Below are 51,714 nucleotides of genomic sequence, written 5' to 3' on the forward strand. Positions count from 1 at the left end.
TACCCGTACTGCGTGAGCGCTTCCTCCGACCCCGACGGTGACGGGTGGGGCTGGGAGAACAGCGCCTCCTGCGTGGTCCGCGGCGGCCGGGCCGACACCGGCAGTACCCCGTCCCCGCTGCCGACCAGGGCGCCGAACGGCTACCCGTACTGCGTGAGCGCTTCCTCCGACCCCGACGGTGACGGGTGGGGCTGGGAGAACAGCGCCTCCTGCGTGGTCCGCGGCGGCCGGGCCGACCTCTGACCGGTCGCCGTTGGTCCGCGCACGGCGACTCCGGGCGGCAGGTCGAGCTTCCGGAACGGGCGCCCGGCCGGGGCGGGGACGCCTGGGCGCGCGGGGCCGCTCAGGCGGCGATCGTCAGGTCCGCGCGGCCGAACAGCAGTGCGTAGCCGCGGGGCAGGTGGGTGAGGAGGCGGTCGGTGAGCCGGTCGTCGGCGAGGTCGCCGAGGGCGGCCAGGACGGAGGAGGTGTCCCAGCGGGCGGCGGTGAGGCTGGTGCCCAGGTTGCGGGCGACGGCTTCGACGAAGGCGGGGGCGGTGACCGGTTCGGGAAGGGGGATCTGGGCGGCGAAGAGGGCGCGGGCCCGCTCGGGAAGCGCCGCGGCGAGGTCGCAGCGCTCCTCGCCGGTGAGCTGGGAGCCGAGGACGGTGAGGACCGCGGTGAGGACGCGCTCGGCTTCCTCGTCGGTGGGGTAGCGGCCCAGGGCGCGGACCTGCTGGATCAGGTGGCGGTGCCGGGTCATGACGGTGGCCTTCCGGGGGAGAGGGGCCCGCGCGGTGCGGGACGTGTCATCAGGAGCGGTGCCGTGGTGCGGGGCGGCCGAGGAGGAGGTCGTAGCGAGGTCGTCCGGGCCGCCCCGCGGGGGGAGGGGGCGGGGCGGCCCGGAACGGCTCCGGGGGTGCGGGTCAGGCCTGGATCTGCTTCGGGGCGCCGCTGTGGCCGATGGCGATCTTGCGCGGCTTGGCCTTCTCGGCGACCGGGATCCTCAGGGTCAGCACGCCCGCGTCGTAGTCGGCGCTGATCCCGGCCGGGTCCAGGGTGTCCGAGAGCATCACCTGGCGGGAGAAGATCCCGAGCGGGCGCTCGGACAGCTCCCACTTCACGTCGTCGCCCTCGGGGCGGGGACGGCGCTCGGCCTTGACGGTGAGCATGTTCCGCTCGACGTCGATGTCGATCGCGTCCGGGCTCACACCCGGCAGGTCGAAGCACATCACGTACTCGTCGCCGGTGCGGTAGGCGTCCAGCGGCATCGGGGTCGGACGTGACCAGGTGCCGGTCGTGTTCAGGAACTGCTGGGTCAGACGGTCCAGTTCGCGGAACGGGTCGGTGCGCATCAGCATCGCGAAACACCTCCAGAAGGATCAGGGGGCCAGTGCGCTTCACCTGACACCTTTGTAGCGCGTCATCGATCCGATGACAAGCTCTGGCGTCGCCGATAGAGTGACGGCAGCCAGAAGCCCCCGGGGCCGCTCGTCAGCCGGCCAGCCACCAGCCGGTGCTGTCGGCTGCCAGCAGCACCTCGCCGGGGTGCTCGGTGACCGGCGGTTCGGCCGAGCAGAGCAGGAGGGCACCGAGTCCGCCGTCGGTGACGCGGACCGGTGCGTCGGTGGTGTTGACGGCGCAGACCACGGCGCCCTGGTCGCTGTCGCGCCGGAACGCGAGCACCCCGGGTGCCAGGTCCAGCCATTCGACGGACCGGCCGGCGCCGAGCGCGGGATGGGTCCGGCGCAGGCGCAGCGCGCTGCGGTACAGCTCCAGGACGGATCGCGGATCGCCGGTCTGCGCCTCGACGCTGAGGTCGGCCCACGCGGGGGGCTGCGGCAGCCAGGAGGGGCCGCCGGGCACGGGGCCGAAGCCGTACGGGGCCCGGGTGCCGGACCAGGGGAGCGGGACCCGGCAGCCGTCGCGCATGCCGTGGCCGCCGTCGGCGCGGTGGAACGCCGGATCCCGGCGGACCTCGTCGGGGATGTCGGTGACCTCGGGGAGGCCCAGCTCCTCACCCTGGTAGAGGTACGCGGAGCCGGGGAGCGCGAGCATCAGCAGCGCGGCGGCCCGGGCCCGGCGCAGGCCGCGGGCCGGGTCGCCCTCCGCGTACCGGGTGGCGTGCCGGATGACGTCGTGGTTCGAGAGCGTCCAGGTGGTGGGGGCGTCGACGCTGCCCATGGCGGCCAAGGACGTCGTGATCAGTTCGCGCAGCCGGACGTCGTCCCAGGGCGCGTTCATGAACTTGAAGTTGAAGGCCTGGTGGAGCTCGCCGGGGCGGACGTAGCGGGCGGTGCGGTCCAGGGTCCGGGTCCAGGCCTCCGCCACCGCGATCCGCTGGCCCGGGTACTCCTCCAGCAGGCCGCGCCAGGACCGGTAGATCTCGTGGACGCCGTCCTGGTCGAAGTACGGTACCGACGTTTCGCCGAGGAGCCCGAGCTGTTCGTAGCGCCCGAGGTCGGGCAGGCCCGGGGCCTTGACCAGGCCGTGCGCGACGTCGACCCGGAATCCGTCCACACCGAGGTCCAGCCAGAACCGCAGGATGGACCGGAACTCGTCCTGGACGGCGGTGGAGTCCCAGTTGAGGTCGGGCTGTTGGGCGGCGAAGAGGTGCAGGTACCACTCGCCCGGGGTGCCGTCGGGTTCGGTGGTCCTCGTCCAGGCGGGGCCGCCGAACAGGGAGATCCAGTCGTTCGGCGGCTCCTCGCCGCCGTGGCCGCGGCCGGGGCGGAAGTGGAACCGGGACCGCAGCGGGGAGCCGGCGCCCTCGCGCAGTGCCTGCAGGAACCACGGGTGCTGGTCCGAGCAGTGGTTGGGGACCACGTCGACGATCACCCGCAGGCCGAGGGCGTGCGCGTCGGTGATCAGCGCGTCGGCGTCGCCGACCGTGCCGTACACCGGGTCGACGGCGCGGTAGTCCGCCACGTCGTAGCCGCCGTCGGCCTGCGGTGAGGTGTAGAACGGCGAGATCCAGAGCGCGTCGACACCCAGCTCCCGCAGGTGGCCCAGACGGTCGCGGATTCCGTTCAGGTCCCCGCAGCCGTCGCCGTCGCTGTCGGCGAAGCTGCGCGGATAGACCTGGTAGATGACGGCGTCCTCCCACCAGTCCGAACGTGTGCGTGCGGGGGCCGGCGCCGTCATGGGTGCGGTCATCTGAGGACTCCTCGGGTGGCGGAGCCTCGATGCTCGCACCGGCCCCAAGCCGCTGCAAGAGATTGCTGCAAGTTTCTGAAGATCCTTGCCATATCTGGCTATCAACTGTTTAACTCTGGCCCGTTACCGCAGTTGACGGCACGTCCGGTCAGGGACCGGCCGATCCGAGGAGCGTTGTGGCGGAGCAGACAGCATGGGCCGGGCACGGGGTGCGGGCCGACGACGGGGGCTTCGCGCTCCGTGCACCGGAGGGGACTTCGTACCGCGTCGACCTCACCGACGGCGTGTTCGCACCGGGGAACCCGCTGCTGGCCGAGTACTGCGAAGGGCGCCGGGTGATCGCCTTCCTCGGCCCGTCCGTGGACCGGCTCTACGGCGAACAGCTACGCCGCTACCTGGCCGAGCGTCTGGCGCCGGGCAGTTGGAGCGTGGTGGTGATCGGCGGTGGCGAGGCACAGAAGACCATGGACTCCGTCGAGCGGATCTGCGCGGAGGCCAAGGCCGCCGGGCTGGACCGGCGCGGCGTGATGATCGCCGTCGGCGGCGGCGTCACCTGCGACACGGTGGGCTTCGCGGCGGCCGTCTACTGCCGGGGCGTGCGCTACATCAAGGTCAACACCACCCTGGTGGGCCAGGTCGACGTCGGCGTCGGCGTCAAGACCGGGGTCAACGCCCTCGGCACCAAGAACATGCTCGGGTCGTACCACCCGGCGCACGCGTCGATCAACGATCCGGCCTTCCTCCGGACCTTGCCCGCGCGCCAGATCCGTTGCGGGCTGGGGGAGATCGCCAAGATGGCGATCATCAAGGACGCGCAGCTGTTCCGCGCCCTGGAGGAGTGCCCGGAGGTCTTCCGGCAGCCCTGCCCGCCCCCCTCGTGGCTGGCCGCCGACGGTGGGCGCGGCGTCGAGGACTACGTACTGCGCACCTCCATGGCGCTGATGATGGAGGAGCTCTGCCCGAACCTCCGCGAGCACGACCTGGCGCGGCTGGTCGACTTCGGGCACACCTTCGGGCCGGTGATCGAGACGGCCAGCGACTACCGGATCGCCCACGGTGAGTCGGTGGCCGTCGACATGGCGATCTCCAGCGAACTCGCCCGCGTGCTCGGCGTGATCGGCGCCGAGGACTGCGAGCGGATCGTCCGCCTGATCTCCCGCCTCGGCCTTCCGGTGTACGACCCGCAGACCTGCACGCCCGAGCTGATGCAGCGGGCCCTGAGAGCGTCCTGGGAGCGGCGCGGGCGCCGGCTGCACCTGGTGGTGCCCGACGGCATCGGCTCCGCGGTCTTCGTCGACGACCTGGAGGACATCCCGGCCGCCGCGCTGGAGGAGGCGCTGGACGCCCTGGCCGTCCGCCCGGGAACCCTCCCCGGTCCGCTCGCCGTCGCGCACTGAACCCGGCCCGCCGACGGACGACCCGTCCGCCCCGTCCGTCCCGTCCCCGACAGGAGCCCGCACCGAGATGAGTCCCGCCGAACCGCCGCCGGCCCGTGGTGTGACCCGCAGCCGGGTGTCCAACCTGCACGAGGGCCTGCTCCGAGGGGTGAACGCCGACCACGGGGGTGCCGGCACGATCCTCGCCCACCGGGCCTACCACGGCGAGAGCGCCCCGGCCCCCGTCGCCTTCATCGACCTGGTGGTGCTGCCGCCCCGCACCTCGATCGGCCTGCACCGCCACGCCGACGACGAGGAGACCTACGTGATCCTGTCCGGCCGGGGCCTGATGACCCTGGACGGCGAGGAGTTCGAGGTCCGGGCCGGGGACGTCGTCCCCAACCGGGCATACGGCGAGCACGGCCTCGCCAACGCCTCGGACGAAGACCTCCAACTGCTGGTCTTCGAGGTCGGCCCGATGGGCGGCGCCCGGTGACCGGCCCGCGCCAGAGCGAGCTGCTGGCCCGGGAGGCCGTCCGCCTCGCGCCGGGAGCCTCGGAGGAGTCCGCCCTCGGGCGCCGGGTGTTCGTCGAGGGCAGCGGCGCCGTCCTCACCGACCTCGACGGCGACCAGTACATCGACCTCGCCGCCGGAACCCTCACCCAGTCGCTCGGCCACTGCCACCCCGAGGTGGTCGCGGCGCTCACCGAGCAGGCCGGCCGGCTGTGGAACGTCCACGACTTCGCCACCGCCGACCGGGCCGAGCTGTGCGAGCTGCTCGCCCGCCTGCTGCCCGAACAGCTCGACACCTACGGCTTCTTCTCGACCGGGGCCGAGGTCGTCGAGGCCGCGCTGCGCGCCGTGCAGGCCGTCGCCGACCCTGGCCGCAACCGGATCGGCGCGCTGCGCCACGGCTTCCACGGCAAGACCCAGGGCGCCCGGATGCTGGTGCACTGGGACATCGGCAACCAGGCCCACGCCGGCAACAGCATCCTCGGCTACTCGCCGTACTGCTACCGCTGCCCGCTCGAACTGGAGTACCCCTCCTGCGGGGTGCGGTGCGCCTCGCTGGTCCGGCGGCACATCACCGAGAAGTCCAACGTGTCGGCGCTGGTCTTCGAGCCGGTGCTCGGCGCGGCCGGAGTCATCGTGCCGCCGCCCGGCTACTGGGAGCAGATCGCCGACAGCGCCCGGCAGAACGGGGTCATGCTGGTCGCCGACGAGGTCCTCACCGGCGGCGGTCGTACCGGCAGCTTCCTGGCGAGCGAGCGCTTCGGCGTCCAGCCCGACCTGGTCGCCCTCTCCAAGGGCATGGCCTCGGGCTTCCCGTTCGCCGTCCTGGCCGGACGCGCGGAGGTGCTGCGCCACCCGCGGGCGGCCGGGGCCGGATCCACCGCCTCCACCTACGCCAACAACCCGCTGGGCATCGCCGCCGCGAAGGCCACGCTGCAGGTGGTGGCCCGCGACACCCTGATCGAGAACGTCCGCACCCTCGGCGCGCTGCTCGACGACCGGCTGGCCGAACTCAAGTCCCGGTTCGAGGTCCTGGGCGACGTCCGCGGGCTCGGACTGCTGCACGGGCTGGAGTTCGTCCGCAGCCGGGAGAGCCGGGAGCCCGCGCCCGAGATCGCCCGCGCCGTCTACCTCGCCGCCCTCGACCTCGGACTGCGCACCTCGCTCGGCGGCCACATCATCCGGCTCGCCCCGCCGTTCACCATCGACCGGGCGCTCCTGGAGGAGGGCATCACCCTGCTCGGGCGCGCCCTGGAGCAGGTCACGGAGGCCGGCCGGTGATCGTCGCGGAGAACCTGGTCAAGGAGTTCAAGGTCTACGAGCGCAGGCCCGGTCTGCTCGGCAGCCTCGGCACGCTGTTCAGCCGGGAGCACCGCCTGGTGCGCGCCGTCTCCGGGGTCTCCTTCGAGATCCCGGCCGGCGCCAGGGCCGCCTACATCGGCGCCAACGGCGCGGGCAAGTCCACCACCGTCAAGATGCTGACCGGGATCATGAACCCGACCTCCGGCCGCTGCCTGGTGGCCGGCCTGGAGCCGTACCGGGAGCGCCGCCGCAACGCCGCCAACATCGGCGTGGTGTTCGGCCAGCGGAGCCAGCTCTGGTGGGACCTCCCGGTCCCGGACTCCTTCCGGATCCTGCGCCGCATCCACGAGATCCCCGCCCCGGTCTACCGGCGCAACATGGCGCTCTACCGCGAGCTGCTCGACCTCGACGCCCTCGGCAGCACTCCCGTGCGGCAGCTGAGCCTCGGCCAGCGGATGCGCGCCGAGGTGGCCGCGAGCCTGCTGCACGATCCGGCCGTCGTGTTCCTCGACGAGCCGACCGTCGGTCTGGACCTGGTCCTGAAGGAGGCCGTGCGCGAACTGGTCAACCGGGTCAACGCCGAACTCGGCACGACCGTCATGCTCACCAGCCACGACATCGGCGACATCACCTCGATCTGCGACCAGGTCCTGGTCGTCAACCGGGGCGAGGTGGTGCACCAGGGCACCGTGCACGAGCTGCTGCGCGCCGCCGACACCCGGGCGGTCGTCTTCGAGCACCAGGGCTGGCCCGCGCCGGCCCAGGCGATCGCGATGATCGAGGACAGGCTGCCGGGAGTGACCGCCCGGCCGGTCGAGGGCGGACGGATCCGGGTCGAGTACCCGACCCGGCACTCGTCCGCCCGGGAGGTGATGGGCTTCCTGCTGGAGCACTTCGACGTCACCGACTGCGTCGCCCCCGAGCCCGACCTCGAAACGGTGCTCCGCCGGATCTACACCGGTCGGGCCGAGCCCCGGGAGGCGCTGCTGTGACGGCCGCCGCCACCTGGCACCGCCGCTCCCCGCTCGCCGTCACCTGGCGCCGCTACACCCCGTTCGCCGCCGCCGCCCTGCAGGGCCTGCTGCAGTACCGCTCGACCTTCGTGATCAACGCGGTCACCGCGACCACGGCCGTCGGCCTCCAGGTCTTCCTCTGGCGCGCGGTGTACGCGGGCCGCACCGGCGGTCTGCCCGGCGGGTACGACCTGCCCGAGCTGACCACGTACGTGCTCCTCGCCCAGATGCTGGCGCTGCTCCAGGCCAGCCGGGTGGACGAGGAGGTGGCCGGGGAGGTCCAGCGCGGCGACATCGCGGTCTCGCTGCTGCGCCCGGTCAGCTACCCGCTGGCGCGGTTCGCCGCCGGCCTGCCGGTCTCCCTGGTCAACGCCGGGACGGTCGCCGTCCCGGTGGTGCTGCTGTACGCGCTGCTGCTGCCGCTGTCCGCGCCGAGCTGGGCGGGCGGGCTGCTGTTCGCGCTGTCCGCCGGGCTCTCGCTGGTGATCGGGTTCGGGGTGAACCTGCTGGTCGGCCTGGCCGGCTTCGTCACCACCAACATCTGGGGCGTGCGGATCGTCAAGGACAGCGTGGTCGCGTTCTTCGCCGGCCAGGTCGTGCCGCTCGCCCTGATGCCGGGGCCGCTGGCCGCCGTCGCGCACCTGCTGCCGTTCCAGGCCCTGGTCGACGGACCGCTGCGGCTGCTGCTCGGCCACTACCGGGGGCCCGCCGAGGCCGCCGGGATCCTGGCGGGTCAGGCCGGCTGGGCCGTCGGCCTGACCGGCCTGGCCGCCCTCGCCTGGCGCGGGGCCGTCCGCAGGGTGGAGGTGCTGGGCGGATGAGCGCGTTCACCACCGCGGCCCGCTACACCCGGCTGACCTGGTACCTGAGCGGCGTCAGCCTGCACCGGCTGACCGAGTACCGGATGGACTTCGCCCTCGGGGCGGGCGGCCTGCTGCTCCGGGTGGGCGGCCAGCTCGCCGTGGTCGGGATGGTGTTCCGGCAGGTCCCGTTGATCGCGGGATGGAACTTCCACCAGGTGCTGTTCCTGCTGGGGTTCTCGCTCCTCCCGCGCGGCCTGGACCGGCTGTTCACCGACCAACTGTGGATCCTGGCACGGCGCCTGGTGCAGTCCGGCGAGTTCTACCGGTACCTGATCCGGCCGGTCCACCCGCTGTACGCGCTGCTGTCCGAACGCTTCCTCTACCCGGACGGCTTCGGCGAGCTGGTCACCGGCGTGGCCATCACCTGGTACGCCGCCGACCGGCTGGACCTCGGCCCGAGCACCGGCCGGCTGCTGCTCGTCCCGCTGCTGGTGCTGTGCGGCGCCCTGATCCTCGCCTCGATCAAGACGGCGTTCGCCGCGCTGTCCTTCTGGACCACCAACAGCTTCCCGGCCCTGTACGCCGCCAACCAGCTGGGCGACTTCGCCGGCTACCCCCTCGACCTGTACCACCCCTCCCTGCGGTGGCTGCTCACCTGGCTGCTGCCCTACGCCTTCACCGCCTACGCCCCCGCGTCCTACCTGCTCTTCGGAGCGACGGACCTGCTGCGCTGGCTGCCGGTGGTGACCGCCGCCCTGGCGGCACTCGCCCTGCTGGTGTGGCACCGGGGCGTCGACCGCTACGAGATGACCGGGAGCTGAACATGGACACCCTGCTGCTCGGCAGCCTTCCGCCGGCCACGGTCGACCTCCTGCGCCGGGCCTCCTGGATCGACGAGACCGGCCGCCGCGCCGGGCGGTTCGAACTCCTGGACCAGGCCACGCTGGAGACCGTCCGCCTGCTGATCGTCGCCCCCGCCGGCGAGCGCACCGGCCGCTGGTTCGTGCCCGTCATGGACGACGACCCCGGCCGCGGCGCCGACCGCACCCCCGAGTACGACGAACTGGTCGTCCGGGCCCTGCGGAACGGCCTGCGACTGCCCACCGCCCGGGGCAACCTGATCGAGTTCCGCGGCGACCCCGCCGAGTACCGCGGCCGGCTGCCGTTCGACCCGGGCTGGTCCTCCAACGCGCTCTCGCTGCTCGACCTCGGCGGCGCCGCGCACGCCCACAAGACGTACCGGCGGATCGGCGTCGGCACCCGCGAGCCCGAGCTGCTCCGCCTGATGGCACCGGGCGGCCGGACCCAGCAGCCGGCCGGCGACTACGCCTACGTGGAGACCGCCACCGGCCGCCGGGAGCCGCTCGGCGTGCTCTACCGCTACGTCGACGGCGACGGCCTGAACGTTCCGCTGAGCGCCGCGATCCGCGCCATGTGGCCCCTCCTGCACGCCGGCGCCGACCCGGAGGACGCCGTCGCCGACTCCCAGCGCGCCCTGGCCGGGCCGCTGCGCGCGACCGGCCGGTTCCTCCACGAGTTCCACCGGGACCTGGCCGAACGGCTCGGCCCGCACCCGGAGTTCCCGGCGAGCGACTTCCTGGCCGAGACCGCCGGGCGGACCGCCGCGCTGCGCCCGCTGATCCTCGACGACGACCGCTTCCCCGTCGCCGTCCGGCAGGCCGCCGCCGCCGGTCTCGACCGCGAGCTGGCGCGGATCGCCGCCCTGCCACCGCGGCCCTGGCCGGCCGGCCCCTGCCACGGCGACCTGCACCTGTCCCACCTGCTGCGCCGCGAGCGCGCGGACGGCAGCTGGGAGCTGTGCGTGATCGACCTCTCCACCCCGGAGACCGACCCGGCCGACCCGTCCACCGCGCAGTCGCCCTGGCAGGACCTCGCCGCCCTGCAACGCGGCCTGGAGATCTTCACCGCCGACGAGCTGGCCGACCACGCGGCCCGGACGCTCCGGACGGACCCCGAGGACACCTGCCGGACGGCGCTGCTGCTCGCCGCCGGCGCGGCGCCGGACACCCCCGGCTGGACCCCCCGGCACGTCGCCGAGCTGGCCCGGCTCACGTCCGCCGCCCGGCTCTGGGCGGCCCGCACCGGCGACCTGCTGATCACCGACGGCCGGCCGCTGGCCGGCCACCCCGCCTGGCGGTTGCTGCGGCTGCGCCGGCTCGTCCACGAACTCGACTACGCGTACGCCCACGACCGCGCCTACCACGCGGCGATCAACCTGCGGCACGCCGTGGAGGCCGCCCGCCTCCCCGCCTCCGCGGCGAAGGACTGACACCCGTGCACATCATCGAGACCTACTTCGAGTGCGGCGGCTTCGACCACCGCCTCATCCAGGGCGGCACCTCCGTCTACCTCTGGAACCTCTCCAAGGCGCTGGCCGACCGCGGCCACCGCGTCTCCATCGTCACCCCGGCCCACGGCCGGCTGGACGACCTGCGGCGCCTCCACGACCTGGAGACCCTGGACTACCGGGACGAGTACGAGCTGCCCCTCGTCCTCGACCCGCAGACCTGGGGCGAGCGCTTCCCCGCCGAGGTGCGGATCCCGCTGACCACCACCGCGCACCTGCTGCGCCTGGACGGCGTCGACCTCTACTTCCTCTCCAACCGGCTGCTCGACGAACTGCCCGACCGGTTCTACCCGCCCTACCAGAGCAAGGGCCACGACCTGGTCTTCTTCAAACCGCTCGCCTACCAGGTGGACAGCATCCGCTTCGTGCGCGAGCGGTTCGCCGAGGAGAAGGCCGTCCTGCACGCCCACGAGCCGTACTACCACTACCTGATGCCCGCGGCGTTCCGCCACGACCCGGACAAGCTGGTGGTGGGCACCGTGCAGAGCAACATGCCGATCACCAAGAAGGTCTACCGCCCGAAGGTGGAACGGCTGCTGGAGTTCCTCGGCGCCGGGGTCGAGCTGCCCGCCGAGGACGCCGGACACCCCCTCACCGAGCACGAGCAGGTGATGAGCGGCTACCAGCAGCTCACGCACCTGCACTACGAGTACGGCCCGGGGCACGTCCGGGTGTACGACCTGGTGGCCGACCACGCCGACCTGGTCGACTTCCTCTCACCCGGCCACCTGGAGTTCTACACCGACTTCGCCGACACCCCCTTCGAACAGCTCTTCACCCGGCTGCCGATCCACGACACGGTGCGCCGCAACGCCCACAAGAGCTTCGTCGGCGGCTGCGCCGTCGGCGACACCTGGACCACCGGCGAGCCGCCCGCCGTCGACCGGGCCGCCGTGCTGGGCGGGCTCGGGCTCGACCCCGCCCGGCCGACCTTCTTCCACAACGCGCGCTACGCGGTGAACCACAAGGGGCAGGTCGAACTGTTCCGCGCCGTCGACCGGGTCCTGAACGAGGGCCTGGACGCCAACTTCGTGCTGCGCTGCATCAGCGACTCCGGGATCGACGACCCCTACGTCCACGACGTGGTGCGACGCCACGAGGGCCGCGTGCACCTGGAGTGGCAGCGCGTCGACGAGCGGCGGATCGTCGAGTACGCGGCGTCCTCGGACTTCTGCCTCTTCCCGTCCAAGTTCGAGATGGACACCTTCCTGATCGCCCAGGGCGAGGCGATGGCCGCGGGCGCGGTGCCGATCGCCACCGCCCAGCGCGGCATGGCGCACTTCGGACACGTCGCCGACCCGCTGGCCGGCCCCGAGGCCGAGCGGGCCACCGGCTTCGCCGTCAACCGCTCGTTCGCCGAGGACGACCCCCTGCTCGCCGACGCCCTCGCCCGGCGCATCCACCAGGCCGCGGCACTGCTGCGCGAGCGGCCGGAGGAGTACCGCCGGCTGCGCGCCAACGCGGTCGCCAACGCCCGGCGGTTCACCTGGAGTCACGCCGCCGACCTGCACGTGGCGGCCTTCACCCCGCTCTGGGAGGGACACTCGCCGGAACTGGGCCTGGACCGCGTGCTCCGGCACGGCTGGTTCGACCTGCTGCCGGACGAGGCGTACGAGAGCGACCGGGCCGCGGTGGCCGAGGCCGCCGCCCGGCTCGGCGACGCCGAGGCCCACCGGCGCTGCCACCAACCGGACCCGGCGACCGACCGCGCCCTGTTCGAAGCGGCCTGGGCCCGTGCCGACTTCGTCCGCTGCGAGCCGACCGCGGACCGCGACCCGGCGCTGCGCGCCAGGCTGGACGGGCGCTGCACCGTCGAGGACGGCTCGATCGTCTACCGGCTGCCGCACGCCGAGCGGGTCGAACTGGTCCGGCTCGCCCCGCCGGGACCGGGCCGCCGGCAGGTGATCGTGCACCAGCTCGACCGAAAGGGCGACGTGTTCACCTGCCCGCTGCCGGCCCCCGGCGAGGACCTGCACTTCCTGCTCACCCTCACCACCGGCCGCGCGACCTGGGACGTGATCCGACATGGCTGACTCCGTGCGCACCGTCCTGCTGGCCGGCGGCGAGGGCCGCCGGATGGGCCGGCTCGGCCACGGCCGGCTCAAGCCGCTGGTGCCCTTCGGCGGCGCCTGCCGCCTGATCGACTTCTCGCTCGCCAACGCCGCCGCCTCCGGTCTGGGCGAGGTGCTGCTGCTCTCCCAGTACGAGGAGAAGCAGCTGATGGACGACCTGCACCGGACGTGGTGGCGCCCCGGCTTCCGGGTGCACTTCGGCCCTTACGACCGGGCGTACCGCGAGGGCGGGGCGAGCGCGCTCGTCCGCCCCGCCGGGCCGCCGGAGCGGGGCACCGCGGACGCGCTGATCCGCAAGGCCCGCTACGTCTTCGGCCCCGGCACCAGCGAGGTGCTGGTGCTGCACGCGGACCACGTCTACCGCTTCGACTACCGCCCGCTGATCGAGCGGCACCGCCGCACCGGCGCCGCGCTCACCGTGGCCTACCAGCGGATCGAACGCCGCTTCGTCCACCTCTTCGGGATGGTCGAGTTCGACGCCGCAGGGCGGCTGACCGGCTTCGTGGAGAAGCCCGCCGAGCCGACCAGCGACCTGGTGTTCGCCGCCTTCTGCGTCTTCGACGCGACGGTGCTGCACCGCTACCTGGAGCACCTCGACGGCACCGACTGGCAGCACGACATCAGCCGCGACGTCATCCCCGCCATGCTCGCCGGGGGCGAGCGGATCCTCGGTCACGAAGTCCCCGGGCACTGGGAGGACATCGGCACCGTCGAGCGCTACCACCGGGCCCACCTGGCCATGGTGGGGGACGGCCCGACCCTGCCCCTCGACCGGCTGCCGCTCACGGTCCGGCCCGCCACGGCGCGCGGCCTGGTCGTCCGGGCCCCGGGCGTCGAGCGCAGCGTGGTGCCCGCCGACCTGGCCAACCAGGGCCGGATCGAGCACAGCGTCGCCTTCCCGGGCGTGCGGATCGGCGCCGGGGCGGTGGTGCGCCGCAGCGTCCTGCTGCCCGGCGCGAGCGTGCCCGCGGGAGCCGAGATCGACTCGGCGGTCGTCCTGGAGGACGGCTACGTGCAGCCCATGGAGTACGCCCGGGGAGGGGCCCGTGTCTGAGTCCGCCTTCACCGTCGCCGACCTCGGCGGAACCACCCTGCGGATCGCCCGCTACGACACCGCCACCGACGCGCTCACCGACGTCCGCCGCACCCCCACCGAGGGCATGGACCGTCACCCCGGCGCGCCGGTGCCCGAACTGCAGGACCGGATCGTCGCGCAACTGTCCGAACTGGCCGGCCGGGCCGTGCGGCGCCACCGCAGCAGCGCCCTGGCGCTCGCCTTCGCGGGCCCCGTCACGGCCGACGGCCGGGTGATGACCGCCCCCACCGTCTGGGGCGGCCGCGGCGAACCGCTGCCGCTGCGCCTGCTGCTGGAGGAGCGGCTCGGCCTCCCGGTCGTCGTCGTCAACGACCTGACGGCCGCCGTCTGGCGGTACGTCGCCACCGAGGGCCGGCAGCCGTTCTGCCTGATCACGGTGAGCTCCGGGATCGGCAGCAAGGTCTACCGCGCCGGGGAGGTGCTGCTCGACCCCGAGGGGCACGGCGGCGAGCTCGGCCACTGGACGAGCGACCCGTCCCCGCGGGCACCGCGCTGCGACTGCGGCGGACGCGGCCACCTCGGCGCCATCGCCTCGGGCCGCGGCATGCAGGCCGCCGCCCGCCGCGCGGCCCTCGCCGACCCGGCCGGCTACGCCGGCTCCCGGCTCGCGCAGGACGCGCCCGACCCCGCGCGGCTCGACAACCGCGCCCTGGTCGCCGCCGTCCGCGCGGGCGACGCGTTCGCCACCGCCGTGCTGCGGGGCGGCCTCGCCCACCTCGCCTCCGCGATCACCTCGGTCTTCGCCTCGATCGGCGTACGGCGCTACGTCCTGATGGGCGGCTTCGCCCTGGCCGTCGGCCCGCGCTTCGTCGAACTGCTCACCGAGGAGCTCCGACGGCTCGGCTGCTTCGGCCTGAGCGCCGAGGAGATCGGCCGGATGGTCGTCCTCGGCGAGCCGGACGACGACCACGGGCTGATCGGCGCCGGCCGGCTGCTCACCGCCCGCGGCACCGCCCGGCAGGCGGTGGCCGCCCGGTGACCCGCACCCTGATCGTCGGCAGCGGCTTCGTCGGACGCGCCGTCGCCACCCGGCTGGCCGCCTCCGGCGACCGCCCCGTGCTGGCCTCCCGGCACCCGCTCACCGCCCCGCCGGCCCCCTGGGTGGCGCTCGACGCGGCCGACGCCCGGTCCTGCGCCCGGGTGGTGGAGCAGGTCCGCCCGGTCCGGCTGGTGCTCGTGCACGGCCCCTCCGACGTGACCTGGTGCGAGGCCAACCCCGAACGCGCCGCCGACCTGCACACGGCCGCGGCGGCCAACCTCACGGCCGCCGCACCCGGCTGCCGGACGGTGCTGATCTCCACCGACAACGTCTTCGACGGCAGCTCGCCGGCCAACGACGAGAACGCGCCCACCACCCCCGCGAACGCCTACGGCCGGGCCAAGCTGCGGGCCGAGCGGATCGTCGGACGCACACCCGGCGCCACCGTGCTGCGGGTCAGCCTGATCTACGGCTGGGAGCCGGCCGACGCGGGGAAGTGGCTCAACTTCTTCTCGGCCTGCGCCCACAGCCTGCGCCGGGGCGAGCCGGTGGAGGCCCCGGACGACCAGTGGACGACACCCGTCCTGGTCGAGGACGTCGCCGCCGTCACCGCCGCCGCGCTGGCCGGCGCGGCGCCCCCGCTGCTGCACCTGGGCGGCCCCGACCGGATCTCCCGGGCGGCCTGGGCCGAGGCCGTCGCCGACGGCCTCGGCGTGCCCCGCTCGCTGGTCCGCAAGGTGCCCAAGGCCGCCGGCCGCTACGCCAGCCGCCCCACCAACACCTGCCTGACCAGCGACCGGCTGGCCGGCTTCCTGGCCGCCCACGGCCTGCGGGTGCGCGGAGTCGCCGAGGGCACCCGAGCCCTGCTGGAGGACAACCCGTGATCCGCACCGTCCGCTCCCGCGAGGTCTACCGCAATCCGTGGATGACCGTCCGCGAGGACGACATCGAACGGGCCGACGGCAGCGCCGGCCGGTACGGGGTGGTCGACAAACCCGACTACGCCCTGGTCGTCCCCCGCCAGGACGGCCGGGTGCACCTGGTGGAGCAGTACCGCTACCCGGCCGGCGGCCGGTACTGGGAGTTCCCGCAGGGCTCCTGGCCCGAGGGCCACCACGGCGAGGCCCCGCTCGACCTGGCCCGCGCCGAACTGCGCGAGGAGACCGGCCTGCGGGCCGCCCGGATGACCTACCTGGGCCGGCTGCACGTCGCCTACGGCTACTCCAGCCAGGGCTGCCACGTCTTCCTGGCGGAGCAGCTGACGGCGGGGGAGCCGGAGCGGGAGGCCTCCGAGGCGGACATGGTCCAGCGCTGGGCCGATCCGGACGAATGGCGCGCCCTCGTCCGGTCCGGACGGATCACCGACGCCGCCACCCTGGCCGCGCACACCCTGCTCACGCTGCACGCCCCCGGCGAGGCCTGAGACAGCACGACCGACGCGACGACAGAGAGGACCCGGCGGTGCACATCGTCAAATTCGCCTTCGAGAGCGTGGGCTTCGACATCCGCCTCATGCGTGGCGGCCTCGCCTCACTGGTGTGGAACCTGGCCCGCGAGTTCGCCGACCAGGGCCACCGCGTCTCCGTGATCACCCCGGCGCACGGCTGCCTCGAACACCTCAGGGCCCACTACGAGCTGGAGGAACTGGACCACGTCGACCGGCACACCGTGCCGCTGGTACTCGACCGCGCCGTCTGGCCCGGCCACCCCGCCGAGCTCGAACTGCGGCTCACCACCCGCGCCCACCGGCTCCGGCACGAGGGCGTCGACATCTACTTCCTGTCCGACGAGTACCTCGACCTGCTGCCCGAGCGGATCTACCCGGCCCGCACGAGCGAGGGCCACGACCTGGCCTTCTTCAAGCCGCTCGTCTTCCAGGTCTCCGGCCTGCGCTTCCTGCGCGCCCACCTCGACCTGGGCGCGGAGCCGGCGGTGGTGCAGGCCTACGAGCCCTACTACCACTACCTGCTGCCGCCGGTGCTGCGCACCGACCCGCGCTTCCTGGTGGTCAGCACCCTGGCCAGCAACATGCCGATCAACCAGCAGGTCCACCGGCCGCAGCTGGAGCGGCTGCTGGAACTGTTCGACACCGACGCCGACCTGGACGCGCTCGCCGACCCGCCGGCGACCGGCCGGCTCGCCGCGGCGATGACCTCCCAACTGCCCAGCACCCACCTGGCCGACCGCCCCACCGCCGACGGCATCGGCTACTACGCGCTCGTCGCCGCCAACTGCGACCTGCTGGACTTCCTCACCCCCGGTCAGCTGGACTTCTACTCCACCTTCCGGGACACGCCCTTCGAACGCGCCTTCCAGGACCTGACCGTCGCGCGGATCGTCCGGGAGTCGGCGGCCCGCCAGTTCGTCGGCGGCTGCGCCGTGCCCGACGGCTGGCTGGCCCGCGACCCGGCCGGGGCCGACCGCGCGCGACTGCTCACCGCCCGCGGGCTGGACCCGGCCCTGCCGACCTTCTACCACGTGGCCCGCTTCTCCGTGCACCACAAGGGGCAGGTCGAGCTGTTCCGGGCGATCGACGCCGTGCTCGCCGTCGACCCGGACGTCAACTTCGTCGTCCGCTGCGCCGTCGCGGCCGGCGGGGACGGCGTGGTCAGCCCGGTCGGCGACCCCTTCTTCGAGGAGGTCGCGAACCGTCACCCCGGGCGGGTCCGGCTGGACTGGTCCATGGCCGGTGAGGACGTGCTCCACCGGGAGGCCGTGGCGGCCGACTTCTGCCTCTTCCCGTCCAAGTTCGAGCTGGACTCCTTCCTGATCGCCCAGGGACAGCTGATGGCCTGCGGCGCGGTGCCGATCGGCACCGCACAGGAGGTCACCACCCACTACCGGCACCACCTGCCGCGCGAACACCCGGACGCCACCGGCTTCGCCGTCCCCCGCTCGTTCACCGAGGACGACCCGCTGCTCGCCGCCGCCCTGGCGGACCGGATCCTGGAGGCCGCCCGGATCCACCGCGAGGACCCGGCCGAGTACCGCCGCCTCTCCGACAACTCCCGTGCGCTCGCCCGCCGTTTCACCTGGCGCAAGGCCGCCACCACCCGGCTGGCGACCTTCGCGGCCGCCGCCGCCGGAGTCCTGCCCGGACTGACGCCGGAGCGGGCCGCCGGGTACGGCTGGTTCGAGAGCCTGGCCGACACCGACTGGGTCACCCACCGGCGCGAGATCGCCGAATCGGCGCTCGGCCGCGGTGACCTGGCGAACTACCGCAGATGTGTGCCGTCGGTGGACCGGACCGCGCTGGAGCAGTTGTTCGCCGCCGCGTACGCCAGGGCCGACTTCGCCCGCTGCGCCGAACTCGCCGTCCTCCTGGACGACCCGGGCCGGACCGCCCTCGTGGACGGGCGCTGCCTGGTCGAGCCGGTCGGCGACGGCCTGCGGATCGACTACCGCCTGCCGCACGCCGAGAGCGTGCTGCTCGTACTGCCGACCGGCGAGCACCGGCTGGCCGGGGCCGAGGGGTACTTCACCACCGTGCTGCGGGAGCGGCCGCCGGGGCCGCTGGTCCTCCTGCTGCGGCTGCGCGACGGCCGCTCCGCCTGGGACGAGTGCCCGCTGGAAACCCCCCGGCGGGTCACGCCGGTCGGCGCCGGACTGGAGAGGGACTGACCCATGACCGCACCCACCCGCCGCCGTCCGCCGCCCTTCGGGGTGGTCGCCACCGACCTGGACGGGACCCTGCTGCGCGGCGACCTCAGCCTCTCCGCCCGGACGCGGGCCGCGCTCGCGCGGGCCGAGGCGTCCGGCGCCCTCCACCTGGTGGTCACCGGCCGGGCAGCGGCCGGCTGCCGGACCCTGCTGGAACGACTCGACTACCGGGGACTGGCGGTCTGCGGCCAGGGCGCCCAGCTCTACGACGTCGGCGCCGACCGGCTGCTGTCCTCGCAGGGCCTGCACGGTCCGACCGTGCGACCGCTGGTCGCGCGCATCGCCGAGCAGGCGGGGCCGCTGCGACTCGCGGTGGTGACCGCCGGCCTGACCGGGGACTTCCTGGTCACACCGGGGTTCGAGAGCCGCCTGCGGCACGGCTGGCGACTGGCCGAGCGCCCGGACGACCTCTGGGCGCGGCCCGTCGACAAGGTGCTGATCCGGCACGACCACCTGGGCGACGACGAGCTCGCCGCGCTGGCCCGACGGGTCTGCGCGGACGAGGTCGCCGTCACCCACTCCGGCGAGGGGCTGGTGGAGCTGCTCCCCGCCGGAGTCAGCAAGGCGAGCGGACTGGCCGCCGCGGCCGCCCTGCTCGGCTTCACCCCCGCCGACACCATCGCGTTCGGCGACATGCCCAACGACATCCCGATGATCGAGTGGGCCGGATACGGAGTCGCCATGGGCAACGCCCACGCCGAACTCCGGCGCCGCGCGGACGAAACGGCCCCCAGCAACGAGGAGGACGGGGTCGCGGTGGTGCTCGAACGGTTCTTCCCGCCCGACGCCGGCCGACCCGACGCCGGCCGACCCGCCGCTGACCGGCCCGCAGCCCCATCCACCACCGACCGACGGGAGAGCCCGACCGATGTCGCCCACGCGTGAGCTGTCCGAACTGGCCGAACTGCACGGCGTCTCCACCCACTGGACCACCGACGTCGGCCGACGGATCGAGACCTCCCCGGACACGCTGCGGGCCGTGCTGGCCGCCCTGGGCGTCGACGCCGCCACCGGCGGCTCCGTCCGGGCGGCCCTCTCCGAGCGCCGGCGCGCCCTCTCCGAGCGCCTGCTCCCGCCCAGCGTCGTGCTCCGCTCCGGACGCCCGCGCGCCGACCTGCGGACACCGCTCCGCACCGACCTGCTGGTCGAGACCGAGGACGGCCGGACCAGGCCCGTCCGCGACCTCGGCACGGACCTCGCCGAACTCCCGGTCGGCCGCCACACCCTCCACGCCGAGCGGGCCGGGCGGCGGGAGGCCGTCCCGCTGCTGGTCGCGCCCACCCGGCTGGCCGGTCCCGCCGGGCGCGGCTGGGGATTCCTGGCCCAGCTCTACTCGGTGCTCTCCGCGCGCTCCTGGGGCATGGGCGATCTCGGCGACCTGGCTGACCTGGGCCGCTGGGCCGGCGCCCTCGGCGCCGACTTCGTCCAGCTCAACCCGCTCCACGCGTACGTGCCCGGCCCGCTGCCCGACCCGTCCCCGTACCGGCCCAGCAGCCGGCGCTACCCCGACCCGATGAACCTGCGCATCGAGGCGGTGCCCGAGTACGCGGCCCTGTCACCCGCCGACCGGGCCGCCGTCGAGGAGCTGGCCGCGAGCGGGGGCCGGCTGCGCGAGGCCGTCCTCACCGGCGCACTGATCGACCGGGCGGCCGTCCGCGACCTCAAGTTCCGCGCCCTGGAACTCCTCCACCGGGTACCGCTCGACGCGGCCCGGCAGGCCGCCTACCGGCGGTACACCGATACGGAGGGGCCGGGGCTGACCGACTTCGCGACCTGGTGCGCCCTCGCCGAGGTGCACGGCACCCGGTGGCGGTCCTGGCCCGCCGGGCTGCGCAGCCCCGACGGGCCCAACGTCGCCGCCGCCCGGCGCGAGCTGGCCGGCCGGATCGAGTTCCACCGCCGGGTCGCCTGGCTGGTCGACGAACAGCTCGGCGAGGCGCAGCGGGCCGCGACCGGGGCGGGCATGGCCATCGGGCTCATGCACGACCTGGCGGTCGGCGTCGATCCCGAGGGCGCGGACGCCTGGAGCCTGCGGCGCTACCTCGCCGAGGGCATGACGGTCGGCTGCCCGGCCGACGACTTCAACCCGCACGGCCAGGACTGGGGCCTGCCGCCCTGGCGGCCCGACACGCTCGCCGAGGCCGGGTACGCGCCGTTCGCCGAGGTGCTGCGCGGCACGCTGCACCGCTCCGGCGCGCTGCGGCTGGACCACATCATGGGGCTGTTCCGGCTCTGGTGGGTACCCGCCGGGGCGCGGGCCGCCGAGGGCGCCTACGTCCGTTACGACCACGAGGCGATGCTGGGTGTGCTCGCCCTGGAGGCGTACCGGGCCGGCAGCATGGTGATCGGCGAGGACCTGGGCACCGTCGAGCGGGGAGTCCGCGAGGAGCTGACGGACCGGGGGATCCTCGGTACGTCCGTGCTGCGCTTCGAGTACCTCGGGGGCTCGGAACAGCGCTCCGGTCCGCTCCCGCCCGAGGAGTGGCGCGACGGCTGCCTGGCCACCCTCACCACCCACGACCTGCCCAGCACCGCCGCCTGGCTGGACGGTGACCACGTCGGCCTGCACGAGAAGCTCGGCCTGCTCGCCGAACCGGTGGAGCAGGCCGCGGCCGCGGCGGCGGCCGAGAGCGCCGGCTGGCTCGCCGAGGCGGAGCGGGCCGGCGCACTCGGCGCACCCGGCGAACCCTGCCCGCCGACCGGGGAGGTGCCGAGCCGGGAGGTGCTCGGCCTGCACCGGTTCCTCGCGCTCACCCCGGCGAAGCTGCTGGGCGTCTGGCTGCCCGACACGGTGGGGGACCGCCGCCCGCAGAACCTGCCCGGCACGGTCGACGAGTACCCCAACTGGCGGCTGCCCGTAGCCGATCCGGCCGGCCGGCCGCTCACCCTGGAGGAGCTGGCCGCCCTGCCGGGCCCCCGTGCCGTCGCCGAGGTCTACCGGGACCTGCCGGCCGCCCCGTGACGTCCGGGGCGGCCCCGCGTTCGACCGGGTGACGGCTCACGCCGGAGCCGTCCGCGGGACCCTGCCCGTCCGCCGCACCGCCCCGCCGACCCGCCCGTCGGGGGAGCGGCCCACCACCGGGTCGGGGCCCACGGCCACCGCCACCCGGACCCTACGTCCGAGAGGAACACCCATGAGCACCGAGACAGACGTCCTCGTCCTGGGAGGCGCCGGTGTCGACACGATCGTGTACGTGCCCGAGCTGCCGCTCCCGTTCGCCGACAGCTACATGGTGCCCAGGATCGAGATGCGGGCAGGCCAGACCGGCGACTTCGTCGCCCTCGGCCTGAGCGCGCTGGGCCTGCGCACCCACCACCTCGACATGATCGGCGCCGACCACGCGGGCGACCTGATCCGGGCCCTGCACCGCGACCGGGGGATCCCGCTCACCGAGGTCCCGCTGCCGGGCGGCACCAAGCGCGCCGTCAACCTGGTCGGCCCCGACGGGCGGCGCCTGTCGCTCTACGACGACAGCCGCTCGCACGAGGCGGACCGGCTGCCCGAGGAGACCGTCCGGGCGCTGGCCGCGGTGAGCCGCCACGCGCACGTCTCGATCACCTATCCCTGCGCCTTCGCCCTGCCGCTGCTGCGCGAGGCCGGCCTGACCGTCTCCACCGACCTGCACAACTGGGACGGCACCAACCCCTACCACGAGCCGTTCGCCCACGAGGCCGACGTCGTGTTCGTGTCCACCACCGCCCTGGCGGACCCCGAGCGGACCATGCGGCAGATCGCCGAACGCGGCCGGGCCCGGGTGGTCGTCGCCACCGCCGGCGCCGAGGGCGCGTACCTGCTCGCCGACGGGGAGATCACCCACGTGCCGGTCGTCACCCCGCCCGCACCGGTGATCGACTCCAACGGCGCGGGCGACGCCTTCGCGTCGGGCTTCCTGCTCGGCTGGCTGTCCGGTGAGCCGGCGGCGCGCTGCGCCCGGTACGGCGCGATCGCCGGCGCCTACGCCTGCACCGTGCCGGCGACCGGCACCGACTCCATCGGCCGGGACGCACTCCTCGCCCGCCTCGCCGAACTCGACGCCGCGGCAGCGGGAGCGGGCGCGTGACGGGCACACCGGCCGGCTACGACGTGATCGTCCTCGGCGGGGGAGTGGCCGGCTGCGTGCTGGCGGCCCGTCTGAGCGAGGACCCGGACCGCACCGTCTGCCTGGTCGAGGCCGGTCCCGACTTCGGCCCCGACCGGCAGGACTGGCCGGCGAAGGTGCTGAACGCCCGCGCCCTGCCGCGCGAGGAGGTGTGGGAGCGCCACGCCCCGGCGCACCGCATCCGCGCCCGCGTCCTCGGCGGCTCCTCCTGCATCAACGGCTGTTGGAACACCTGGGGATCCGAGGCCGACCACGCCGAGTGGGCCCGGGCCGGCGGTCCGCGCTGGACGGCCGCGGCGCTGGAGCCGTACCGCCTCGCGGCGGTCGAACAGATGGGCCTGCGCCGGGTACCGGAGCGCGAGTTCTCGCCGTGGAGCCGCGCCGCCCTGGCGGCGGCCGCGGAACTCGGCTTCCGGGAGGTGGACATGGGCACCCCGGGCGGGCCCGGCTACGGCACGCCCCTGCTCAACGCCTTCGACGGAGTGCGCCACAACGCCGCCTTCGCCTACCTGGACGCGGCACGCGCGAGGCCCAACCTGACCGTCCTCGCCGGCGCCGCGGTGGACCGGCTGGACATCGGCGCCGGCCGGGTCCGCGGCGTCCGCGTCGACATCGGCGGGAGGCACGAGACCCTGGTCGCCGACGCCTACCTGCTGGCCTGCGGCACCTTCGGCTCGCCCGCCGTGCTGATGCGCAGCGGGGTCGGCCCGGCGGACCACCTGCGGACGGTCGGCATCCGCCCCGAGATCGACCTCCCCGGCGTCGGATCGAACCTCACCGACCAGCCCGGCGTCTTCGTGCCGCTGGCGCCGACCGACGAGCTGAACGCGGCGCTCGCCGCGAAGGAGGCCGACGGCGACCTGTACGTCAGCCGGATGCTGGTCCGGGCGGCCGGCGAACTCTGCCCGGACGACTCCTGGGACCTCCACATCCTGCCCGTCGCCGGCCCGCCGCTGTTCGGCAAGCTCCCACCGGGCCGGTACGAGGCGGGCATCTCCGCCTTCGTCATGAAACCGGCCTCGCGCGGCACCGTGCGGCTGGCGTCCGCCGACCCCGCCGCGGCCCCCGAGATCGACCCCGGCTTCCTCACCGACGAAGGCGGCCGCGACCTCGCCGTCCTGCGCTCGGGCCTGGAGATCGTCGAGCGGATGGCCGCGACGGCGGCCCTGAAGCCACTGGCCGGTCCGGTCCGGGGCCACCCCGCCCGGGACCTGTCCGACCAGGACCTGCGCGGCCGGCTCGGCACCTACTGGCACCCCGTCGGCACCTGCGCCGTGGGAGCGCCGGACGACCCCCTGGCGGTGGTCGACGGCGAGGCCCGGGTACGCGGCGTGGCGAACCTGCGGATCGTCGACGCCTCCGTCCTGCCGACCGTCCCGGCGGCGAACACCCAGCTTCCGGTGCTCGCCGTCGCGGAGATGCTGGCGGACCTGATCGGGGGAGCGGCATGACCGGGGCCACCGCCGACCGCGTCCTGTACGGATGCATGGGCCTCGGCGGCAGCTGGGACGACAGCCCGTACACGGCGACGGACATCGACCACGCCGAGGCGGCGGTCGGGGCCGCGCTGGACGCCGGGATCACCGCCTTCGACCACGCCGACATCTACCGGTACGGCAAGTCCGAGGCGGTCTTCGGCGAGGTGCTCGCCCGCACCCCCGGCCTGCGGGAGCGCATCACCCTGCAGACCAAGTGCGGTATCAGGCTCCCCGAAGGCGGGCGGCCGGGCCACTACGACCTGCGGGGGCCGAGCATCCTCCGACGGGTGGAGGAGAGCCTGACCCGGCTGCGCACCGACAGCCTCGACGTGCTGCTGCTGCACCGGCCCGACCCGCTGGCCGGCCCGGAGGAGATCGCCGAAGCCCTCGGCTCGCTCCACCGGCAGGGCCTGGTACGGCGGTTCGGCGTGTCCAACATGAGCGCCGCGCAGATCGCCCGGCTCCAGTCGGTGCTCGACGTGCCCCTGGTCGTCAACCAGCTGGAGATGAGCCTGGACCGCCGGGACTGGGTCGAGGCCGGCGTCCTGGTCAACACCTCCGCCGCCGCCTCGAACGGCTTCCCGCACGGGACGGTCGAGTACTGCGTCGCCCACGGGATCCGGCTCCAGGCCTGGGGCGCCCTGGCCCGGGGCCGCTTCACCGGCAGCGAGCCGACGCCGGCCGGTGAACTCGTCGGCAGGCTCGCCGAGCGCAGGGGGACGACGCCGGAGACGATCGTGCTGTGGTGGCTCCAGCGCCACCCGGCCGGCATCGCGCCGGTCATCGGCACCGCCCGCCCCGAACGCATCGCGGCCTGCCGCGACGCCGTGCTGCGCGAGCCGGAGCTCAGCCACGAGGAGTGGTACGAGCTGTGGATCGCCGCCCGCGGCGCCCCGCTGCCCTGATCCGGCGCCGGTCCGGTCCCGCGCGGCCCTGACACCGCGCGGGCGGAACGAACCCCCGGGGCTCGGGCCCCGGGGGTTCGTTCGACGGGTCGGCGGTGGGGCGCCACCCGGCGGGAGGCTCCGCGACCGGGGGCCTCCCGCCGGGTCAGGGCGTGCCGTAGCCGGGGAGGAGCTTCGCCGCCTCGGTCACGACGTTGGCGAGGCCGGTGCGGGTGTCCTCCTGGCCGGAGAGGATCTTGACGAGTTCGGTGTCGAAGGGTTCGTAGAGCAGCGTGTACTCGGCCAGGGCGGGGCGGGGCCTGCCGGTGGGCAGCAGTGCGTGGAAGGCGGCGAGGCCGGGGACGGCGTCGACCTCGGGGGTGTAGGCGTCGTCGCGGGTCGGCAGGGTCGCGTTCTTCGCGGCGGCGAACGCCTGGGAGCGCGCCGAGGTCATGAAGGCGACGAACTTCTCGGCGGCCGCGCGGTGCGCGGTGTCGGAGGCGGCGTTGACGACGAGGTTGTGGCCGCCCAGCGGGGCACCGGGCCGGCCCGCGGTACCGGTCGGGACGGCGGCGATGCCGAGGTTGGCGCTGTCGGGGAACGCGGTGCTGCCGAGGAGGGCTGCCGTGTCCCAGGGCCCCTGGATCACCGCGGCGGTCCTGCCGTCGCTGAAGGCGTCCATCACGGTGGCGTAGGCGTCGTCGCCGGTGTCGGGCTTCGCGACGCCGGGAGCGGCCAGCAGGTCCCTGAGGGTGTCGATCCCGGTGGCGGCCGCAGGCGAGCCGGCGGTGATCCGCTTGGCCGCGACGTCGACCAGGTCGGTGCCCTCGCCGTACAGGAACGGCATGGCGTAGTAGTCCTGGGGGATGAACGCGAATCCGTCCGCGCCGGTCCGCTCCTTGATCCGGGCGGCGTCCGCCTTGAGCTCGTCCCAGGTGGCGGGTGCCGCGCCGAGGCCGGCCTTGGCGAAGAGGTCCTTGTTGTACATCAGCGCCAGCGTGTCGGTGACCTGCGGGATGCCGTAGAGCTTCCCGTCGTAGGTGGCCTGCTCGATCGCCGTCGGCAGCGTCTTCGCCCGGTCGGCCGCGGCGGCGGTGCCGTCCAGCGGCGCGAGGTCGCCGGACCTGGCGAGGTCGGGCATCCAGCCGACGTACGCCCGCAGCACGTCGGGGGCGTCGGTGGTGCCCTTCGCCGCTTTGAAGTCCTCCCGGGCCTGTGCGAACGGGACGTTGTCGTAGGTGACCTCGATACCGGGGTTCGCCTTCTCGAAGTCCGCGACCAGGGCCCGGTAGGCCGGGGCCTCCCGCTGGGCGTCGGAGGTGTCCCACCAGGAGATGGTGATCGGTCCCGCACCGGCCGGCGCGGGCCCGGCGGCGCTGCCTCCGGCGTCGCAGCCGCTCAGCGCGGTGAGGGCGGTGAGGACGGCCGCGGTCAGGGCGAGGGTCACGGGGGCACGGCGCATAAAGGGAAGGTCCTTGCTCGGGTGGGGGAGGAGGGCGCCGCGCAGGCGCCCGGCGTCCGGGTTCTGCACGGGGCCCCGGGAGCACCGGCGGAGAGGACGGCGGGTGCGGTGCTCACACCCGCCGTCCTCTCCGCCGTGCCGCGGGCGGCGGGTCAGGGGCGCCAGGTGTCGTTCAGCGTGACGTTCCCGCTCGCCGGGACGGTGGCCGTGTGGTTGGCCCCGCTCTCCCAGGTGACGTTCCCGTTCGCGTCCTTGCGGATGTACTTGTACTCGAAGGCGGTGCCGGCGGCCATGGCGACGTCCAGCTTCCACACCGGGTAGCTCGCCGGGGAGAGCGGCAGCGCGGCGCCGGTGTTCCAGTTGCCGAGCGCCGCGGTGTTGCCGACCAGGTAGACGCTCTGGCCCGTCGCGGTGGTGGCGTTGACCGCGAAGGAGGCACCGGCGGTGGAGGGGGTGGCGGTGGCGCTGGGGGTCGGGCTGGAGGTGGCCGTGGCGCACGGATCGCCGCTGCCGACCACGCCGTCCTTCACCGTGACGGCGCCGGTGCGCAGCGCGTAGTTGTTGCCGTTGTTGTTGTCCCAGGTGCCGGCGCCGTTGTTGAAGGTGGCGGCGAGGCCGGTGGCGCCGCCGAGGTCGATGCTCTTCTTCACCCAGCCGGTGCAGGCGGGGGTCATCGCCACGCCGGGGACGGTGGTCCAACTCCCGCCGTTGGGGGCGTAGTGGAGGTTGTAGGCGGGCCAGTTCCGGTCGGTGCTGTAGAAGACGGTCGTGCCGTCGGCCGGCGTGGTGCTCGGGGACGGGCTGCCCGAGGGAGTGCCGGACGGGCTGGTGGACGGGCTGGTGGAGGGGCTGTTGCTCGGGCTGGGCGTGGTGCCGCCGACGCCGGTGCGCAGGGCGACGGCGTCGCCGGGCGGCACGGTGGCGGTGGCCTTGCCCGAGGCGTCGACGGTCACGGTGGTGCCGGTGCAGGCGCCGGTCGCGGTGAGGTCGCCGTGGATGACGTCGCAGTAGGTGCCGGCGGCGAGGCCGGTGCTGAAGGTCTGGGTGACGGCGGTGGAGCTGTTGTTGATCGCCACCCAGGCCTTGTTGCCGCGGCTGAAGGCGATGGCGTTGTTGCCGTTGTCCCACCAGTTGGCGACGGCCTGGCCCTGGGCGGCGTTGTGCCAGCCGACCATGTTGGCGATGCCCTGGTTGCGGTCGGTGCAGGTCCAGGTGTTGTTGGAGCAGTTGGTGTCGGTGACGAAGCCGTTGGCGTCGGCCGGCGGGGAGTCGTCCCGGTTGCCGAAGCGGAAGCCGGAGTAGACCTGCGGGGTGCCGTAGCCCCAGGCGAGTTCGAAGACGTGGGCGAGGTTGTACTTGGCGCCGCTGTTGTAGGTGAGCGTGGTCTGGTCGCGTTCCAGGTCGTGGTTGGTCACCATGACCGCGGACTTGTCGCTCGGTTCGAGGCCCCAACTCTGCCCGAACGTCTTCAGGTTGGCGATGTTGCCGTTGAACTGGTCCTTGAGCTTGAAGGCGTAGGTGAACTCCAGCACGCTGCCGTTGCCCTCGAACGCGGCGGGTGCGAGCTGGCCGCCGCTGCCGGGGAAGATCTCCTGGTAGATGTAGGGCCGTCCGCCCCAGGCGGTGTCGTGCACCCGGGAGAGGATGGCGGCCATGTCGGCCTGCGCGACGTGCTTGGCCGCGTCCACCCGGAAGCCGTCCACCCCGGCGGCCACCATGCTGTTGAGATATCCGGCGATCTTGCCCCGGACGGAGTCCGACTCGGTGTTCAGGTCCGACAGCGAGAGCAACTGGCACTCCTGGACCTGCGCGACGCTGTTCCAGTCGTTGATGCCCAGGTCCGCGTTCGGGCACGGGGGCGAGCCGTGGAAGTCCGCTCGGCCGTACGGGATGTCGTTGTAGGTGTACGCGGCCGGGTTGAAGGCCGCGCCGCCGTAGGAGCTGCCACTGGTCTGGTTGACGCCCGCGGTGTGGTTGAGCACCGCGTCGGCGTACACCTTCACACCGGCGTTGTGGCAGGCCGTGACCATGGCCTTGAACTGGGCTTCGGTGCCCATCCGGCTGTTCAGGGAGTAGGAGACCGGCTGGTAGACCTCCCACCAGGGGTGGGCACCGTTCAGCTTGATCGAGTCGGCCGGCGGGGCGACCTGGACCGCGCCGTAGCCCTTCGGGCCGAGGACGTCGGTGCACTCCGAGGCGACGGACTTCCAGTTCCACTCGAAGAGGTTGGCGATCACGTCGCCGCCGTTCGGCGTCGCCGCGGCCTGCGCGTCGCCCTGGAAGGCGAGCGGCAGGACCACGCCGGCGACCAGGGCCCCGGCGGCGAGCAGGCCGACCGGTCCGCGTCCGGTGCGCGCCGACCGGTCCGGGCGGCGCCCCCAGCGTTCGGGCCGTTCCTCGGGCCGGGATCTGCGGGTCAACTCGTTCATGGACAAGCTCCGTTAGGTGGGTGGAAGGGGGTGTTCGACGGCATGCCGGACACGTCGGGCGTGGAGCCCGGAACGGCGCGGAGAGGCAAGGCGGGCACGGCCGGGGCTCGGAAGCCGGCTGTCGTCCGGGTACGAGCGGCAGCCCGGTGCGGCAGGACGTTCTGCGGGCCGTGGGGATCCCGCCAGGAGTTCCGGCGGGCCGGCCGTCGCACGGACGCGGGGGTGGGCGTCCGGCTGTACGGCGGTGCGGGGCGCCCGGAGACTTTGGGGCGGGCGGTGGAGGATGCGAGACGACCATCCCGCCCTGGGGCGGGATCGTCAAGAGCTCGTGCAATGTCGTACATGAATTTGCTGCAAACCTTTTCAGATTGGATCTCCCGACGGCGGGTCACCAAGCCGGCGGCAGAGCCCTGGTGAGCGTGGGCCGCTGCCGCGGGTGTGCCCGGGATGTTCCGCATCGGCGCGCCACCCCGGGTGCGGCGTCCCGAACGGCTCCCCGGGCTCGGGCCGGCGCCGGGCGCGAAAGATCCGGCCGCGGAACGGAGGGATTTGTGGCGCTATGCCGGCGTTCACAGGCGGCCGGGAAGCCTTTACAGCCCGGTCATGCGTCAGTAACCTCCTGGAAGCTCTTGCAGGTTCTTGCGCAAGTGCCCCCACCCACCCCCTGCCGCAAGGCAGTCCCCACCGCCTGCGGCCATGACCGAGGGACTCTCCCTTGACCAGACGAGCACGGCACCGGCGGCGCTCCACAGTCGCCGTCCTGACAGCGGCGGCGGCCCTGACCGCCGGTCTGCTGTCCACCGCTCCACTCGACACCGCCGCGACCGCGGCGACGACGGCCAGTACGGCCACCGGCAGCAACACCGCCACCGTCTTCTACTACACCAAGACCCACAACTGGTCGACGTACAACCTCCATTGGGCTCCGGACGGTGGTAGTTGGACCACCACGCCGGGCACCGCCATGCAGGCGGCCTGCACCGACTGGGTGAAGAAGACCGTCGACCTGGGCAGCGCCAGCGGCCTGCAGGCGACGTTCAACAACGGCGCCGGCACCTGGGACAGCAACGGCGGCAAGAACTACGCCCTGGGCACCGGCACGGTGGTGGTCAAGGACGGCGTGATCGCCCACAGCGACCCGTGCGGCGCCGACAACGGCGGCGGCAGCGCCTCGCCCGGCCCGGCCCCGAGCCAGTCCCCGGCGGGCGCGAGCACGACGGTCTACTACTACACCAAGTCGCGCAACTGGTCGGCCTACGACCTGCATTACGCCCCCAACGGGGGCACCTGGACCACCGTACCGGGCGTCGCGATGGAGGCGGCCTGTACGGACTGGGTGAAGAAGACCGTCGCCCTGGGCACCGCGAACGGACTGGCGGCCACCTTCAACAACGGTGCCGGCAGCTGGGACAGCAACGGCGGCAAGAACTACGCCCTCGGAACGGGCGTGGTCACGGTCAAGGACGGCGTGGTCGGCAGTGCCGAGCCGTGCGGCACCGACGGCAGCCCCGGTCCCAGCCCCAGCGCGAGTTCGAGCCCGAGTACCTCCCCCTCGCCGTCGACCTCCCCCTCGTCCTCGGCGTCGCCGTCCTCCTCGGCGTCCCCGTCGCCGTCCGGCAGCAGCACCCCGCCGGCCGGGAACAGCGCCACCGTCTTCTACTCGACCGCGGCGGTGGGCTGGAGCACCGTCAACCTGCACTACGCCCCGACGGGCGGGGCGTGGACGGCGGTGCCCGGCGTCGGCATGGAACTGGCCTGCCCGGGCTGGTTCAAGCGCACCGTCCCGCTCGGCTCCGCGACCGGCATGGCGGCCACGTTCAACAACGGCCTCGGCACCTGGGACAACAACAACGGCAACAACTACGTCGTCCCGGCGGGCATCAGCACCGTGCAGAACAGCAAGGTCACGGCGAACACCGCCGACCCGTGCGCGGGCGTCAAGCCGGACACCACCGCGCCGAGCGTGCCGGGCTCGGTGAACGCCTCCGCCACCGACACGTCCGTCGTGCTGACCTGGGAGCCGTCCACCGACGACACCCGGGTGACGGGCTACCAGATAACCCGCACCGGCGGCACCAAGGGCACCTCGGTGATCAACGCCGGCTCGACGGTCTACTCCGACACCGGCCTGGAGGCGCGCACCGTCTACACCTACACGGTGAAGGCCCTGGACGCCGCCGGGAACGTCTCGGCGGCCTCGGCCGCCGCGGTCGCCACCACCGGTGACGCCCCGCCGCCCGCCAAGGCCGGCGAGATGATCGGGACCGACCCGCGCAAGGACCCGATCTACTTCGTGCTGACCGCCCGGTTCTACGACGGTGACACGTCCAACGACCGGGGCGGCAACCAGAACGTCGCCTCCGGCAACGCGGCGAACAACGACCCGATGTTCCGCGGCGACTTCAAGGGCCTCGTCCAGAAGCTCGACTACATCAAGGGCCTCGGCTTCTCCGCGATCTGGATCACCCCGGTCGTGCTGAACCGCTCCGACTACGACTACCACGGCTACCACGGCTACGACTTCTACAAGGTCGACCCGCGCCTGGAGTCCGCCGGGGCGTCCTACCAGGACCTGATCAACGCCGCCCACGCCAAGGGCGTCAAGATCTACCAGGACGTGGTCTACAACCACAGCTCCCGCTGGGGCGCCAAGGGCCTGTTCGTGCCGACCGTCTACGGCGTCCGGGACTCCCAGTGGTCCTGGTACTACGACGAGAAGGAGGCCGGCTTCGAGTACGACGGCCTGACCATCGACCCGAAGACCGGCAAGTCGTACTACAACGGCGACCTCTGGTCCTCCACCCAGCCCGCCGGCCAGACCTGCGTCGGCTGGGGCACCCCGACGCAGTACAAGAGCCCCGAGGGCTACACCATCTACAACTGCCAGTGGCCGAACCCCACTTCGGGCATGTTCCCGTCCAAGTACTACCACCAGTGCTGGATCGGCAACTGGGAGGGCGAGGACTCGCGCTCCTGCTGGCTGGCCGACGACCTCGCGGACTTCAACACCGAGAACGCCGAGGTCCAGAACTACCTGATCGGCGCGTACAACAAGTACATCGACATGGGCGTCGACGGCTTCCGCGTCGACACCGCCGTGCACGTCCCGCGGGTCACCTGGAACCGGCGCTTCCTGCCGGCCATCCAGCAGCGCGTCACGCAGGACTGGGGGCCGGCCAAGGCGCAGAACTTCTTCGTCTTCGGCGAGGTCGCCGCGTTCGTCAACGACAAGTGGAACCGCGGCTCTGTCAACCACTCCGCGCAGTTCTACACCTGGAAGGAGCGCAAGGACTACACCAGCAACGACGTGCAGGCCGCGCTCGACCAGTACAACTACGAGGAGCAGCTCGGCACCGGCAACCAGCCGACGTCCACCAACGCCTTCCTGGACGGCAACACCTACCACGCGCCCGACCACTCGAAGTTCTCCGGCATGAACATCATCGACATGCGGATGCACATGAACTTCGGTGACGCGCACAACGCCTTCAACAACGGCAAGGACTCCGACGACTCCACCAACGACGCGACCTACAACGTGGTGTACGTCGACAGCCACGACTACGGGCCCAACAAGTCCAGCGTCCGGTACACCGGCGGCACCGACGCCTGGGCCGAGAACATGGCCCTGATGTGGACCTTCCGCGGCATCCCGACCCTGTACTACGGCTCCGAGATCGAGTTCCAGGCCGGCAAGCAGATCGACTGCGGCCCGTCCTGCCCGCTCGCCACCACCGGCCGGGCCTACTACGGCGACCACGTCGAGGGCAGCGTCACCGCCTCCGACTTCTCGGTGGTGTCGAGTGCGAGCGGGGCGGTGGCCACCACGCTGCAGCAGCCGCTGGTCAAGCAGGTCCAGCGGCTCAACCAGATCCGCCGGGCGGTTCCCGCCCTGCAGATGGGCCAGTACTCCACCGAGGGTGTCAGCGGCGGCGGCATGTCCTTCAAGCGCCGCTACACCGACGCCACCAGCGGGGTCGACTCCTTCGCCCTGGTCTCCGTCACCGACGGCGCCACCTTCACCGGCATCCCCAACGGCACCTACAAGGACGCCGTCTCCGGCGACGTCAAGGTCGTCGCCGACGGCACCATGGCGATCGCCGCCCCCGGGAAGGGCAACCTGCGGGTCTACGTCCTCGACCTGGGCGGCAAGAACGCGGCCCCGGGCAAGATCGGCACCGACGGTCCCTACCTGAAGTAGGGGAGGGTCGAGGCAACGCTCCACCAGCTGTGGTCGCCGGGTCGCCCGGCGGCCACAGCCTGCTTCGCGGCCCGGGGGCGCCCGGTGGGGGAGCGACGTCAGTGGCAGGTGACGCTGCTGCTCTGCCAGGTGGTGGCGTTGACCATGGTGGTGGGGGCGAAGGCCTCGGCGGGCATGTCCTTGCCGTTCTTGAGCTTGTCGTACAGAGTCTGGACGGCCAGGGCGCCGACGTCCTTGCCGTTGATGAACAGGGCGGCCTTCATGCCGGTGGGCCTGCCGCCGGCCCAGTTCTTGCAGGCGAGGTAGGCGCCGAGGCCCACCCCGATGACCCGGTCCGGGCCGATGCCGGCGTTCTCCAGCGCGGTGACGCCGCCCTGGACGTTCTCGTCGTTGCAGCCCCAGACGACCCAGTTCCTCACCCCGGGGTTAGCGGTCACGGTCGCGGCGATCCTGTCCTGGGCGCCGGTCGGAGTGTTGTCGGTGGCGACGTCGATGTTCTGGACACCGGCGCTGGCGCCGGCGGCGAAGGCCTCCTTGGCCGCCTTGACGCGGTCGGTGCAGACGGTGACGTCCTGCTTCCAGGCGGAGATGGTGCGGGTCTCGGCCGGGTTCCAGCCGGCCTTCCTGAACTCCTCGGCGGCCCGCTTGCCGACCTCTCCGCCCATCTGGGCGCCGGAGAAGCCGATCCGGGGCACCAGGTTCTGCTTCGCGCAGGTGGCCGGGTCGGGGCCGGTGGCGCAGATCTGGTCGTCGGAGGTGAGCAGCGCGACCTTGGCGTCCCGCGCGGCCTGGACCACCTGCGGGCCCACCGCCGGGTCGGGGACGACGACGATCAGGCCGTTGGTCTTCTGCGCGATGGCGGACCGGACTTCGCTGACGGTCCTGTTGGCGTCGCTGCCGAGGTTGACGATCCTGAGGTCGACGCCGAGCTCGGTCGCCTTGGCCCTGGCGCCCTCGGCCTCGCCGACGAAGTACTCCTGGTCGCCCTGCTTCTGGAGGTAGGTCATGGAGATCTTCCCGCTGACCGGAGCGATCGGGGCGTCCGCCCCCGAGGCCGAGGTGGACTCCTGGCCGGTGGAACAGGCACTGCTCAGACCCAAGGTGAGCAGGAGGCCGGTGGCGGCCACGGCTCGGCGTTGGGGCGTGGTGAACATGACGGCTCCAGTGGGGGACGCGCGACTCTGCGCGGAAGGAGGGGTGCGTCGCAGGCCGGTAGGGCGGCCGGGCTGCTGGTGGTGGGAAGTCACGACGACGGGGGTAGGTGGCCGGACCCGAGGACCGGGCACGAGAGGTGCCCGGCGGAGGGGTGGGTGCCGGGCGCACACAGACGGAACCATGACAACAGAAGGAAACGGAATGCAACAGGTTCCGACGTGCAGTGACATGGAAGACCCTCATGCCGACGAGCGTCAAGGGATCGGACGTGAAAGAGATCGCTTTGACATGCCGTCACGGTCTGTCGGGGGATGCTTCCGGGGGCCTGGCGGGGGTGGCCCGCCCGAGCCGTAGGATCCCCCGCGCGCACCGGCACGATTCCCCCGAGTGCCGTCCCACCAGCGGAAAGCCGACAGCCCGGTGGGCCCTTGACCGGCGGCCCACCGGGCTGCTGCTCTGCTCCTCCGCTCACCAGGAGGCCCGGCGCCGGCGGGCACCACACGCCGGGCCGGAAGAGCGGAGAGGCTCCGAGGACGGCCTCCACCGCGTCCCCCCGGATGCTCACGGGCGGATGTTCGTTTTCACCACACGATCCCCCGTGAACGAACGGGTCACCGCCACGCCCTGGCAGCGGAAGCGGCGGAACCTCTCACCGTCGACGGGACGACACGCTCCCCTACCCCTCGCGCGCCCGTCACGCGGTGGCGCTGGGCACCTTGAGGGGGTCGCGGGTGGCGGACTTCTTCGCCTCCTCCAGCTGTTCGCCGAGTTCGACCAGGCGGTTGCGGCCCATCGCCTTGCGGACCTCGGGGAACCACTCTTTCTCCTCCTCCTCGACATGGTGGCGGACGTTCTCCATCAGCACCGTCATCTTCGCGTCGAACCGCTCGTCCTCCGGGTCCATGCCGGCCAGCTCGGAGAGCATCCACACGACGACGTGGTGCTCCTCGACGCTCTCCAGCACGTGGTCCTTGGTGTCGGGCGCGGCCTCGCGGGCGGCCGGGTAGAAGACCTCCTCCTCGATGACGGCGTGGACCGTCAGCTCCTCGATCACCTGGTCGGCGATCCGGCGCTTCTCGGCGAAGGCCCGGTCGCCGGCCTTCTCGAAGGCCTTGAACAGGCTCTCGACGGTCTTGTGGTCTTCCTTCAGCAGCACGATCGCGTCCATGCGCGTTCCTTTCCGGGGTAGACGGCCCGTGGTCGGGCGCACGTGTACCCCGTGCGCCGCCGCGGACACCCGGGCGGCGCACGGACCACCCGCACGGCCCGTCCCACCGCGCGAACGCCCCCGCGGGGGGCCAGACTCGCCCCGAACCCGACGCACCCACTCCGAAGGAGCACCGGATCCGCCGTGATGAGCGACCAGCACACCCCTCAGGACCCCACCTCCCAGCAGCCGCAGCCGCCGTTCCCCGAGCAGTCCCAGCCCCACCCGGGCAGCGGTGAGAGCATGCGCCCCAGCCCCGACCACGGGGAGGACAGCTACCGCGGCGCCGGCCGGCTGGCCGGCCGCGTCGCGCTGATCACCGGCGGCGACTCCGGCATCGGCCGCGCCGTCGCCCTCGCCTTCGCCCGCGAGGGCGCCGACGTCGCCTTCTGCCACCTCCCCGAGGAGGAGGCCGACGCGGCGGAGACCACCCGGCTGGTCGAGGACGCCGGGCGGCGCGCCCTCGCCGTCGCGGGCGACCTGCGCGACGAGGACTTCTGCGCCGAGCTGGTGGCCCGCTGCGTCGACGTGTTCGGCCGCCTCGACATCCTGGTCAACAACGCCGCCTACCAGATGTCCCAGCCCGACGGCCTCGCCGCGATCACCACCGACCAGTTCGACCGGGTGATGAGGACCAACCTGTACGGGATGTTCTGGACCACCCGGGCCGCCCTGCCCCACCTGCGCGACGGCGCCTCGATCATCAACACCGCCTCCGTCCAGGCGTACAAGCCCAGCCCCCACCTCCTGGACTACGCCATGACCAAGGCCGCGATCGTCGCGTTCACCCAGGGCCTGGCCGGGCAGCTCGCGCCCGACGGCATCCGGGTGAACGCCGTCGCGCCCGGCCCGGTGTGGACGCCGCTGATCCCGGCGACGATGGACGAGGAGAAGGTCGCGCACTTCGGCGAGCAGTCCCCGCTCGGCCGCGCCGCCCAGCCCGCCGAGATGGCCCCCGCCTACGTCTTCCTCGCCTCCCAGGAGTCCTCGTACATCACCGCCGAGATCGTCAACGCCACCGGCGGCACACCTCTGCCCTGACCAGCGGGGCCCCGGCCTCCGGACACCCGGGCTCGCGGAGGCCCGGACGGCGGACGGCCGCATCCGGTCGAGTCGGACGGGTGTGCGGCAGCGTGCCCGCGGGTGGACGGCAGGCCCGCCGCCACCGCCGCCGGCCCCGGCGGGGATCGCCCACCCCGGAGCCGGCAGGCGCCGCACACCCCGCCCTCGATCACCGACGAGACGGGGCGGTGGACAGAGGCTTCGCCGGATCACCAGCGGCCGGACCCCCTCTAGGATCGTCGTGTCCATTCGATGCGAGACAGCGGAAAGAGGGGCCACCGTGAGCGATACCCCAGGGCGTGAGATCGCGGCCGTCGTCCGGGAGACCGGTACCGGGCCTGTGATCGAGGTCTCGGGGGACCTGGACATCGACCAAGTCGACGTCCTGCATGCCGTGTTCAACCGGGTCCTGCTCCGCACCCCGGCCCCGTCCGTGGTGCTCGTCGACCTGTCGGCGGTCCCGTTCTGCGATTCCAGCGGCCTCAACGAGCTGCTCCGGGCCCGCCTGCAAGCCGAGCAGCGCGGGACTCTCCTGGCTCTCGCCCGCCCCTCGCACCAGGTGGTCCGGCTGCTCGACGTCACCGGCACGGACCAGGTGTTCGAGGTGACCGGGGGGCCGCCGGCGCGCAGCGCCTGAGAAGGGTGGGGCCGGAAGAGGCGGCCTCGTCGCTGGGGACGGCGACCGGAGCGAGGGCTGACTCTCCCACGGTTCTCCTCGGGCGTGCGGGTGGGTCCGCGCCCGGTGGCGCGCTGCGCACCGACCGGGCGTCGTCCTGTGCCAGGGGGAGTACCGAGCGAGAGCCCCGGCCCGCGGCTTGGCCGGTTCGTTACCTCGGATGGTCCGACGGGCGACCGGTGGGCCGGAGGCCAGCGATAACGCGTGGGTAACGGGCCGGGACGGGGCGGCGAGACCCGTCTCTTACCGGTAGTCGGCTCTCACCGCATATGCCAGGCGTGTCCGGAGAGAGCTGGGTGCGGGGGTCCGCGTCACCCTCCCCGGCGTGGGTCCCCGCACCGCACCGCAGCCGTCACTCCTCAGCTCCAAGGATGGTCCATGTCCCAGCGTCACAGTCGCAGCCGTCGGGCCGCCGTTCTTCTGACGGCCGTCCTGGCGGTGGGCGGCGTGTCCGTCGGCCCCGTCGCGGCCGCGGAGTCCACCACCGTCCCTTTCGGCGACGGTTTCGAGTCCGGCAACACCGGCGTGTGGCCCCGCGAGGGCATCGACGGCAAGGGCTCGGTGGACGTCGTGGCGGCGCCCGGTGGCCACGGCGGCAGGGCCGCCCGGTTCACCATGCCGGACCAGGGCAACTCCTACCGCGCCGAGATCGCCACCAGCCGTTTGCCGTACGGCAGTTACCGCTACACCTTCGCCAACTACCTGCCGCAGGACTGGACGTCCTTCGACGCCCAGACCATCGTGTCCCAGTGGCACGGCGGGGAGGGCACGATCCCTGCCGTCGTCCTCGCGGTCAAGGCGGACAGGTGGCTGATGCTCGTCCACTGGACCGAGGGGGCGGGTCCCCTGAACGAGGCCAGGTACGACCTCGGGCCCGTACGACTCGGCCACTGGAACCAGTGGTCCTTCGACATCACCTGGTTCACCGCCACCACACCCGGTTCCCTCGCCGCCCGCCTCGACGGCACCCAGGTGGGCTCCCACCAGGGCCCCAACGACTACAGCCGGACCACGAACGCCCCCCACCGCGACACGGCCCCGTATCACAAGATCGGCCTGTACCGGCCGAACTGGAAGGCCGAGAAGGGATACGTGAACGGCGGGACGCCCCCCGTGGTCATCTACTACGACGACGTCTCCATCACCTCCATCTCCCCGGCCGCCGGCAACCCGACGGCCGCACCGACCCCCGCCGGACCGGCTCCCACCATGCCCTCCTCTGCCGCGCCGCCGCCCGTCACCACCGCGACGCCCGTACCGTCACCCCCGCCCGTACGGCCCTCCGCCTCGGAGCCGGCGCAGGAGTCCCCGTCGGTCCGGACCCCGGCCGCCACGACCGGAGCGGCAGTACCCGGGACGGTGTCGCCCACCCCGTCCCCGACCGTGGGCGACGCTCTCGCCCAGGCGGACACGGACACGGACCGGGACAACCACGACTACGTCCTGGCGCACACCGGCTCCTCCAGCCGCACCCCACTGGTCGTGGCCGCCGGCAGCACCCTGCTCATCGCCGGACTCCTCCTCGGCTACCGGCTCCGGATGAGGAGCGCCACCCGCCGGACCCACCGAAAGGCGCACTGACCACCGCCCGGAGGCTCCGCCCTCGGCGCGCGGAGCCCCCGGGTCCTCCCCCCCCGGGTCAGGTGCGCGCCGGGCGCGGCCCCCTGCCGTACTGAAGGGCCCGTTCGAGCCGGCGCTCGATGGCGGGGGCCGCGGCGGGCAGCGGTTCGACGGGGCCGTCGGTGGCTGGTGGGTGCCCTTCCCGGGGTGGGACGGCCCCGGACGCCACGGCGGGGAGGGCGTCATGGCACGGCCGGCCGATCACTTCGTGCTGCTCCGACCGGCGGCTCTGAGGGGGCGATCGGCGCTTGACGGCACCTCCGCCGCCGCGTCCCCGGGGCGTCGACCGGTCGTGCTCCGGCGCCCGGGTCACCTCCCGCAGGAGTGGCAGCAGCATCTGCTCGTACGCCGTCAGCGGCCGGGCCAGGGTCCAGTTGACCGTCACCGTGCGGGCCTCGGGCGCGGGGCTGACGGCCAGTTCGGCCAGTACCCCGTGCCGGAGTTCGAGCCGGACCGACCGGCGCGGCACCAGCCCCACCCCGAGGCCGATCCGCACCCCCTCCTTGATGCCCTCGGTGCCCCACAGGTCGAGGGTCGGTGCGCCGGCCAGCTCCCAGCTCTGCAGGAGGTCGGTCAGCTGGCGGCGCGTCTGCGACCCGCACTCCCGCAGTAGGAAGGTCTCGTCCGCCAGGTCGGCGGGGGTGAGCTCCTGGCCCGCCAGCGGATGGTCGACCGGGCAGATCAGCGTCATCTCCTCGCCGAGGAGCGGTTCCGAGCGGTACCGGCCGCCGGGTGGCAGCGGGACGCCGGTCAGCGCGATGCCGGTCCGGCCCTCCTCCAGGGCCTCGGCGAGTTGCCCGCCGGTGCCGACCGCGACGCTGAGCTGCAAGGCCGGCTCCCGGCGCCGCAGTTCCAGCAGGACCGACGGCAGGAAGTGCCCGCCGATGGTGCTGGTGCTGCCGATCGTCAGCGGCTCCCCGCCCAGGAGCGCGGCCGCCTGGACGGCATGGACGGCCTGGTCCGCCAGCGTCAGCACCTCCTTGGCCTGCGCCAGCAGGACCGTGCCCGCCAGGGTGGGGCGGATCCTCGGGCCGGAGCGGTCGACCAGCTGGGTCCGCAGGGCGATCTCCAGGTTCTGCACCTGTTTCGAGACGGACGACTGACTCAGGAACAGGACCTGGCTCGCAGCCGAGAACCCCTCGCATTCGATGACCTGAACGAAGATCGCCAGTTGGTTGAGGTTGAGTCGCATCGTGGCCTCGCTCGCGTCCGGAGGTAAGGGACACAGGGGCGGCGCGGCGCCTCGCGGGCCTGGCCGGTAGGGCAATGTACCGTGCGACGGGCCGCGTCACGGCGGAGTCGTCTTCTTCGGGCGGCCGGATCGGGGTGGCGGCGCACCCGTCCTGGGCCTTCTGAGCTGCCCCGGCGTCCGGTCGGACGGGTTGCGGGAGCCTTCGCGGGAACGCGGGCGACCTCTTCCGGAGGGTAAAGAATGGGAAAAGGAGCGGGACGAAACCTCGTTTCGCGCCTCTCTTCCTCACGACCGGCCCGACCGTAGGCCGGCAGTTCCCGGGAGGAGATCCGGTGCGCCCGAGCCTTGGTGGTCGACCGGCCACGCATTCCCCGTCCGACGCTCCCACGCGGCGGACACCCGCCCCACTCGCGACACTCGCCCTACTCGCGCCACCCGGCCGCCGACGCCGCGCGGCCCGGCGCCCGTCGCAGGCGGCGCCGTCGAGGCACCACACGGAAGAAGTCGCCATGCATACGCCGACCCTGCCCGGTGACGATCCCGGGGAGCCGGTCCCGCGCCGGCCGCCCGAGCCCGCCGACCGTGCCCGGCGGTCGGTGAGTCCTGTCCGCGCCTGACCCCCTCCCCGCTCTCCTTTCCAGATTCCGTGACGTTCGACCGGGACCTGCGACCGCGGAACTCCGTCCGCCGTCGATGAATTCTCCCACTGACGGACCCGCGTTTCGTCGAGTGTTCACCGCGGCCACCGGCCGTCCTCAACCGATTCCGGTGGCGGGCCGGCGTGCTCGCCCAGTCCGGCATGATGAGGAAACCCGATGTCATCTTCGAGGAAGAAGCGCGGACCCGGAAAGGCTCCCCTGGGTATTCCCAAGGTGAGCCGGCTTCCACGCTCGTTCGCCACTCTTCTCGTGATCGTGGCCATGATTTCCACGGCGGCGGCCCTGGTGGTCCCCATGGTGCGCTCCGCGGGCTCGTACCGCAGTCCCCGGGCGGACGAGGTACCGGGGACGCTGCAGACCCCGACCGGGCCGCTGACACCACTCGACCGGGACTTCGTCAAACGGGTCAGACTGGCCGGGCTGTGGGAGATCCCGGCCGGCCGGATGGCCCTCGCCAAGGGCGGCAGCACCGAGGTCAGGACCGCCGGCACCTGGTCGACGGCCACACGGAACTCGACCGGGCCACCCTGGACACTGCCCGGACCCTGGGCCTGGAGGTACCCGACCAGCCCTCCGCCCAGCAGCAGGCCTGGCTCAAACAACTGAACGACGCCCAGGGCGCCGAGTTCGACCGGCAGTTCGCGAACATCCTGCGCAGTGCCCACGGCCAGGTCTTCGCCGTCGTCGCCCAGGTACGCGCCAGTACCCAGAACTCCACCGTGCGTGACCTGGCGACCATGGCCAACTCCACGGTGCTGGACCACATGACGGTCCTGGAGGACACCCGGCTGGTGAAGTTCGGCGACCTCACCGGTCCGCCGGCCGCCACGTCCCCGCCGGCCTCGGCGCCGGTCCCGGCGCCCGCCGGAACCCAGCGTTAGACACCTGCAGCAGAAGAGACCGTCCACGGCCTGTCCGACAGGCCCGATCCCGTTTCGAGGGTGCGATGATGAAGGTCCACAAACGTGGCAGGTCACGACGGAGGGCACTGGCCCTGCTCCTGGCCGGGGTGCTGGCCGTCAGCGGCGTGTCCGTGCTCGCCGCCGCGGCGTTCGCCGGCCAGCGGCCCTCGCGGTCGCAGCCGGCCGCCGTCCAGGTCGGTACGGTCGCTTGCGGCGATGTCGGTGCGGCCCTGGCCGCGGTGCCGGAGGACGCCCAGGAGGACGTCGACCGGGACCTCGCCGACCTCGACGTCCAGGTGGCGGACGCCTACCAGACCCTCGCCGAGCCCGGATCCGGGGGCGGCGAGCAGAAGGTGATGGGCGCGCTGGCCGAGAAGCGCTCGACCACCCTGCGGAACCTGTCGGCCAAGGCCGGGCCGGACTCCGGGCTCCCCACGGACCTCACCGGGCTGGCGAACTGCTCGATCCGGCGCGACCTGGTGGTCGACGCCTCCACCCGTGACTACGCCCCGGCGGGCCAGAACGGCACGGCCGAGGTGAAGGGTCCGAGCGCGAAGCAGCCCGCACCCGGCCGCGGCTACGTGGACATCAGGTCCGTCTCGCCGAACGTCGTCAAGCCCACCCGGACCGGCCCTGCCACCGGTACCTTCACCTCGCAGTGCGGGCGCAACGGGAACCGCCACCTCAACCCCGACAACGTGATCGTGGCCCCCGGCGTGAGCAACGGAGCCCACCACATGCACGACTACGTCGGAAACCGCGCCACCAGCGCGTTCTCCAGCAACGACAGGCTCGCAGCCGCCGGCACCACCTGTTCCGACGGGGACCAGTCGGCCTATTACTGGCCGGTGCTGCGGCTGCTCGACGGCGCCCAGGAGAGCGACTTCCAGGCGCCGGGCGGCGGTAGGGACCGCAACCGCGGCACCATCCTGCAACCGGCCGAGGTCGGGATCACCTACAGCTCCCCGAACGGGAACAGGGTCCAGCCGATGAAGCGCTTCCTGCGGATCATCACCGGCGACGCCAAAGCCCTCACCAACGGACCGGTCAACGCGCACGCCTCGTGGAGCTGCACCGGGTTCGAGGACCGGCAGCTCGTCGACAAGTACCCGGTCTGCCCCGGCGGCAGCCGGGTGGTACGGACCCTGAAGTTCCCCGACTGCTGGGACGGCAGGAACATCGACAGCGCCAACCACCGCTCCCACACGGCCTTCTCGAACGCGAGCGGCGGCTGCCCGAAGAACTTCCGGACGATCGCCCAACTCGTGGAGCGGGTCACCTACGAGGTGCCGTCCGGGGTCCGGATCGCCGTCGACAGCTTTCCCGAGCAGCTCCACAACGCGATCACCGACCACGGGGACTTCATCAACGTGATGGACCAGAGCCTGCTCGACCAGATGGCGAGCTGCGTCAACGAGGGACGCCGCTGCTGACGACCGCACGGGCCGCCACCTGGGTTGCCACCGGGGCGGACTCCGGCGCCCCGCGCGGCCCGCCCCGGCGCCGGCCCGACCCGGGCGGCACACCCCACCGGACCGCAGTACGCACGAAGCAGGAGGACACAGGAATGTCGACAGGGCAAGGACGCCGGTCCCGGCGTTCGGCCGAGGGGCCGTCGCGGGGCCGCCGCGGTGACCAGGCGGCGGACCGCGCCACCGGGGACCGGCCCGAGGCGGGCGGCCGGACCGCGGACACGGTGTGGTCGTTCCTGCCGCTGCTGGCGGTGGCGCTGGGCGTGACGGCCGTGGTCGTCAACGGCGCGCTGCGGGCCTTCCTCGGGGTGGCCGCCGGGGTCCTCGCCCTGGTGTCCTTCTCCGCGGCCGTCCTGTGGGGCCTCGCGGCGACCGACCGGCTGCTGCTGCACCCGGTGCACCGGCTGGCCGCGCAGGCGGTGCACCGGGCGATGGGCGTCGCGGGTGTGGTCTTCCTCGTCCTGCACGTCTGGATGAACCTGATCCAGGACCAGATCGGCGCGCTCCCGGCCTTCGTGCCGTTCGCCGACCCGCACCGGCCGGTCATCCTCGGACTCGGTGTCCTGGCCGGCTACCTGCTGCTGGCCGTGGCCCTCGGCGGGGCGGCCCGCGGGGTGCTGGCCAGGACCGGCGAGGCGAGCCGGTGGCGGATCGTGCACATCTGCGCCTACCCCGCCTGGGGCGCCGCGCTGGTGCACGGGCTCAACGCCGGGCGGCTGCCCGCCCCCTGGGTGTCCGTCCTCTACACCGTCGCAGTGGCCGGCGTGGTCGTCGCGCTCGGGTTGCGGCTGGCCTTCCAGGACCGCGGTTCGCCGCGCCGGAGCACCGTCCCGGTCCGGCCCGAGACGGACGGACGGCCGCCGGCCGGCACCGGATCCGCTCGGCGGTGGTCGGACGGATGACCGGCGCACCCATCGCCTGGCTCGGCCGGCCCGTCCTGTTCGCGGGCCTGGAGCACGACCAACGGCTGGACTACCGCTCGCACCTGCTGGTGCACGACCGGCTGACGACGATGCCGGCCGACGAACTGGCCGACCTGGCCGAGAACGTCAACCTGCGCGGCCGGGGCGGGGCCGGCTTCCCGTTCGCCAGGAAGATCCGGGCCGTCGTCAAAGCGGCCGCCCGGCGCAAGGGCCGCCCGGTCGTGGTGGTCAACGGTACGGAGGGAGAGCCGAGTTGTCTGAAGGACGCCGCGCTGCTGCTGCGCACCCCGCACCTGGTGCTGGACGGTGCGCTGCTGGCGGCCGCCGCGCTGGACGCGGAGCAGGTGGTGCTCGGGGTCACCCGGGTCGACGTCGAGCAGTCCCTGCGGCAGGCACTGGCCGAACGCAGGCTCACCAGGCCGGCGGTCAGCGTCACCCGGCTGCCCGAGCGCTTCGTCTCCGGCGAGGGGAGCGCGCTGGCCCGCGGCATCACCAGCGGAATCGCCCTCCCGCGCGGCGGCGGTGTACGGACCAGCGACAGCGGGGTCGGGGGCATGCCGACCCTGCTGTCCAACGCCGAGACATACGCGCAACTCGCCGTCGCCGCCCGGCTGGGGGCGCTGCCCTACCGCGAGGTCGGCCTTCCGTCGGAGCCCGGGACGGTCCTGCTCACCCTGGCCGGCTCCCAGGTGGTGGAGACGCCCACCGGCGTCCCGCTCGCCGAACTGCTGGCGATGTTCGGCCTGGAGATCGGACAGGGCGTCCTCGTCGGCGGCTACCACGGCAAGTGGCTGACCCCCGCGGCGGCCGCCGCGGCGGTGGTGTCCCGGGAGTCCTTCCAGAGCCTCGGCGGGGCGCTCGGGGCCGGTGCGATCCTGCCGCTGCCGTACACCACCTGCCCGCTCGGCGAAGCGCTCCGGGTCGCCCGCTGGATGGCCGACGAGACGGCCGGCCAGTGCGGCCCGTGCTATCTCGGACTGCCCGCCCTGGTCACAGCGCTGGAGGAGGTGGTGCGGGGCGGCGGCCGGGCCGCCCTGGAGGTGGTCGAGACCCGGATGAAGGCGGTCACCGGACGCGGTGCCTGCAGCCACCCGGACGCCGCCGCCCGGTTCCTGGCCTCGGCGTTGCAGGTCTTCGACGAAGACCTGCAACTGCACTCCTACCAGTACGGCTGCGGCCGCTCCGTGCAGGGCGTCCTCCCGATGCCGGTCATGGAGAGCGCCGGCAGCATCGTCGTGGACTGGACGCTCTGCGAGGCCCATGGCCTCTGCACCAGCGTCCTGCCCGAAGTGATCGGCCTGGGCGCGGACGGCTTCCCCGCCGCCGGCGTCATGGCCGTCCCGCCGCGGCTGCTCCAGCAGGCGGCCCGGGCGGTCGACCGCTGCCCCGCGCTGGCACTGCGCATCCAGTAGCGAGCGCCGTCCGGCGTCGCGCCGGCCGCGCACCCCGCCTCCCGCGTCACCCCGGACCGCCCCCTTCCCCCCACCTGACCCGCGATTTCCCGAAAGCCCAGGCTCCACCGATGGAAAGGCAAGGAAGATCTTGACAACGAAACGATACGGACTCGTCGCGCTCTGCCTCCTGCTGGCCGGCCTCGTGATCATGGCGGCCATCGGGGGCGTCAGCAGCAACGCCGGCCCGTCCGCCGGGGGTTCCGACTCCGCCCAGCTGGTCGGCTCGACGCCCTCGCCGGCCGGCGCGTACAGCGACTACGGCTCCAACGGGTCCGCCTCCGCCTCCGCCTCGCCCGGGGCGGGGGCCGTCGGCCGGCCCGCCGGGGCGCTGGTCGTCCGAGCGGACGGCCAGCTCGGCCCGGTCCTGACGGACCGTCAGGGCTTCACGCTGTACCGCTTCGACAAGGACAGCGCCAAGCCGCCGTTGTCCAACTGCTCCGGCGCCTGCGCCGCCACCTGGCCGCCCGTCGTCAACGACAGCACCACCGCGCCGGGCGCCGGCATCGACCAGGACAAGCTCGGCCAGGTCACCCGCGCCGACGGCACGCAGCAGCTGACGGTGGGCGGTTGGCCCGCCTACCGCTACGCGCAGGACACCGTACCCGGCGACACCAAGGGCCAGGGCGTGGGCGGCACCTGGTTCGCCATGGCGCCCGACGGGACGAAGGCCAAGGCCCCCGGTGCCGAGGCCACCGCGTCCGCAGCGCCGACGGGCCAGGCCACCGCCACGGCGTCCGCCGCGCCGACGAGCCAGGCGACGGCCACGGCCACGCCCATGGCCACCATGATGCCGAAGCCGGCCCAGCCGGACCAGGGGAAGGTGCAGATCTCGGTCGTCGTCAACCCCCAGCTCGGCCAGGTCATGGTGGACGGCCAGGGCCGGACCCTGTACCACTTCGGGAAGGACACCGCCTGGCCGATGCGCTCCAACTGCGAGGGACAGTGCCTCAAGACCTGGCCGCCCGCCCCGCCGGTGAGTCCCGACAAGGTCAAGGGCGTGGACCCGAAGCTGATCGGAAAGCTCCAGCGACCGGACGGCACCTGGCAGCTGAGCATCAACTGCACTCCCGCCTACTACTACGCGGGCGACCAGGGCTACGGTGACGCGCTCGGGAACGGGATCGACGGCTTGTGGTCGGCCATCAACCCGCAGGGCAAGCCGGCCGGCAAGTGAGGGCCCCGGGCGCCGGCCCCGTACCGCCCCGCGTCGACCGCACCGCCGTCCGGTGGGCCGCGCTGATCCTGCTCGTCCTGCTCGGCATCATCGAACTCCTCTGGGGTCACGGCGGGTTGACCGGAACCTCACAGGCGGCGCGGCGCCCCGACCCGGGCTCGGTGGAGGAGCTCGCCCGCCGGATCGGCTGCACGGCCGAGATCACCACCGACGCGGCCGACCTCCGGCAGGGCATGTGCGTCTCGGACGGCGAGGAGATCTGGATCGCCAGCTTCCCGACCGCCCGCGCCCAGGACGCCTGGACGTCGGAGGCCAAGGACTACGGGGGGTCCTACCTGGTGGGCGACGGCTGGGTGGTCGTGCTCTCCGACACCACGGCGGACCTCCTGCACGGGCTGCTCGGCGGCACGGTGGTGGGCGGCGCCGAACACGGCGGTGCACACGTATCCGTGGGCGGGGGGTGAGCGGCGACCGGAGACCCGACGAGCGTGACCCACCCGACCGGCGCCGGCAGGCCCGACCGGGGAGAACGGACCCGACAAGCACCGACCCACCCGACAGGGGGTAGCCGGCCCGACCGGTGCCGCCCCGCCTGACGGGTGGCCACAGACCGGACGACCGACGAGAACAGGGCGAGGGTTCCCCCGGCACGCGCCGGCGGGAGTCCTCGCCCTGTTCTCGACGGTTGTCGGAGCCGGCGAACCGCCGGCCGACCTGTCACATCATCATGAACCACCACCACCGGCGCTTTCCACCATGCGAATGCCCTATGCACTTTTCTGTTATCCACCGGACGCCGCACGCGACGGAGCCTCGCCAGGGTGCCGGTGCGCGGCCGCGGACCCACCGGCGGGGCCCGCGCGGGGACCGGCGCACCGCCGGGCCGCCCGACACACAGATCCCACACATTCTGATCCGGAATCGCCGGGCGGCCGGCGGTGTCCGGAACTGTTGCCCTGAAACCCGTAGCACTGGTGTGCTGTGGCTCTTCCCGCCACACCGTCCCGACGGCCGCAGCAGCAGACCGCCGTCGATGCCCTTCTCCGGCCACCACTTCCCGTTCCCGGCCCGTGCGGCCGTCCCGCCGTTCAGGCCGGCGAACTCCCCGCCGTGAGAAGGACAGAGTCGAGGAGGAACACGTTGACCCTTCCTGCCAGCGCTTGTGAAACGGGTTTGAGCGCACTGAGCGACGCCGAACTCTCGGCGGTACTCACCGACTCCACCGAGACCGGGGGATCCCGCGTCCGGGAGGTGATGGCCGAGGTGTTCACCCGCCACCACGGCGCCGTCCTCGCCTACGCCCGCGGCTACTGCCGTGACCCGCAGACCGCCCAGGACCTCGCCGCCGAGGCCTACGCCAGCACCTACTCGTCCGTCGCCCGCGGCCGCGGCCCCCGGCACGCCTGGCGCCCCTACCTGATGGCGGTCGTCCGCCGGACCGCGATGGAGTGGAGCGCGCGGACCAGGGGCCGCGTCGTGCTGCCGGAGGACTTCACCGAATGGGCCGAGCGCCTGGCGGACGAGGTGGAGACCGACGGCGCGCTGCTCGCGGCCGAGGAGACGGCGCTGGTCGCCAGGGCCTACGGGTCCCTCCCCGAGCGCTGGCAGGTGCTGCTCTGGTGCTTCGTGGTGGAGGGTGAGCCGGCCGCCACCGTCGCCCAGCGGATGGGCATGACCCCGAGCGGCGTCCGCTCCCTCGCCGCCCGTGCCCGCGCCGGGCTGCGCGAGGCGTACCTGCGCGCGCACGTGGACGAGGACACCGCCCCTGGAGTTCCGCTGCCGCACCCCGCTGCCGCCCGGCAGGGCCCGCCGCCCGGGTCGGCGGCGGGCGCCGGCCTGCCATTCGGGGGAGTGCCCGCGCCGCGGGCGGGTGGCCGGGGACTTCCGCCGGGCCGACCGTCGCCCGGAGGGCGAGGCGCCGTGGCGTGCGGGGCCTGAGCCGGCGCGGTCCTGCTGAGCCGGAGTGACGCCTGGGCGGAGGCACCGCACCGCGCGGGCCCGTGGGCCGCTGGGCGGCGGCCCGGCGGCCCGGCGGCCCCCGGGCGCCGAGCAGCTTCGCGTACGCGATCGGGGCGTCCGCGTGCGGCAGAGCGGTGACCGTGACCCGACCCCCTCCCGCCCCCCTCGGCCGTGCCGCCCGGGCACGGCTGACCGCCGGCCGACAGCGTCGCGCTCGACGCGCCGCCCATGGCGCTACGGGGAGGCCGATGTGCTCCGACCGCTCGGTCGCCCAACTCCGCTGTGCCGTGGACAGCTTGTGCACGGCCCGGCAGTCCGCCCTCCCGCCGCCCGGCCGGGAGGGGTGACCGCGGTCCGCGGACGCGGGAGTGTGACCGGTCTGACAGACATGGCGCGGCACGGACGGGTTACCCACTGGGAGTGGAGATTGCCGGTATGGACGTGGTCGCGCGCGGAGCGAGCGTGCGAGGGCCCCGGGGAGCGGTGTTCGAGAATCTGGACCTGGGCGTGGAACCCGGCGGGCTGCTGGTGCTCCACGGGCCGGGCGGCTCGGGCCGGACGACGGCGTTGCTCGCGCTCGCGGGGCGGATGCGGCTGGACGGCGGAGCGGTTCGGGTGGGCGGGCACGTCCTGCCCCGCGACGGCCGTCGTGTCAGGGACCAGGTGGCGGTGGCCCGTGCGGAGCCCGCCCTCGGCCTGGACCCGGATCTGCGGGTGCGGGAGCTGGTGGACGAGCGCCGCTGGTTGAGCCGCCGGCTGAGCAGAGCACAGCTCGGGGAGGCGTTCTCGGTCCTCGGCGTCGACGTGGAGCACCGGACGCTGGTCCGGGACCTGCCGCCGGTGGAGGCACTGGGCGTGGCCCTCGCGCTCGCTCTGGCCACGCGCCCCGCCGTGATCGTCGCGGACGACGTGGACCGCGGGTGCCCGGCGGACGAGCGCGTCCGGGCCTGGCAACTCGTGGGGCGGGTCTGCCGGGTGGGCTGCACGGTCGTGGCGGGTGCCCTCGACCCTCCCGCCTCCGGTGCCGGCCTCGACCCGGCGCCGGTGCTGGTGGCCCTGCCCCGCCGCAGCCACCTGCCCGAGCGGCCGGCGTCGACCGCCGAGGAGGACCGGGCAGGCGAGCCGGCCGAGCCAGACGAGCCAGACGGGGCAGACAGGGCAGCCGATCCAGACGGGACAGACGCGTCGGCGCGTCGGTCGTGGCGGTTGCTCGGGCGGCGGGAACCGGACGGCGGGCGCACCGGCGCGCGCCGGTGCGAGGAGGACGCATGACCGCGATCAGGCTGGCCGTGTTGGAGCTGCGCGGCTTCCGGGGCCCACTGAGGCGCTTCGTCCCGCTCGTGCTGTGCCTGGTCCCGCTGCTGTACGGCGCCATGTACCTGTGGGCGAACTGGGACCCCTACGGCAAGACGGGGCACATCCCGGTGGCGGTGGTCAACGAGGACCACCCGGCCGAGACCCGGCAGGGACAGCGGGTGGACGCGGGCGCCCAGGTGGTGACGGAGCTCAAGGCCTCACGGCAGTTCGACTGGGCGTTCGTCGACGAGGCCGCGGCCCGCGACGGCCTGGAGCGCGGGCGCTACGCGTTCACGATCCGGATCCCCGCCGACTTCAGCGCCGGCCTCGCCACCGGCCCCGACACCCAGCCCGAACAGGCCCGGATCCACATCCTGCTCAACGACGCGAACAACTACATCGCGGGCGTCATGACCGAGGTCGTCGAAGCGAAGCTGCAGGAGCAGGTCAACTCCGCCGCGCACGAGGCCTACGTCCGCGGCGTCTACGGTCGGCTCGCGGACATCGGCGGGAAGCTGGACACGGCGGCGCAGGCGGCCCAGGGGCTGGTGAACGCCACTACCGTGGCCCAGCAGGGGAGTTCAGCTGCCGCGGGCGCGAGCGCCACGCTGCGGTCCGGCTCCACCCAGCTCGCCGACGGCGCCCAGAAGCTGAGCCAGGCCACGACCCAGGTGCACGCGGCGGCCACCGCCCTCGGCGAGGCCGCGCCGCCGCTGGGCGCGGCCGCCGACGCCGTGGTGAGCGCGGCCACTCTCGTCACCCAGGGCGTGGACGCCGTCCACACCGCGACGTCGACGGTGAAGCAGGGAACCGCCAAGGCGGTGACCGATCTGGACCAGCTGGCCGCGGCGCACCCGGGACTGGGCGACGACCCCCTGTTCCAGCGCCTCCGACAGGACGTCACGGCGGCCGACGCCGCGGCCGGGCAGATCGACGGTCACGCCGCCACCGCCGCCGGCAACGCCCACGCGGCGCTCCAGCAGGCCGTCGGTCTCCGGAGGACGGCCGCGGCCGTCCAGCAGTCGGCCCAGAACGCGCAGACCCCGCTGGCCCTGGTCGACTCCGGCGCCCGGAGCATCGCCGCCGGGACGGCCACCGTGTCCACGGGACTGTCCGCGCTTCAGCAGGGATCCGTGGCGCTGCAGACCGCCGCCGACCAGGCCCACAACGGCGCCACGAGCCTGGCCAGCGTGATCGACGACGGGAAGAAGCAGGTGCCCGTCCTGGACTCGGCCCAACTGGAGCACGCCGCCGAGGTGTTGGGGACACCCGTCGCCATCGACCGGTCGAACCTCCACCCGGCCGGCGTGTACGGCCGCGGACTGGCCCCGTTCTTCTTCGGCATCGCGCTGTGGGTGTTCGGCCTCTTCGCCTACCTCTTCCTGCGACCGGTCAACACCCGGGCGCTGGCCGCCCGTACCCGGGCCGCCACCGTCGCCGTGGCGGGCTGGCTCCCGGCCGCGGCCCTGGGCGTGCTCGGGGCCGTGATCCTCTACGGCGTCGTCAGCGCCGGTCTCGGGCTGCACGCCGCCGCCCCGTGGACGACCGTCCTGCTCCTCACGGTCGGCGCCGCCGCGTTCATCGCCATCGACCACTGCCTGCGGACGGCGTTCGGAACGGCGGGCGACGTCCTGTCACTGGTCCTGCTCATCCTGCAGCTCACCGCCTCCGGCGGCCTGTACCCGATGCAGACCACCCCGGCACCGTTCCAGGCGGTCCACCCCTTCCTGCCGATGACCTACCTGGTCGACGGGCTCCGGGTGACGATCAGCGGTGGCCCGTCCTCCCATGTCATCCGGGACATCGCCGTTCTGGCGGGTTTCGGTGTCCTGTTCCTGGTCCTCACCTCGCTGGCCCTGCGCCGTCGGCGCGTGTGGACGGTCGCCCGGCTCCACCCAGACCTGGACCTCTGACCGACGGACCCGACCGTGGCCCCGCCCCGGGGGCGGGGGGGGGGGGGGGGGGGCAGGGGGGGGGGGGGGGGGGGGGGGGGGGGGGGGGAAGGGGGGGGGGGGGGGGGGGGGGGGGGGAGAGTGGCACCGAATCACCCGTGGTGGTGAACAGGTGGTGGTACCAGCCCGGCGAGACGATC

40 protein-coding genes are annotated in these 51,714 nt (G+C 73.5%); 32 read left to right on the forward strand and 8 right to left on the reverse strand.

Features of this window, described 5'->3' with window-relative positions:
* Nucleotides 1–243, forward strand: a 243-nt coding sequence (locus ACZ4UX_RS27215; protein WP_465708626.1) for a carbohydrate-binding domain-containing protein, incomplete at its 5' end; no start/stop codon positions are given.
* Between the two features lie 100 nt (nt 244–343).
* Here the strand turns inward: ACZ4UX_RS27215 and ACZ4UX_RS27220 are convergent.
* The 3 genes from ACZ4UX_RS27220 to ACZ4UX_RS27230 all read right to left on the reverse strand — a co-directional run bounded on the left by ACZ4UX_RS27220 (nt 344) and on the right by ACZ4UX_RS27230 (nt 3,135).
* Entirely contained in the window at nt 344–742 is a 399-nt protein-coding gene (locus ACZ4UX_RS27220) for a DUF2267 domain-containing protein (RefSeq protein WP_352292692.1), read from the reverse strand.
* Between the two features lie 163 nt (nt 743–905).
* Nucleotides 906–1,340 (reverse strand): Hsp20/alpha crystallin family protein, encoded by a 435-nt coding sequence (locus tag ACZ4UX_RS27225; protein WP_352292694.1) that lies wholly within the window; start codon nt 1,338–1,340, stop codon nt 906–908.
* Between the two features lie 133 nt (nt 1,341–1,473).
* A complete protein-coding gene (locus tag ACZ4UX_RS27230) occupies nt 1,474–3,135 on the reverse strand; it encodes a glycoside hydrolase family 13 protein (protein ID WP_465708627.1) in 1,662 nt (553 codons plus the stop codon).
* 176 nt (nt 3,136–3,311) lie between these two features.
* Here ACZ4UX_RS27230 and ACZ4UX_RS27235 point away from each other — a divergent pair, with 176 nt between their 5' ends.
* The 18 genes from ACZ4UX_RS27235 (at nt 3,312) to ACZ4UX_RS27320 (ending at nt 24,800) form a co-directional block, all read left to right on the forward strand.
* A complete protein-coding gene (locus tag ACZ4UX_RS27235; RefSeq protein WP_396489113.1) occupies nt 3,312–4,532 on the forward strand; it encodes a sedoheptulose 7-phosphate cyclase in 1,221 nt (406 codons plus the stop codon).
* Between the two features lie 67 nt (nt 4,533–4,599).
* Nucleotides 4,600–5,007, forward strand: coding sequence for a cupin domain-containing protein (locus ACZ4UX_RS27240; protein WP_329485294.1), 408 nt, complete (start codon nt 4,600–4,602; stop codon nt 5,005–5,007).
* Nucleotides 5,004–6,305 (forward strand): aspartate aminotransferase family protein, encoded by a 1,302-nt coding sequence (locus ACZ4UX_RS27245; RefSeq protein ID WP_380386357.1) that lies wholly within the window; start codon nt 5,004–5,006, stop codon nt 6,303–6,305. Before ACZ4UX_RS27240 ends, ACZ4UX_RS27245 begins: the two co-directional genes overlap by 4 nt.
* A complete protein-coding gene (locus ACZ4UX_RS27250) occupies nt 6,302–7,318 on the forward strand; it encodes an ABC transporter ATP-binding protein (protein WP_352292702.1) in 1,017 nt (338 codons plus the stop codon). Before ACZ4UX_RS27245 ends, ACZ4UX_RS27250 begins: the two co-directional genes overlap by 4 nt.
* Nucleotides 7,315–8,160: an ABC transporter permease gene (locus ACZ4UX_RS27255; RefSeq protein ID WP_465708628.1), complete on the forward strand. Its 846-nt coding sequence runs from the start codon at nt 7,315–7,317 to the stop codon at nt 8,158–8,160. Before ACZ4UX_RS27250 ends, ACZ4UX_RS27255 begins: the two co-directional genes overlap by 4 nt.
* Nucleotides 8,157–8,963, forward strand: coding sequence for an ABC transporter permease (locus ACZ4UX_RS27260; protein ID WP_465708629.1), 807 nt, complete (start codon nt 8,157–8,159; stop codon nt 8,961–8,963). Before ACZ4UX_RS27255 ends, ACZ4UX_RS27260 begins: the two co-directional genes overlap by 4 nt.
* A gap of 2 nt (nt 8,964–8,965) precedes the next feature.
* Complete coding sequence (locus ACZ4UX_RS27265; RefSeq protein ID WP_465708630.1) at nt 8,966–10,432, forward strand: hypothetical protein; 1,467 nt, start codon at nt 8,966–8,968, stop codon at nt 10,430–10,432.
* 5 nt (nt 10,433–10,437) lie between these two features.
* Entirely contained in the window at nt 10,438–12,543 is a 2,106-nt protein-coding gene (locus ACZ4UX_RS27270; RefSeq protein WP_465708631.1) for a glycosyltransferase, read from the forward strand.
* Entirely contained in the window at nt 12,536–13,636 is a 1,101-nt protein-coding gene (locus ACZ4UX_RS27275; RefSeq protein ID WP_465708632.1) for a sugar phosphate nucleotidyltransferase, read from the forward strand. Before ACZ4UX_RS27270 ends, ACZ4UX_RS27275 begins: the two co-directional genes overlap by 8 nt.
* Nucleotides 13,629–14,657 (forward strand): ROK family protein, encoded by a 1,029-nt coding sequence (locus ACZ4UX_RS27280; RefSeq protein ID WP_465708633.1) that lies wholly within the window; start codon nt 13,629–13,631, stop codon nt 14,655–14,657. Before ACZ4UX_RS27275 ends, ACZ4UX_RS27280 begins: the two co-directional genes overlap by 8 nt.
* Complete coding sequence (locus tag ACZ4UX_RS27285; protein ID WP_465708634.1) at nt 14,654–15,541, forward strand: sugar nucleotide-binding protein; 888 nt, start codon at nt 14,654–14,656, stop codon at nt 15,539–15,541. The genes ACZ4UX_RS27280 and ACZ4UX_RS27285 overlap by 4 nt, the downstream gene beginning before the upstream one ends.
* The gene (locus tag ACZ4UX_RS27290) at nt 15,538–16,080 is read left to right on the forward strand and encodes an NUDIX hydrolase (RefSeq protein WP_352292716.1); all 543 of its coding nucleotides are present in this window, start codon (nt 15,538–15,540) and stop codon (nt 16,078–16,080) included. Before ACZ4UX_RS27285 ends, ACZ4UX_RS27290 begins: the two co-directional genes overlap by 4 nt.
* A gap of 38 nt (nt 16,081–16,118) precedes the next feature.
* The gene (locus tag ACZ4UX_RS27295; RefSeq protein ID WP_465708635.1) at nt 16,119–18,278 is read left to right on the forward strand and encodes a glycogen/starch synthase; all 2,160 of its coding nucleotides are present in this window, start codon (nt 16,119–16,121) and stop codon (nt 18,276–18,278) included.
* Nucleotides 18,279–18,281: 3 nt separating this feature from the next.
* Nucleotides 18,282–19,202, forward strand: coding sequence for an HAD family hydrolase (locus ACZ4UX_RS27300; protein ID WP_465708636.1), 921 nt, complete (start codon nt 18,282–18,284; stop codon nt 19,200–19,202).
* Entirely contained in the window at nt 19,186–21,279 is a 2,094-nt protein-coding gene (gene malQ, locus ACZ4UX_RS27305) for a 4-alpha-glucanotransferase (RefSeq protein ID WP_465708637.1), read from the forward strand. The genes ACZ4UX_RS27300 and malQ overlap by 17 nt, the downstream gene beginning before the upstream one ends.
* 172 nt (nt 21,280–21,451) lie before the next feature.
* Complete coding sequence (locus ACZ4UX_RS27310; protein ID WP_465708638.1) at nt 21,452–22,378, forward strand: adenosine kinase; 927 nt, start codon at nt 21,452–21,454, stop codon at nt 22,376–22,378.
* Nucleotides 22,375–23,868, forward strand: a complete 1,494-nt coding sequence (locus ACZ4UX_RS27315; protein ID WP_465708639.1) for a GMC family oxidoreductase — start codon at nt 22,375–22,377, stop codon at nt 23,866–23,868. The genes ACZ4UX_RS27310 and ACZ4UX_RS27315 overlap by 4 nt, the downstream gene beginning before the upstream one ends.
* A complete protein-coding gene (locus ACZ4UX_RS27320; RefSeq protein WP_465708640.1) occupies nt 23,865–24,800 on the forward strand; it encodes an aldo/keto reductase in 936 nt (311 codons plus the stop codon). Before ACZ4UX_RS27315 ends, ACZ4UX_RS27320 begins: the two co-directional genes overlap by 4 nt.
* A gap of 145 nt (nt 24,801–24,945) precedes the next feature.
* Here ACZ4UX_RS27320 and ACZ4UX_RS27325 read toward each other — a convergent pair whose 3' ends face one another.
* Together ACZ4UX_RS27325 and ACZ4UX_RS27330 are read right to left on the reverse strand one after the other, a co-directional pair.
* On the reverse strand, nt 24,946–26,241 hold the full coding sequence (locus tag ACZ4UX_RS27325) for an extracellular solute-binding protein (RefSeq protein ID WP_465708641.1): 1,296 nt from the start codon (nt 26,239–26,241) through the stop codon (nt 24,946–24,948).
* A 152-nt stretch (nt 26,242–26,393) separates the two neighbouring features.
* Nucleotides 26,394–28,670 carry a carbohydrate-binding module family 20 domain-containing protein gene (locus ACZ4UX_RS27330; RefSeq protein ID WP_465708642.1) on the reverse strand — a complete coding sequence of 759 codons (2,277 nt, stop codon included), beginning with the start codon at nt 28,668–28,670 and terminating at the stop codon, nt 26,394–26,396.
* Between the two features lie 715 nt (nt 28,671–29,385).
* Here ACZ4UX_RS27330 and ACZ4UX_RS27335 point away from each other — a divergent pair.
* Nucleotides 29,386–32,871, forward strand: coding sequence for a carbohydrate binding domain-containing protein (locus ACZ4UX_RS27335; RefSeq protein WP_465708643.1), 3,486 nt, complete (start codon nt 29,386–29,388; stop codon nt 32,869–32,871).
* Between the two features lie 98 nt (nt 32,872–32,969).
* On the opposite strand, the gene ACZ4UX_RS27340 is transcribed toward ACZ4UX_RS27335, so the two are convergent.
* Together ACZ4UX_RS27340 and ACZ4UX_RS27345 are read right to left on the reverse strand one after the other, a co-directional pair.
* Nucleotides 32,970–34,025 (reverse strand): substrate-binding domain-containing protein, encoded by a 1,056-nt coding sequence (locus ACZ4UX_RS27340; RefSeq protein WP_465708644.1) that lies wholly within the window; start codon nt 34,023–34,025, stop codon nt 32,970–32,972.
* Nucleotides 34,026–34,720: 695 nt separating this feature from the next.
* Nucleotides 34,721–35,194: a hemerythrin domain-containing protein gene (locus tag ACZ4UX_RS27345; RefSeq protein ID WP_329485275.1), complete on the reverse strand. Its 474-nt coding sequence runs from the start codon at nt 35,192–35,194 to the stop codon at nt 34,721–34,723.
* A 186-nt stretch (nt 35,195–35,380) separates the two neighbouring features.
* On the opposite strand from ACZ4UX_RS27345, the gene ACZ4UX_RS27350 reads away from it, so the two are divergent.
* The 3 genes from ACZ4UX_RS27350 (at nt 35,381) to ACZ4UX_RS27360 (ending at nt 38,552) form a co-directional block, all read left to right on the forward strand.
* Nucleotides 35,381–36,274: an SDR family oxidoreductase gene (locus ACZ4UX_RS27350; protein ID WP_465708645.1), complete on the forward strand. Its 894-nt coding sequence runs from the start codon at nt 35,381–35,383 to the stop codon at nt 36,272–36,274.
* A gap of 301 nt (nt 36,275–36,575) precedes the next feature.
* The gene (locus ACZ4UX_RS27355) at nt 36,576–36,932 is read left to right on the forward strand and encodes an STAS domain-containing protein (RefSeq protein WP_465708646.1); all 357 of its coding nucleotides are present in this window, start codon (nt 36,576–36,578) and stop codon (nt 36,930–36,932) included.
* Between the two features lie 417 nt (nt 36,933–37,349).
* Nucleotides 37,350–38,552: a polysaccharide lyase gene (locus ACZ4UX_RS27360; protein WP_465708647.1), complete on the forward strand. Its 1,203-nt coding sequence runs from the start codon at nt 37,350–37,352 to the stop codon at nt 38,550–38,552.
* A 58-nt stretch (nt 38,553–38,610) separates the two neighbouring features.
* Here ACZ4UX_RS27360 and ACZ4UX_RS27365 read toward each other — a convergent pair whose 3' ends face one another.
* Nucleotides 38,611–39,783, reverse strand: a complete 1,173-nt coding sequence (locus ACZ4UX_RS27365; RefSeq protein ID WP_465708648.1) for a LysR family transcriptional regulator — start codon at nt 39,781–39,783, stop codon at nt 38,611–38,613.
* Nucleotides 39,784–40,864: 1,081 nt separating this feature from the next.
* On the opposite strand from ACZ4UX_RS27365, the gene ACZ4UX_RS27370 reads away from it, so the two are divergent.
* The 9 genes from ACZ4UX_RS27370 to ACZ4UX_RS27410 all read left to right on the forward strand — a co-directional run bounded on the left by ACZ4UX_RS27370 (nt 40,865) and on the right by ACZ4UX_RS27410 (nt 51,535).
* The gene (locus ACZ4UX_RS27370) at nt 40,865–41,323 is read left to right on the forward strand and encodes a DUF4142 domain-containing protein (RefSeq protein WP_465708649.1); all 459 of its coding nucleotides are present in this window, start codon (nt 40,865–40,867) and stop codon (nt 41,321–41,323) included.
* A 68-nt stretch (nt 41,324–41,391) separates the two neighbouring features.
* Complete coding sequence (locus ACZ4UX_RS27375) at nt 41,392–42,777, forward strand: DUF1996 domain-containing protein (protein WP_465708650.1); 1,386 nt, start codon at nt 41,392–41,394, stop codon at nt 42,775–42,777.
* Nucleotides 42,778–42,911: 134 nt separating this feature from the next.
* Nucleotides 42,912–43,718 carry a hypothetical protein gene (locus tag ACZ4UX_RS27380; protein ID WP_465708651.1) on the forward strand — a complete coding sequence of 269 codons (807 nt, stop codon included), beginning with the start codon at nt 42,912–42,914 and terminating at the stop codon, nt 43,716–43,718.
* Nucleotides 43,715–45,151 (forward strand): NADH-ubiquinone oxidoreductase-F iron-sulfur binding region domain-containing protein, encoded by a 1,437-nt coding sequence (locus tag ACZ4UX_RS27385; protein WP_465708652.1) that lies wholly within the window; start codon nt 43,715–43,717, stop codon nt 45,149–45,151. The genes ACZ4UX_RS27380 and ACZ4UX_RS27385 overlap by 4 nt, the downstream gene beginning before the upstream one ends.
* Nucleotides 45,152–45,281: 130 nt before the next feature.
* Nucleotides 45,282–46,367 (forward strand): SCO0930 family lipoprotein, encoded by a 1,086-nt coding sequence (locus ACZ4UX_RS27390; protein ID WP_465708653.1) that lies wholly within the window; start codon nt 45,282–45,284, stop codon nt 46,365–46,367.
* On the forward strand, nt 46,364–46,831 hold the full coding sequence (locus ACZ4UX_RS27395; protein ID WP_465708654.1) for a hypothetical protein: 468 nt from the start codon (nt 46,364–46,366) through the stop codon (nt 46,829–46,831). Before ACZ4UX_RS27390 ends, ACZ4UX_RS27395 begins: the two co-directional genes overlap by 4 nt.
* Before the next feature lie 709 nt (nt 46,832–47,540).
* Nucleotides 47,541–48,305 carry an RNA polymerase sigma factor gene (locus ACZ4UX_RS27400; RefSeq protein WP_465708655.1) on the forward strand — a complete coding sequence of 255 codons (765 nt, stop codon included), beginning with the start codon at nt 47,541–47,543 and terminating at the stop codon, nt 48,303–48,305.
* Between the two features lie 504 nt (nt 48,306–48,809).
* Nucleotides 48,810–49,598 (forward strand): ATP-binding cassette domain-containing protein, encoded by a 789-nt coding sequence (locus tag ACZ4UX_RS27405; RefSeq protein ID WP_465708656.1) that lies wholly within the window; start codon nt 48,810–48,812, stop codon nt 49,596–49,598.
* The gene (locus ACZ4UX_RS27410; protein WP_465708657.1) at nt 49,595–51,535 is read left to right on the forward strand and encodes a YhgE/Pip domain-containing protein; all 1,941 of its coding nucleotides are present in this window, start codon (nt 49,595–49,597) and stop codon (nt 51,533–51,535) included. The genes ACZ4UX_RS27405 and ACZ4UX_RS27410 overlap by 4 nt, the downstream gene beginning before the upstream one ends.
* Nucleotides 51,536–51,714: the final 179 nt, after the last annotated feature.

The organism is Kitasatospora sp. NPDC028961 (genome assembly GCF_055564815.1).

Coding starts and splice junctions, on each gene's coding strand:
- ACZ4UX_RS27380 (WP_465708651.1), top strand. CDS start 42,912: ATGTCGACAGGGCAAGGACGCCGGTCCCGGCGTTCGGCCGAGGGGCCG.
- ACZ4UX_RS27345 (WP_329485275.1), bottom strand. CDS start 35,194: ATGGACGCGATCGTGCTGCTGAAGGAAGACCACAAGACCGTCGAGAGC.
- ACZ4UX_RS27230 (WP_465708627.1), bottom strand. CDS start 3,135: ATGACCGCACCCATGACGGCGCCGGCCCCCGCACGCACACGTTCGGAC.
- ACZ4UX_RS27240 (WP_329485294.1), top strand. CDS start 4,600: ATGAGTCCCGCCGAACCGCCGCCGGCCCGTGGTGTGACCCGCAGCCGG.
- malQ (WP_465708637.1), top strand. CDS start 19,186: ATGTCGCCCACGCGTGAGCTGTCCGAACTGGCCGAACTGCACGGCGTC.
- ACZ4UX_RS27340 (WP_465708644.1), bottom strand. CDS start 34,025: ATGTTCACCACGCCCCAACGCCGAGCCGTGGCCGCCACCGGCCTCCTG.
- ACZ4UX_RS27325 (WP_465708641.1), bottom strand. CDS start 26,241: ATGCGCCGTGCCCCCGTGACCCTCGCCCTGACCGCGGCCGTCCTCACC.
- ACZ4UX_RS27365 (WP_465708648.1), bottom strand. CDS start 39,783: ATGCGACTCAACCTCAACCAACTGGCGATCTTCGTTCAGGTCATCGAA.
- ACZ4UX_RS27260 (WP_465708629.1), top strand. CDS start 8,157: ATGAGCGCGTTCACCACCGCGGCCCGCTACACCCGGCTGACCTGGTAC.
- ACZ4UX_RS27300 (WP_465708636.1), top strand. CDS start 18,282: ATGACCGCACCCACCCGCCGCCGTCCGCCGCCCTTCGGGGTGGTCGCC.
- ACZ4UX_RS27330 (WP_465708642.1), bottom strand. CDS start 28,670: ATGAACGAGTTGACCCGCAGATCCCGGCCCGAGGAACGGCCCGAACGC.
- ACZ4UX_RS27220 (WP_352292692.1), bottom strand. CDS start 742: ATGACCCGGCACCGCCACCTGATCCAGCAGGTCCGCGCCCTGGGCCGC.
- ACZ4UX_RS27225 (WP_352292694.1), bottom strand. CDS start 1,340: ATGCTGATGCGCACCGACCCGTTCCGCGAACTGGACCGTCTGACCCAG.
- ACZ4UX_RS27275 (WP_465708632.1), top strand. CDS start 12,536: ATGGCTGACTCCGTGCGCACCGTCCTGCTGGCCGGCGGCGAGGGCCGC.
- ACZ4UX_RS27410 (WP_465708657.1), top strand. CDS start 49,595: ATGACCGCGATCAGGCTGGCCGTGTTGGAGCTGCGCGGCTTCCGGGGC.
- ACZ4UX_RS27360 (WP_465708647.1), top strand. CDS start 37,350: ATGTCCCAGCGTCACAGTCGCAGCCGTCGGGCCGCCGTTCTTCTGACG.
- ACZ4UX_RS27310 (WP_465708638.1), top strand. CDS start 21,452: ATGAGCACCGAGACAGACGTCCTCGTCCTGGGAGGCGCCGGTGTCGAC.
- ACZ4UX_RS27375 (WP_465708650.1), top strand. CDS start 41,392: ATGAAGGTCCACAAACGTGGCAGGTCACGACGGAGGGCACTGGCCCTG.
- ACZ4UX_RS27265 (WP_465708630.1), top strand. CDS start 8,966: ATGGACACCCTGCTGCTCGGCAGCCTTCCGCCGGCCACGGTCGACCTC.
- ACZ4UX_RS27350 (WP_465708645.1), top strand. CDS start 35,381: ATGAGCGACCAGCACACCCCTCAGGACCCCACCTCCCAGCAGCCGCAG.
- ACZ4UX_RS27385 (WP_465708652.1), top strand. CDS start 43,715: ATGACCGGCGCACCCATCGCCTGGCTCGGCCGGCCCGTCCTGTTCGCG.
- ACZ4UX_RS27320 (WP_465708640.1), top strand. CDS start 23,865: ATGACCGGGGCCACCGCCGACCGCGTCCTGTACGGATGCATGGGCCTC.